A 54539-nucleotide genomic window follows, 5' to 3' on the forward strand; every position below is an offset into this window, starting at 1 on the left:
GCGCTGCGCGACCGGATGCTGTGGGCTGCGGCCTGATCCACTGCAATGCGGCCTTGAAAAAAGGGGCGCGGCCAGATCGGCTGCGCCCCTTTTCTGTCTGATCCGAAAATCAGGCCAGCGAGATCTGGGTCGCGGATTCGCGACCGTCGCGGCCGGATTCGATTTCGAAGGTCACAGCTTGGCCGTCTTTCAGTTCACGGATGCCAGCGCGCTCCAGCGCGGTGATGTGAACGAAGATGTCCTTCTTGCCGCCTTCCGGGGCAATGAAGCCGTAGCCTTTGGTGGCGTTGAACCATTTCACGGTGCCCTTGGCCATCGTGAGAACTCCTGTGTCTTTTGCCGTCCGCAACATGCGACGGCCCGGCATCGTCAGCGCTTGTCGAGCTGTGGCCGGAATCGGAGACAGGGTCGAGAGGTAACGTAGCCTCTAAGATATGGGGGCGGGAAAACACGAAAGCAAGTGTATTCGCGAAATGTCACGTTGCGCGGCAGAGTTACGACCACTAGCAGCGGCAGGGTGATGCAGAAAGGACAGCAGATGACGGATCAGGATCTTGTCGCCCGCGCGGGCGGGGTTTGCGAATTTTGTGGCGCGGCCGAGGGGCTGGAGGGGGTCGAGTTCGCGCCGGCGGGGCCGGTGCTGCTTTGCCCGGCCTGCCGGGGCGAGGTCGAGGTGCCCGAAGATCACTGGCGTTGTCTGGAAGGTGCCGCCTGGACGGCGGTGCCGGAAGTGCAGCTGGCGGTCTGGCGCAAGCTGGGCGGGATCGAAGCGCCTTGGGCAGGCGAGGCCCGCGCGGCGATGGAGTTGCTGCCCGAGGTCGAAGGCTGGGCGCAGGCGCCCGGTGCCGTCGAACACCGCGACAGCAATGGCGCGATTCTGGCCAATGGCGATACGGTCACGCTGATCAAGGATCTGCCGGTGAAGGGTGCGGGCTTTACCGCCAAGCGCGGCACGGCGGTGCGCGGCATCAGTTTGGTGCCCAACAATGCCGGGCAGATCGAGGGGCGCGTCGAAGGGCAAAGGATTGTCATTCTGACGGAATTCGTCCGGAAACGCTAAGGTCAGGCGGTAACGCTGCAATGCGGCAGACATAAAATTACAAGCAAGACCTAAATATGGTTGCAATATTGCGCGGCCGTTGTATCTCTTTCTGCAGAGCCGCGCCGATTCTGCGGCGCGGCAACACCATCTGACAGGAGGGCCCCATGGCACTGGACACGCAGCCCGCGATTGCGCCTTATGACGCTCCGGTGAAGGATCTTTATGAAATCGGCGAGATGCCGCCGCTCGGGCATGTTCCCAAGAACATGTATTCCTGGGCGATCCGGCGCGAACGCCACGGCGAGCCGGAACAGGCGATGCAGGTCGAGGTCGTGCCGACTTGGGAGATCGACAGCCATGAGGTGCTCGTGCTCGTGATGGCGGCGGGCGTGAACTACAATGGCGTCTGGGCCGGTCTTGGCGTGCCGATCTCGCCTTTCGATGGCCACAAGCAGCCCTATCACATCGCCGGGTCGGATGCCTCGGGCATTGTCTGGGCCGTGGGCGACAAGGTGAAAACCTGGAAGGTGGGGGATGAGGTTGTCATCCACTGCAACCAGGACGACGGCGATGATGAGGAATGCAACGGCGGCGACCCGATGTTTTCGCCCACCCAGCGCATCTGGGGCTATGAGACGCATGACGGCTCTTTCGCGCAGTTCACCCGCGTGCAGGCCCAGCAGCTGATGCCGCGGCCCAAGCACCTGACCTGGGAAGAAAGCGCCTGCTACACGCTGACGCTGGCCACCGCATACCGGATGCTCTTTGGCCATGCGCCGCATGACCTGAAGCCCGGTCAGAACGTGCTGATCTGGGGCGCCTCGGGCGGTCTGGGGTCCTATGCGGTGCAGCTGGTGAATGCCGCAGGGGCCAATGCGATCGGCGTGATTTCGGAAGAGGACAAGCGCGATTTCGTCATGTCGCTGGGTGCGAAGGGCGTGATCAACCGCAAGGACTTCAAATGTTGGGGGCAGCTGCCCAAGGTCAATACGCCTGAATACAATGACTGGCTGAAAGAGGCCCGCAAGTTCGGCAAGGCGATCTGGGATATCACCGGCAAGGGCGTGAACGTGGACATGGTCTTCGAACACCCCGGCGAGGCAACCTTCCCGGTGTCGTCGCTGGTGTGCAAGAAGGGCGGCATGGTCGTGATCTGCGCGGGCACCAGCGGCTTCAACTGCACCTTTGACGTGCGCTACATGTGGATGCACCAAAAGCGTCTGCAGGGCAGCCACTTTGCCCACCTGAAACAGGCTGCGGCGGCAAACAAGCTGATGTGCGAGCGCCGCCTTGACCCCTGCATGTCCGAGGTCTTCCCTTGGTCGGAGATCCCCAAGGCCCATACGCTGATGATGCGGAACCAGCACAAACCCGGCAATATGGCCGTGCTGGTGCAGGCCCCCCGCACCGGCCTGCGGACCTTTGAAGATGCGTTGGACGCGGGCCGCACCGCCAGCTGACCCCAACGCCTGATCCTGCCCCGCCGCCCGCGCCCCCAAAGCGCGGGCGGCATTTTTTTGCGCGACGGAACCGCCCCCGGTGACGTTCTGTTGACCAATGGCTTTTACTGTCACGGTAATCGCAGATTGATTGCAGTTTTTGGAACATTCGGGGGGTGCATGGCCGATAACTGGATTTTTGATGTCCTGGCCGATTTGCGGCGCTTTGCTTTGGCCAATGACTTGCAGGCACTCGCAGCGCAGGTGCAGGCCACGGTGCAGGTGGCGGAACAGGAACTCGCCGCCCGCGCGGATGGAAAACCGGCGCCCCGCACAGGGCAGGGGGGGCGGGCTTTCCCGCACTGAAGGCCCTCTCGCCATTTCCGGTGCGCTCGCCTATGGTGCGCGCCATGAACAGCCCCGCGATTTCTTTTTCCGAGGATCAGGCAGAGGCCTGGGACCGCGTGGCCGAACAGCTGCGCGGCATGGGGGTCGATCTGCTCGAAGGCGCCCATGTCCCCCCGGTTGAGGGCAAAAGCACCGTTCTGGCCGTGATGGGCAAGGCGGGGTCGGGCAAGACCATGCTGCTCGCTTCGCTCTACAAATCCCTGCAGGCGGCAGGGATCGAGGTGATTTCCGGCGATTACGAGGGCAAGAAGAAGAAAGACCGGCGCACGCTTGCCATTTTGGCGCCCACGAACAAGGCGGCCTCGGTCCTGCGGATGCGGGGGGTGCCTGCGACCACGATTCACCGCATTCTTTATACCCCTGTCTATGATCCGCAATATGAGCGCATCGCGGATTGGCTGACCGGCAATGGCCCGCGGCCCGAGGTCGAAGGGTTGACCGAACTGGCCCTCGACCGGGCCAAGGCGTTTTACGAACAGAATGCCTCGGTCCCCGGGGCGCTGGCCGCGGCAGGGTTGCGCGGGTCCGATTTCATCCAGGGCTGGAAACGGCGGGAAGAGCCGCTGGACATCGGCTTTATCGATGAAAGCTCGATGCTCGATGACCGCCAGTTCGATGATCTGCGCGAGATTTTTCCGACGCTGGTCCTGTTCGGGGACCCGGCGCAGCTGGCGCCTGTGGGCCAAAGCGGCCAGATGGTCTTTGAAAAGCTGGGGCCGACGCGGCAGCTGCATCTGTCGCGCATCCACCGGCAGGCCGAGGGAAACCCGATCCTCGATCTGGCTCATGCGCTGGCTGACCCCGATCTGGGGTTCGATCAGTTTGAGCGCATGGTCGAACAGGCCGCCCGCCGCGATGACCGTGTGGTGCTGGCCGAACGGGTCAACAGTGACATGATGGCCCGCAGCCCGGTGCTGGTCTGGCGCAATGCCACGCGCATCCGGCTGATCAACGCCTTCCGCGCGGTGCATGGCGCGCCCGAAGATGCCCTTCTGCCCGGTGAGCCGCTGATTTGCGACGGGATCGAGCTGCCGCTGAAGCACCGCAAGAAACGTATCGATCTTGAGGCGCGCGGGCTGATCAAGGGCGCGCAGGTGATCTATCTTGCGCCCGGCAGCCGCCCCGGTTTTGCACGGCTGCATGTGATCGGGTCGGAAGACCCGCAGCTTTCGGCGGCTTCGATCATCAAGATCGAGAAACCGGATGAGGAAGAGCCCTTCATCCCGCAGGCCGCTACCATGGGCGCGGCCTTCCTGCATGGCGCGGCGGTGACGATCCACAAGGCGCAGGGCAGTCAATGGCCCGAAGTGCAGGTCTTTGCGCCCGATCTTTGGGCCGCTGCTCAGGCCGGGCGATCCGAAGCTGGCATCCCGCTATGGAAACGGCTGGCCTATGTGGCCATCACCCGCGCCGAAAAGCGGCTGCATTGGGTCGTCCGCAACCGTCTGGCGCGGCCGCAGAGCCTGCTGGGGATTGAGGACCTGCGCGCGCAGGCGCCTGCGACGCTCGCGCTCCGCACTGAGGAGTGACGCCCGAAGAATGACGGGCGCGCCCACTTTTGTCGGCGCCCGTGCCGCGCTAACCTGCCCCGAAAAGGAGCCCCCCATGACCTGCGTCTTTGTTCAGTTCCGCTGCATCCCCGGCCAGACCTACAAGGTCGCCGATGCCATCTATGACCGTGAAATCGTGAGCGAGCTTTACTCCACCTCGGGCGAATACGACCTGATCGCAAAAATCTACATCCCCGAAGGCGAGGATGTCGGTCACTACCTGAGCGAGCGTCTGTTCGACATTCCCGGCATCGTGCGGACGCTGACCACGATGACCTTCAAGGCCTTCTGATCTGCCGGAAAGGCAAAAGGGGCCGGCTTTCGCCTGGCCCCTTGATGTCTTAGTGGTCGTCGTGGGCGTGATCGCGGTCGATCACATAGCGTTTGTCGCAATAGCCGCATTCGACCATGCCGGTGTCCTGCGGGATCGACAGCCAGACGCGCGGATGGCCAAGCGCCCCTTCGCCCCCGTCGCAGGCCACCTTCCATGTGGTGACGACTTGGGTTTCCGGCGCTTCGATGCTCATGGCTGATCCTCTTGGAATGGCGGGGCAGAGCCCTTTGCGCGCCATTCTAGAAAGCCTGACCCGCAGGGGCAAGGCCGAAGCGCGGCGCTCAGGCCGTCAGGCGTGCGACGATGCGGCGGGTCAGGGGGGCCACCACAAGAACGGTGGGGAAGGCCACGGCCCAGGCCGTCAGCCAGCTGCCCATCCAAGCCGTGGCAAAGCCGGGGTGCAGCCCAAGCGCACGGGCGGTAGCAATGGCGCTGACGATGCAGGACATCAGGCCCGACAAGATCAGGCCGAACAGGAACGGGGCAAAACGGGCGGGGATCATGGCGCTTTCCTTGGTATGCCCCGCCTTCATCCGCGATCCGGCGCGCCAGTGCAACGGCGCCCGCCCGTCATCCTGCCAGATCGCTGGCCCGCGCCACGGGAAAGAACACGCCGCCTGACATCAGGCCGAACCAGTCTTCGCCCTCATGCGCCTGCGTGGTGCCAACCTCGACCAGCCGGTAAAAGCTTTTCCGGTCCACCCGCGCCTCAAGGCCGCGGCGCACCATCACATAGGGGGCGCCGCCGGGGTCCGGGTTCATTCGCAATGGGTTGTCCGGGCCTGCCGTGACCTCATCCCCCACATTGGTGGTAAAGGTGATGCGCTGATCCGGCCCCTGATTCTCGATCTGGAAATCCACGGCGATGAAGGGCGCGTCCTCGACCTGAATCCCCAGCTTTTCGACCGGCGTCACCAGGTAATAACGCCCCTCCTCCAACTTGAGGATCGAGGCGAAGAGCTTTACCAGCGGGGCGCGGCCAATCGGCGTGCCTTCGTGAAACCAGGTGCCGTCGCGGGCAATCCGCATGTCCATTTCGCCGCAATAGTCGGGGTTCCACAGATGCACCGGCGGCGGCCCCTTTTTCGAGGCCGCCTTGGCCTGCTCCAAAATCCCTGATTTCACAGACATTTGTCGCCTTTTCGCTTTTGTCATTTGTGCCCGGCGGCACGATCCGTTCTAATGCGGACAGTATAACCGTTCGGGGGTGGAAGTCATGGCGGAAGAGCTGGTCCAGCGGATCGAATCGCTCGGCGCGAAACTGGCCGAGGCGAAGGCATCGATCAACCGCCGCTTCATCGGGCAGGACCGGGTGGTCGATCTGGTGCTGGCCTCGATGCTCTGCGGGGGGCATGCGCTGCTGGTGGGTTTGCCGGGGCTGGGGAAGACGCGGCTGATCGATACGCTCTCGACTGTGATGGGCCTTCGGGGCAGCCGCATCCAGTTCACGCCCGATCTGATGCCCGCCGATATTCTGGGCTCCGAGGTGCTGGAAACCGCCGCCGATGGCAGCCGCGCCTTCCGCTTCATCGAAGGGCCGATCTTTTGTCAGCTGCTGATGGCCGATGAAATCAACCGCGCCAGCCCGCGCACGCAATCGGCCCTGCTGCAGGCGATGCAGGAGCGTGAGGTGACGATTGCCGGGCAGCACCGCCCGCTGGGGCGGCCGTTCCATGTGCTGGCGACGCAGAACCCGATTGAACAGGAAGGCACCTATCCGTTGCCCGAGGCGCAGCTGGACCGTTTCCTCGTGCAGATCGACGTGGATTACCCGGACCGCGCGACCGAGCGGGAGATCCTGCTCGCCACCACCGGCGCGGTGGAGGAAGAGGTGCACCAGGTCTTTACCGCCGCCGATCTGCTGGAGGCGCAGGATGTGATCCGGCGGATGCCGGTGGGCGACAGCGTGGTCGAGGCAATTCTCGATCTGGTCCGCGCCTGCCGCCCCGGCGAGGTTGAGGGGGCGGCGCTGGCCGAGACGCTGGCCTGGGGGCCGGGGCCGCGGGCGGCGCAGGCGCTCATGCTGACAACGCGCGCGCGGGCGCTGCTGGACGGGCGGCTTGCGCCCTCGGTCGCGGATGTGGCGGCGCTGGCGCGTCCGGTTCTGACGCATCGGATGGCGCTGAACTTTGCCGCGCGGGCGCGGGGCGAAAGCCTTGCCGCGGTGATTGACCGGGTTGCCGCCCGCAGCCTTGGACTTGAGGCCGCGGCGTGAGGTCTGCCGACCCCATCGCCCCCGGTTTGCGAGCGCGGGCCGAACGTCTGGGCCAGTCCCTGCCGCCGTTGCTTGCGGCGGCGGACCATCTGGCCTCGGCCGTGGTGCTGGGGGATCATGGCCGCCGTCGTGCGGGCATGGGGGATGAATTCTGGCAATATCGTCAGGCACATAGCGGTGACAGCGCCCGGATGATAGATTGGCGCAGATCGGCGCGGGGCGATGTGCAATTCGTGCGCGAACGCGAATGGCAGGCGGCGCAGAGCGTGTCGCTCTGGGTGGATGCCTCGGCCTCGATGCGGTTTTCGGGTGACACGGCGCGCCCGCCCAAGGGCGACCGGGCGCGGCTGCTGGCGCTGGCGCTGGCGGTGCTGCTGTTGCGCGGGGGGGAACGTGTCGGGGTGATGGGCGATCACAGCCCGCCCCGGTCTGGCCGCGCGCAGGCCGAACGATTGGCGCTGGCCCTGTCGGTCGACGGGGCCGAGGATTATGGCCGCCCGGAAACCACCGGGCTTGCCCTGCATGGCCGCGCGGTGCTGGTGTCGGATTTTCTGGGGGATCTGGCAGGGGTGGAAGCCGCGCTGGCTGCCGCCGCAGAACGCGGTGTGCGCGGCGCGATGCTGCAGGTGCTGGACCCGGCGGAAGAGGATTTCCCCTTTGATGGCCGAACAATCTTTGAATCGATGGGCGGGCAACTGTCGTTTGAAACGCTGCGCGCGGGCGATCTGCGCGCGCGCTATCTGGCGCGGCTGGCGGAACGACGTGATCGTCTTTTGGCGCTGGCGCGGGCCTCGGGCTGGCATTTTTCCACCCATCACACGGGCGATAGCCCGCAGGCCGCGCTTTTGTGGCTGTATCGCGCTTTGGAGGCCGCCCTCTGATGTGGATGATCGGGCCGGTCGGCTTTACCTCTCCGCTGATCCTGCTGGGGCTTCTGGCGCTGCCGTTGCTGTGGCTTTTGCTGCGCGCCGTGCCGCCTGCGCCGATCCGTCGCCGCTTTCCGGGGGTGGCGCTGCTGCTGGGCCTGCGCGACAGCGATGTTGAGGCGATGCGGACCCCCTGGTGGCTGTTGCTGCTGCGGGCCGTTGCGATCGGGGCGGCGATTCTGGCCTTTGCCGGGCCGGTCCTGAACCCCGCAGCACCCGCGCCTGCCTCGGATGCCCCGCTTCTGGTGGTGATTGACGGGGGCTGGGCCGATGCGCGCGACTGGCCGCGCCGCGTGGATCAGGCGACCCGCGTGGTGGAGGCGGCGGGCCGCGCCGGGCGCCGGGTGGCGCTGCTGCGCCTGTCGGATGCGCCCCAGACCCCGGTGTTTCAGGCCGCGCAGGCCGTGCGCGATCGGCTGGTGGGGCTGGCCCCCCAGCCGTTTGCGCCTGCGAATCTTGCGGGCTGGGGGCAGCTGCTTCCAGCGGAAGCCTTTGAAACCTATTGGATTTCGGATGGTCTGGATCATCCGGGCCGCGCCGGTTTGCTGGCGCTGATGCAGGCGCGGGGGCAGGTGCGGGTGTTTGAAAGCCCGCGTCCGGTGCTGGCGCTGCGCCCGGTTGGCTTCAAGGATGGGGCGGTGCAGATTACCGCCCTGCGCCTGCCCGCCGGGGCTGCGGCCGAGGTCGAAGTTTCGGCCCGCGGCCTTGACCCCGCAGGGATCGAGCGGGAGCTGGCCCGCGCTCAACTGCCATTCGCCGCGGGCGAGGATCGCGCCGAAACCGCGTTGCCGCTACCACCCGAGCTTCGGAACCGTCTGACCCGTTTTGAGATCATCGGCCAGCGCACCGCGGGTGCGGTGACTCTGACAGATGACAGCCTCAAGCGGCGCAAGGTCGCGCTGATCGGGGGCGGCGCGGGGAAAGAGGGGCTGTTGCTGCTGTCGCCCACGCATTACCTGCGGCAGGCGCTGGCCCCGGTGGCGGAACTGATTGACGGCAGCCTGACCGATGTTCTGGTCGCCAACCCCGATGTGATCGTGCTGGCCGATGTCGCCCGGCTGACGCAGGCGGAAAGCGATGGGCTGCAAACCTGGGTGTCGAAGGGGGGCCTGTTGTTGCGCTTTGCGGGGCCAAAGCTTGCGGCTTCGGACATCGCGCGCGACACCGCCGATCCGCTGCTGCCGGTGCGGTTGCGGCAGGGCGGGCGCAGCCTTGGCGGCGCGATGAGCTGGGGTGATCCCCGCAGCCTTGCCCCCTTTGCCGAAAGCAGCCCCTTCTTCGGCCTTCCGATTCCGGCCGAGGTGACGGTGAAGGCGCAGGTTCTGGCGCAGCCCGACCCCGATCTGGCAGCGCGGTCCATCGCGACGCTGGCCGATGGCACGCCGCTGGTGACACGCAAGGCGTTGGGGCAGGGGCAGATCGTGCTGTTCCACGTTACCGCAAATGCGGATTGGTCATCGCTGCCGTTGTCGGGGCTGTTCGTGCAGATGCTGGAACGGCTGGCCGTCTCGGCCCGCCCGGCGCTGCTGGATGCGGCAGAGCTGGCCGGGCAAACCTTCGCCCCGGAAAAGGTGCTGGATGCCTTTGGCCAGCCGCAGGAACCGCAGGGCCTGCCCGGTGTCCGGGGTGAGGATCTGGCAAAACTGCCCCCCGCCGCCGACCGTCTGCCGGGCCTTTATGCCGGTGAGGATCGGCTGATCGCGCTGAACGTCATCAGCCCGCAGACCGAGCTTTCGCCCGCCGTCTGGCCCGCCTCGGTCCCCGTTGAAGGGGGCGAGGCCGCACGGGAGCAGCCGTTGAAAGGTGCGTTTCTGGTGCTGGGTCTGGGGCTTTTGCTGCTGGATATTCTTGCTGCGCTCTGGCTTTCGGGGCGGCTCTCGGGGCGTTTGGCGGTGCGGCTTTGCGTTCTGGGGCTGGCCCTGTCGCTTGCCCCGCAGGCCCGCGCGCAGGATGATTTCGCCCTTGAGGCGACGACATCCCTGCGCCTTGGCTATGTCGTGACGGGTGACAGCACCGTCGACCGCCTGTCCGAGGCAGGCCTGCGCGGTCTTGGCATGCGGCTGTTCGAACGCACCACAATCGAACCCGCAACCCCCATGGCGGTGGATATTGAGCGTGATGAGCTGGCGTTCTTTTCCTTCCTCTACTGGCCCGTGACGGCCGATCAGGCGCTGCCTTCCGTCAACGCCTATCGCAAGCTGAATGATTATCTGCGGACGGGCGGCATGATCCTGTTTGACACGCGCGATGCAGGGATAGGCGGCACCTCGCCCGAGGCGCGTCGGCTGCAGCTGATCGCCGCGGCGCTGGACATTCCGCCGCTTGAGCCGATTCCGCCGGACCATGTGCTGACCCGCACCTTCTATCTTCTGCAGGATTTTCCCGGTCGCCAGACCGGCACCATCTGGGTTGAAGCCGCGCCCCCCGATGCCGCACAGGCCGAGGGCATGCCCTTTCGCAACCTCAACGATGGTGTGACGCCGGTGGTGATCGGCGGCAATGACTGGGCCGCCGCCTGGGCAGTCGATGATCAGGGCATTCCGCTTTACCCGGTGGGGCGGGGCAGTGTGGGCGACCGTCAGCGCGAGATTTCCTATCGCTTCGGTGTGAACCTCATCATGCATGTCTTCACCGGCAATTATAAATCCGATCAGGTGCATGTGCCGGCCCTGCTGGAAAGGTTGGGCCAATGACCGGGGCCATCGTTTTTGATCCGCTGGTGCCTTGGGCGGTGATTTGGGGCCTCGCCGCGCTGACAGCGGCCCTGGTGCTGGGCGCGGCTTGGCGCGGGCTTTCGGGCTGGTGGCTGCGCGGGCTTTCGGCCCTTGTGCTGCTGGCCGCGCTGGCGAACCCCTCCCTTCAGCAAGAGGACCGGCGCCCGCTGTCAGATATCGTGATCGCTGTTGTCGATCAGACGTCGAGCCAATCCATCGGTGAGCGCCCGGATCAGACCGCCGCCGCATTGGCCGCGCTGCAGGCGGAAATTGCGGCGCAGCCGGATACCGAGCTGCGGGTGGTGACGGTGCGGGATGCGCCCGGCAACGGCGGATCGCCCCTGATGGCCGCGCTGGCCGAAGCCCTTGCCGCCGAACCGCGGGACCGGGTCGCCGGGGCAGTCATCATCTCGGACGGGCAGGCGCATGATGTGGATCTGGCGCCCAAGGCTCCCGCGCCGGTGCATCTTCTGCTGACGGGCCAGGCCCGTGACTGGGACCGCCGCCTGATCGTCAAGAACGCCCCGGCCTTTGCCATATTGGGCGAACCCGTGACGCTGACCCTGCGGATCGAGGATGAAGGCGCTGTGCCCCCCGGTGTCGCGGGCATGGCCGATCTGTCCATCGCCATCGATGGGGGGGCGCCGCAGTGGTATTCCGTCCCGGTGGGGCAGGATCTGGACCTGCCGGTCACGTTGCCCCATGGCGGCCAGAACATCCTGCAGTTTGAGGTTGCGGCCGCCGAGGGCGAGCTGACCACCCGCAACAATGCCTCGGTCACTGCGATCAATGGCGTGCGCGATCGGCTGCGCGTCTTGCTTGTGTCGGGCGAACCCCATGCCGGGGAACGGGTCTGGCGCAACCTGCTGAAATCCGACCCCTCGGTCGATCTGGTGCATTTCACCATCCTGCGCCCGCCGGAAAAGCAGGATGGCATCCCGGTAGAGGAGCTTTCGCTGATTGCCTTCCCGACGCGAGAGCTGTTTGTCGAAAAGATCGATGAATTCGACCTCATCATTTTTGATCGTTACCGTCTGCGCGGCATCCTGCCCACGCAATACCTTGAAAACGTGCGCGATTATGTGACGCGCGGGGGGACGGTTCTGGTGGCGGCGGGGCCTGAATTCGGCACGGCGGACAGCCTGTGGCGTTCCCCCCTTGCCGATATCCTGCCGGTGACGACAACAAGCCGTGTTCTGGAGGGCGGCTTCCGCCCCAAGTTGACCGACCTTGGCCAGCGCCATCCGGTGACGCAGGGCCTTGATGCCCAGGCCCCGAAAGAGGGCTGGGGTCGCTGGTTCCGCCAGATCGAGATCGCCGCCCGTGGCGCCGGGCAGGTGGTGATGGAGGGGGCCGAGGGCAAGCCGCTGCTGGTTCTGGCGCGGGAAGGGGAAGGGCGGGTGGCCGTCCTCGCCTCGGATCACGCCTGGCTTTGGGGACGGGGCTATGAAGGCGGGGGGCCGCAGCTCGAACTGCTGCGCCGTCTGGCCCATTGGATGCTGAAAGAGCCGGAGCTTGAGGAGGAAACCCTGAGCGCCATGCCCGGCGATGGGGTGTTGCGAATCCAGCGCCGTACCCTGGCGGAACAGGCGCCCGGCCCGGTCCAGATCACCCGGCCCGATGGCAGCCGTGCGGAACTGGTGCTGCCGCAGGCCGGCCCCGGCCGCTATGAGGCTGATTGGCCCGCGCCGCAGGTGGGGCTTTATCGTCTCACGCAGGACAAGCTTTCGACCGTGGTCGCCATGGGGCCGCCCGCGCCCAAGGAGTTTGAGCGCACCTTGGCCAGCGGTGAGGTTCTGGACCCGCTGGTCGAGGCGACGCGCGGCGGTGTGCTGCGGATTTCAGATGGTTTGCCCGATGTGCGCGCCGTGGCCGAGGGCCGTGTTGCCGCCGGGCGCGGCTGGATCGGCATCACGCCGCGCGGGGCCTATGTCACGCAGGATCTGCGCGTGGTCGCGGTGCTACCCGGTTGGCTCTGGCTGGTGCTGGCAGCAAGCCTTGCGCTTGGCGCCTGGTTGCGCGAGGGGCGCCTGCCGAAACGCGCGGTTTGATCAGGCTGGCGGCTGGTTTTCGTCCAGCCGCGCCATCACCGCCGCGCGGCTTTGCGAGGCGAATTCGCGCCGGATCAGCGTGCCGAAGGTCACCGTCATCGTGGCCAGCAATCCCCATGGGCCCAGCAGCCACCCCAGCGCCCCCAGCGCGTAATAGACCGACCGCAGGCCACGATTGTAATTCCGCGCGGCGGTGACGTTCACCTCGGCCGTGCGGGCGGCCCGGTCAAAGGCGCGCGGGTCCTGAACGTCATTCGGGACCGAGGCCATGAGTACTGAGCAATAGCCAAAGAGCCGGTGCGACCACACGAATTTCAGAAAGGCATTCACCACGAAGGCCAGCACGAAAAGGATCTTCGCCTTGATCAGCAGCGCCGGGTCGCTGTGCAACTGAAAGCTGATCGCCAGCCCCTGCAGGGGTGAGGTATCGGCCAGCAGCGCCAGCCCCCCGCCGAGGCCGATCAGGCAGCTTGAAGCATAGAAGGTGATCCCCTGCCGCAGCCCGTCCAGAATCGTTGCGTCAAAGATCCGCGGCTGGCGGGTGACCATCTCGCGCATCCAGTCGCGCCGGTAATGCGCCATGATCTGCGACACCGAAGGCCGCGGAAAGCGGGGCGATTCGATCGCATGCTGCAACAGCGCCGCGCCCGCCAGCGAATAGCCAAGCGCCAGCATGTCGGCAGGGGTGAAAAGGCGGATCAGGGTCAGGGCGTCCATGCCCCATGATTAGCCGCAGGGCGCCATCTTGCCAAACCGTGAAATTGGTTATATTAATTTACCAATAGCATTGGAGCGCGCCATGGACATGCCGACCCCCAGCCCCAGCATCCTGTCGCGCAAGGCGCGGATCGTGGCGCGGTTGCAGGCGGTGCTGCCTGCGGATGCGGTGGTGCATGACCCGGCCGAGGTGCGCGCCTATGAATGCGATGCCCTTTCGGCCTATCGCTGCCCGCCGCTGGCTGCGATCCTGCCCCGAAGCACGGCCGAGGTCGCGGCCGCGCTGCGCGTCTGCCATGAAGAGGGGGTGCCGGTGGTGCCGCGCGGGGCGGGCACTTCGCTTGCCGGGGGGGCGTTGCCCACGGCCGATAGCGTGATCCTGGGCGTGGCCCGCATGACCGAGGTGCTGGAGGTCAGCTATCCTGACCGCTTCATCCGCGTGCAGGCCGGGCGCACCAATCTGGCGGTGACGGGGGCGGTTGAAGGCGACGGGTTCTTCTATGCCCCCGATCCCTCCAGCCAGCTTGCCTGTGCCATATCCGGCAATATCGCCATGAATTCGGGCGGGGCGCATTGCCTGAAATACGGGGTCACCACGAACAATCTGCTGGGGGTGACGCTGGTCCTGATGGATGGCACGGTGGTTGAGGTCGGCGGCCCCTGGATGGATGCGCCTGACCTTGATCTGCTGGGCGTGATCTGCGGGTCAGAGGGGCAGTTGGGGGTGGTGACCGAGGCGGTGCTGCGGATCCTGCCCAAGCCCGAAGGCGCGCTGCCGGTGCTGATCGGCTTTCAGTCGTCCGAGGTCGCGGGGGCCTGCGTGTCGGACATCATCAAGGCGGGGGTGCTGCCGGTCGCGATCGAATTCATGGATGGTCCCTGCATCAAGGCCTGCGAGGCCTTTGCCAAAGCGGGCTACCCTGATTGCGAGGCGCTGCTGATTGTCGAGGTTGAGGGGGCCGAGGCCGAAATCCGGCATCAGCTCTCGCTCATCACCGAGATCGCGCGCCGCCACAACCCGGTCGAAGTGCGCGAGGCGGCCGATGCCGATCAGGCCCGCCGCATCTGGCTGGGTCGCAAGTCGGCCTTTGGGGCCATGGGGCAGATCAATGATTACATGTGCCTTGATGGCACGATTCCGGTGACGGAATTGCCATATGTCCTGCGCCGGATCGGGGAGCTGAGCGCCCATTACGGCTTGGACGTAGCGAATGTTTTTCATGCCGGTGATGGCAATATGCACCCGTTGATCTTGTACAATGCGAACATTCCGGGCGAGCAGGAGAAATGTGAGGATTTCGGCGCCGATATCTTGCGCCTTTGTGTCGAGGTGGGGGGGTGTCTGACCGGCGAACATGGTGTGGGCATAGAAAAGCGCGACCTCATGGAGGTGCAATACGGCCCCGATGATCTGGAGGCGCAGTTGCGTGTGAAGGATGTGTTTGATCCGAACTGGCTGCTGAACCCCGCCAAGGTCTTTCCACTGCATGTGACCGCACCGCGCCGTGCCGCTGCGGGGGGGCAGGCATGACCCTCGATCTGACACCGCAGACCGAGGCCGAACTGGCCGAGGGCATCCGGGCCGCGTCTGGGCCTTTGGTCGTCAGGGGGGGCGGCACGCGCGGGGGGCTGCGCGCGGGGCAGGGGGTTTCGACCGCCGGTCTGGGCGGGGTGCGGCTGTATGAGCCCGGCGCCCTGACGCTGGTTGCCGGGGCGGGCACGCCGATTGCCGATCTAGAGGCGCTTTTGGCGACCGAGGGCCAGTGTCTGGCCTTTGAGGTGCCGGACCTGCGCCGCCTGTTGCAGCGCAGGGGGCAATCCACGCTGGGTGGGGTCATTGCCGAAAACGCAGCGGGTCCGCGGCGTGTGGTCAGCGGGGCCGCGCGTGATTTTTGTCTGGGCCTGCGCTTTGTCGATGGGCAGGGCACGGTCATCCGCAATGGCGGGCGGGTGATGAAGAACGTCACTGGCTATGACCTTGTGAAGCTGCTTGCGGGCAGTCGCGGGCAGCTGGGGGTGCTGACCGAAGTTGCGCTGAAGGTGCTGCCACGCCCGGAAACCGAACAGACGCTGGTGCTGCGTGGCTTGCCCGATGGGCAGGCGGTGGCGGCAATGTCGGCGGCGCTGGGATCGCCCTATGAGGTGACGGGCGCGGCCCATCTGCCGGGGGCCGAGACGCTGCTGCGGCTTGAGGGGTTCGAAGGTTCGGTCCGCTATCGCGCCGGGCAGCTTGCGGCACTGCTGCGCCCATTCGGTGCGGTCGAGATGGCCGAAACCTCGCCCTGGGCGGCAATCCGCGATGTGCTGCCGCTGGCGGGGCGCGCGGGCGATCTGTGGCGCATTTCGACCCGCCCGTCCGAGGCGTCTGCGCTTGTTGCCCGCCTGGGGGCCGAGGCTGTGGTCTATGACTGGGGCGGGGCGCTGGTCTGGGCGCTGATGCCGCCAGGGGCCGACCTGCGCGCGCGGGCGGGCGCCTTCTGCGGCCACGCCCGCTGCCTGCGGGGCGATGCGTCCGCCGGGCCCGTGCCGCTTGATCCCGCGCTTGCCGCGCTGACCGCGGGCCTACGCCAGAAGTTCGACCCGCGCGGCTTGTTCGCATGACCGCCGTTTCGCGCCGCATCAGCACAGGGGATTGACGATGCAGACCTCTTTCACCCCCGAACAGCTACGCGACCCGGCGCTGGCGCGGGCCAATCAGATCCTGCGATCCTGCGTGCATTGCGGGTTTTGCACCGCGACCTGCCCCACCTATCAGGTGCTGGGGGATGAGCTCGACAGTCCGCGCGGCCGCATCTACCTGATCAAGGAAATGCTGGAGACCGGCCGCCCCGCCGATGAAAAGACCGTCAAGCATATCGACCGTTGCCTCAGTTGTCTGGCCTGCATGACGACCTGCCCCAGCGGCGTGCATTACATGCATCTGATCGATCAGGCGCGCGCCCATGTCGAGAACACCTATCAGCGCCCACTGTCGGACCGGGTGTTGCGCGGGATTCTGGCGCAGATCCTGCCCTATCCGAGGCGGTTCCGGCTGGCGCTTCTGGGGGCCAAGATCCTGCGGCCCTTCGCGCGGTTGATCCCCGATGCGCGGCTGCGGGCCATGCTGGCCATGGCGCCACGGCAGGTGCCGCCTGTCAGTCGCAATGATGATGCGCAGGTTTTCCCTGCGCAGGGGCCGCGGCGCCATCGCGTGGCGCTGCTGACGGGCTGCGCGCAGAAGGCGCTGAACACCGATATCAACGATGCCACGATCCGCCTGCTGCGCCGTCTGGGCTGCGAGGTGGTGGTGGCCCGGGGCATGGGCTGTTGCGGGGCGCTGACCCATCACATGGGCCGGACGGAGGACAGCCACGCCCAGGCCGCCGCCAATATCCGTTCCTGGATGGCGGAACATCGCAGTGGGGCGCTGGATGCGGTGGTCATCAACACCTCGGGCTGCGGGACGACGGTCAAGGATTACGGCCATATGTTCCGCAATGATCCGCTGGCTGCGGATGCGGCCACGGTGTCGGCGCTGGCGGTGGATATCACCGAACTTCTGGCGCGGATCGGCCTGCCGGAAGGTGCGCCCAAGGGGCTGCGCGTGGCCTATCACGCCGCCTGTTCGCTGCAACATGGCCAACAGGTCAAGGCCGCGCCCAAGGACCTGCTGAAACGCGCGGGATTTGAGGTGGTCGAGCCCGCCGACAGCCATCTGTGCTGCGGCAGCGCCGGGACCTATAACCTGCTGCAACCCGAAATTTCGGGCGAGCTGCGCCGCCGCAAGGTCGCCACGCTTGAGGCCAAGGCGCCCCAGATCATCGCCGCCGGGAATATCGGTTGCATGATGCAGATCGGATCGGGGACTGCGGTGCCGGTTGTCCACACGGTCGAGCTCCTCGACTGGGCCACGGGGGGGCCGAAACCGCGCGCTCTTGCCTGAGGGCGCGTTTTGCCCCAATCCTGACATGGCAATTCCGCCTGCCGGAGGGGGCATGACCCGCATCCTAATGATCGTCCTGGCTGCCCTGGCCTTGGCCCCCGCTGCCGAGGCCGAGCAGGCCCCCCTGCGCCGCCTTGATACGGTCGATTCCGGCCGCGGGTGGGAGGCGGTCGGGCGCCTCAATCTCGGGCGCAAAGGGTTCTGCACCGGGGCGCTGATTGCGCCCGATCTGGTGTTGACGGCGGCGCATTGCCTGTTTGACAAGGAAACCGGCGCGCGGATCGAAACCAGCCAGATCGAGTTTCTGGCCGGTTGGCGCAATGGCCGGGCCGAGGCCTATCGCGGCCTGCGCCGTGCGCTTGCCCATCCCGAATATGTCTTTGGCGGCACTGATCTGGTGCAGCGCGTGCCCTATGATGTGGCGTTGTTGCAGCTGGATCAGCCGATCCGCCTGCCCACGGTTCACCCGCTCGCCACTGGTCTGCAGCCTGCGGTGGGCGATGATGTGGGGGTCGTGTCTTACGCGCAGGACCGGGCCGAGGCGCCCTCGCTGCAAGAGGTCTGCACCGTCATGGCGCAGCGCGATGCCATGCTGATGCTGACCTGCGATGTCGATTTCGGATCTTCCGGCGCGCCGATCCTGACCTTTGAAAACGGGCAGGCGCGGGTCGTTTCTGTCGTCTCGGCCAAGGCCGAGGTCGAGGGCCGCAAGGTCGCCCTGGGCACAGCGCTGGAAGGCCCGCTTGATGATCTGCGGCAAGAGCTGATCCGCGAGGATTATACCGGCCGCGCCATCAACCCGACCGTGCTGCGCGGTGGCAGTGGCGGGGGGGCAAAATTCCTGCGCCCCGGCGAAGATCATCCCGGCGACTGACCCCCTTGAAAGCCGCGCGCGCGCTTCCCAGATCATGGGAACCGGGCGCCATGACGGGCCCGGCCAACATCTGGCCCGCCCGGTCCCGGGGGGCCGCAGATCGCATCGCTCGAAGAGGATGACCCATGCGTAACTTCGATTTCGCACCGCTGTATCGCGCCACCGTCGGTTTTGACCGTATCGCCGACCTGATGGACCGCGCCCTTGCCGCGGATGCCCCACAGCCGACCTATCCGCCCTACAATATTGAAAAAACGGATGAAAACGCCTATCGCATCTCGATCGCCGTGGCGGGTTTCACCCCCGAAGAGCTGAGCGTCGAGGTCAAGGATGGCGCGCTGTTTGTCTCGGCCCGCAAAGCGCCCGAACCCGCGAACCGCAATTTCCTGCACCGTGGAATTGCGACCCGCGCCTTTGAGCGCCGCTTCGCGCTGGCCGATCATGTTCGCGTGCTGGGGGCCACCCATGAACATGGCATGCTGCATGTCGATCTGCTTCGCGAAACGCCCGAGGCGCTGAAACCCCGCCGGATCGAGATCGCCCGCCCGGCCCCCGCCGTTCAGGCCGAGATCGTCGAGGCCACGAGGACCGAGCCCGCGGTAAACTGATCCACCCGAATCCCCGAAACCCGCGCCCCACACGGCGCGGGTTTTTCGTTGCAGAACCGCCGAGGACGGGATGCCCGCAAGAAGCGTATTGATCCAGTAAGGATCTCGCTTCAGCAATGTTGGGGGTAAGTGGCGGAGACGAAGGGATTCGAACCCTCGAGACCCTTCCGGGCCTGCACCCTTAGCAGGGGTGTGCCTTCGACCACTCGGCCACGTCTCCACCGGCGGGTTTAACGGGGGCTGCGGGGTTGGGCAAGGGGGAAAACGTCATGGATCAGGAAAAGCCTGCGGTGGCCTGCGCTTGGGGGTCAGTCGGGTTTGCGTTGCGCCAGAAGCCAGTCGCGCACGGCCTGGGCGGGACGCGAAAGGGGGCTGTCTTTGGGCCAGATCACATGGAAGGCCTTGCCGGTGAAAAGCGCATGGTCCGTCAGCCGCACCAGCACGCCCTTTTGCACCATCCCCTCCACCAGATGACGCCAGCCGAGGGCCACGCCCTGACCCTCCAGCACGGATTGCACGACCAGCACGTAATCGTTGATCTGCAGGCCCTTGGGCACAGCTTTGCCCGGCACCCCGACCGAGGCGAACCAGTCCCGCCAGGTCGCGGCCGAGCGATAGGGTTCTTCCAGGTGAATCAGCGGATGTGACAGCAGGTCACGCGGTGTGGGGGCGGTGTCGAAATTCGACAGATAGGCCGCCGCACAGACCGGGTGGATTTCTTCGGGGGCGATGGCCTCGGCGTGATATTGCGGCCAGTCGCGCGGATCGCCGCCGCGAATGGCCAGCGGGATGCCTTCGGTCAGCAGGTCCAGATCGCGGTCGGCGGTCTGGATTCGCAGGTCGAGGTCAGGCAGATCCTGCCGGAACTGCGCCATGCGCGGCACCATCCAGAAAGCGGCGAAAGCGGTGGAGCAGGCCAGCGTCACATGACTGCCCGAGGTGGCCGCGCGCAGATCCTGCGCCGACCGCTGGATATGCGAGAGGCCGATGGTCACGTCGGCGTGGAACCGTTCTCCGGCGTCCGAGAGCCGCACGCGGCGGTATTCGCGACGAAAAAGCGGCGTGCCCATTTGTTCTTCCAGCCGGGCGATGGCGTAGGACACCGCGGCCTGTGTCATGTGCAACTCACGGGCGGCGGCGGTAAAGGAGTTCAGCCGCCCCGCCGCCTCGAAGACGACAAGGCTGTTGATCGAGGGAATGAGGCTGCGAAGCGTATCCATAAACCTAGCTTATCAACTCTATCAGAACTTTCCAGCGTTACAGGCATGATCATTGGTCTTAACCTGCCAGAGACTTATGAAAGGGGCCGATCATGGCAGACGGGGATTTGGGGGCGCCGGACAAGCGCGCGCGCAGCGGCCGGTCCGCGCGGCGGGAAAGCCGGATAGGTGGCGCGGGGGGCGTGAAACGGCCCTATATCGTGCGCAACATTCCGACCTATGATATCCTGTCGGATGAAAGCCTGTCGCGGATCGAGGCGACGGCCGACCGCATTCTGGCAGAGATCGGGATCGAGCTGCGCGATGACGCGATTGCCATGCAGCTCTACAAGCAGGCCGGGGCGAAGGTGACGCCGATTTCCGACGATGTCTGGAACCTGCGTTTTGAACCCGGCATGCTGCGCGAGATCCTGAAAACCGCGCCGGCCGAATTCACCCAGCACGCCCGCAACCCCGCCAACAATGTGCGGATCGGCGGCAAGAACGTGGTCTTTGCGCCGTCATACGGGTCGCCCTTCGTGATGGATCTGGACAAGGGGCGGCGCTACGGAACGATCGAGGATTTCCAGAACTTCGTGCGTCTGGCCCAGACCTCGCCCTGGCTGCACCATTCGGGCGGCACGGTCTGCGAACCGACCGATGTGCCGGTGAACAAGCGCCATCTGGACATGGTCTATGCCCATATCCGCTATTCCGACCGCGCTTTTCTGGGGTCGATCACCGCGCCGGAACGGGCCGAGGACAGCGTCGAGATGTGCCGCATCCTGTTCGGCGCCGATTTCGTCGATCAGAACTGCGTGGTGATGGGGAACTTCAACACCACCTCGCCGCTGGTGCTGGATGGCGTGACGACGGCGGGTATCCGCGCCTATGCCGGGGCCAATCAGGGGTCGATTCATCTGCCCTTCCTGCTGGGGGGCGCGGTTGCGCCGCTGACCACGGCGGGGATGGTGGCGCAGGGGCTGGCAGAAAGCATGGCCTCTTGCGCGTTGACGCAGCTGGTGCGGCCCGGATCACCCGCCATTCTGGCGAGCTTCTTTTCCTCCATGTCGCTGCGGTCGGGCTCACCCACCTTCGGCACACCGGAACCGGCGATCGGGTCGCTGGCGATGGGGCAGCTGGCACGGCGGCTCAACCTGCCGCTGCGCTGTGCGGGCAACTTCAGCACCTCGAAACTGCCGGACGGGCAGGCGATGCAGCAAAGCATGATGTCGATGATGTCTGCGGTGCAGGGCGGCGCGAACTATGTGCTGCATTCGGCCGGTTTCCTCGACGGTCTGTTGTCCATGTCCTATGAAAAGATGGTCATGGACATGGACATGTGCGGTGCGCTTCATGCCTATCTGGATGGGATGGCGGTCGATGATGACGCGCTGGCCTTTGACGCGCTGGCCGAACTTGGGCCGGGTCAGCACCTGTTCAGCACCCAGCACACGCTGCGCCACTACGAAACGGCTTATTGGGACAGCGCATTGGATGACAATCAGCCCTGGGAAACCTGGGATGAACAGGGCGGCATCGATTCCGCCAAGCGCGCCAATACGCGCTGGAAGAAGTTGCTGAACGAATACGAAGCCCCCGCCCTGGACGAAGGCAAGGATGATGCGCTGCGCGACTTCATCGCCCGTCGCAAGACCGCCGTTCAGGACATGTGGTACTGATACCGCCCTTCGGCCCCGGCATCTGACCGGGGCCGAAGCCCCCGACCTTTCCCCCAAAATCAGGCAGACAGGCACTTTCCGCGTGGGCCCACGCGGAGGGATGGCTTTCTGCATTTTGACCACGCCATGAACAGGGAGCATTTGGCATGAGCAAGGATCTGATCGCCCGTCTGGACGATAAGCTGCGCGACACGCGCGAAAATTTTGACAGCATTCCGGTCATCGATGTGGCCCCGTTGCTGGATGGCAGCGACAAGCAGGGCGTGGCCAAGCAAATCCGCTGGGCGCTGTCGAATGCGGGCTTCATGTATGTGAAGAATCACGGCATCGCGCAGGGCTTTGTCGATGATGTCTTCGACGTGACGCGCCGCTTTTTCGCCCTGCCGATGGACCAGAAGATGGCGCTGCATGTCAGCAAATCGGATGTGGCGCTGCGCGGCTATATCGAACCCTTCGGTGAAAACACCGATCCGGGAAAGACGCGCGACCTGAAGGAATGCTTTGACATCGGCTCTGAACGGGCGGCGCTGGAAGGGCCGTTCTTTGGCCCGAACCAATGGCCGGCGGGCTTCCCGCAGTTCCAGGAGCTGGTCTACGGCTATCATGAAAAGATGGTCGCGCTGTCCAAGCAGCTGCTCCGGGGCATCGCGCTGAGCCTCGATCTGCCGGAAACGCATTTCGAAGGGATCATGAAAGACCCCATCAGCATCCAGCGCCTGTTGCATTACCCGCCGCAGAACGGCCATGCCGACAAGGACATCATCGGTATCGGCGCACATACCGATTATGGGAACCTGACGATCCTCGCCCAGGATGACGTGGGCGGTCTGCAGGTGATGAACCGCGAGGGCAACTGGGTGGATGGCACGCCGATCCGGGGCGCCTTTGTCATCAACATCGGTGATCTGATCCAGAAGCTGACGAATGACATCTATCTGGCGAACATGCACCGCGTGATCAACACCTCGGGGCGCGAGCGGTATTCGATCCCCTTCTTCATCGACGCCGATTTCGATGCCGTGATCGCGCCGCTGCCCTCTTGCGTGTCAAACTCGAACCCGCAGCGCTATCAGCCCGTGACCTGCGGAGCGCACAAGTTCGGCCGGTTTGTCGCAAGCTACGCGCATCTGCAAAAGCCCGCAGCCTGATCCGCGGCAGGGCCGGATTGCGGGGGATGGCCCCCGCAATCCTTTCAGCGGCAGGCAGATGGCTGGGGCAGCGCCTCACCGTCGCAGGCCTCAATCTCCAGCGCCGCCAGATCGACGCCATCAAGACAACGCACATTCACACTGAAGGATTCGGGCCGCATTCTTGGTCGGCGCAGCGGTGCCACGCCGCAGACCGGGCAGAACAGGTGCTTTGCGATGCCCGTGCCCCAGAGATAGGCCTGAAGCCTGCCTTCCCCCTTCTGTAGCGAAAGCTGATGCGGCTCGACCAGCCAATGCAGGAACCCCGTCTTGCGGCAGATGGAGCAGTTGCAATCCATCACGCCGCTGATCGTGCCTTCAACCATGAAACGAACCTCGCCGCAGTGGCAGGCGCCGGTATAGATCATCCTTGTCTCCCTCGGTGGGGCAGGCTGCTGCCCCTGCGCGCCAGCAAGCCCGCGGCGACCGAACAAGGCAATGTCCGAAAACTTCTTCCCGGATGTGAGATCACCTCAAGCCCTGCGCGCGGCCGCATCCGCCGCCAAGACCGCAAGCCCCCCGGCCGCGATCAGCGACATGCCCACCAGCGTCCAAAGATCGGGCACCTCGCGGAAGAAGACATAGCCCCAGAAAATCGCGAAGATCATGTAGCAATAGTCAAACGTGGCAATCACCTCGGGTTGGGGCGACTGATAGGCCTTGGCCACCCCGATGGCGACGCCCAGGATCAGCACCGCGAGCAGCGCGATATTGCGCCAATCTTCGGGCAAGAGCGGCCGCCACGTTGCCAGCAGAAACGGGAAATCGACGGCAGGCCGCGGCAGGCCCAGCGACAGCCATGCCAAGGCCAGCCCGCCGGTCAGAAGGAAGGCCACGTTCAGCCAGAACCCCAGCACCACCGGCGCAATCTGATGGCAGCGTGCGCGCGTCAGGATTGCCGCGCAGGCATAGAAGGCCGCCGCAGTGACCGGCAGGAAGACGACCGGCGTGAAACTTGCCGCAAAGGGCCGCACAATGACCAGCAACCCCACAAAGCCGGTCAGGATCGCAAGCCAGTGGCCGCGCGTGATGCGGTTGCCCAGCACCAAAGCCGACAGTCCCGCGATGAACAGGGGCGCGGTATAGAAGGCGGCGCCCGCCAGCGACATATCGATGAAGGGCAGGGCGGGATACATCGCCAGATACATCCCGATCAGCGCGAGGCTGCGCAGTGCGATGGCACCGGCCGCCGGATGCCAGACCCGCCCGCGCGACATGATGAACATGACCGGCAGCACCATTGCCGACCGCATGACCCAGATCTGCCACAGCGACATGTCCGCGCTGGCATGTTTGAAGATCGCATCGGCCAGCGCCATCCCGAAGACCGAGGCCAGAATGGCAACCACCCCCTGCGGCAGGCGGCGAAAGGTCAGGGCGGGGGGATGCACGGTCATCGGGGCAGGGCCTTCTGGCTGCGGCACGGCAAGTGCGGCGCGAAATTGCGCTGACTTTAGGCCAGATGTGGCGGCAAGACCTGCCGAGACCGACAGATTATGTCGCCAATCGGCCGCGCCGCGGATTTGCGCCTTTGCACGACGCAAAAAGGGGCGCCGGGTGGCGCCCCTTGTTCTCTTCCAAGACCCCAGCCTCAGATGCTCAGGCAGACATATTTCATTTCGAGGTAATCCTCCATCCCGTGGCGGCTGCCCTCACGACCAAGACCCGATTGCTTGACGCCGCCAAAGGGCGCGACCTCGGTCGAGATGATGCCCGTGTTCACGCCCACGATGCCATATTCCAGCCCTTCCTGCACGCGGGTGATGCGGCCGATGTCGCGGGCGTAGAAGTAGGACGCGAGGCCGAAGATCGTGGCATTGGCCTTTTCGATCACCTCTTCCTCGGTTTCAAAGCGGAAGAGGGGGGCCAGCGGGCCGAAGGTTTCTTCGTTGGTGACCAGCATCTCATCGGTCACATTGGCGACGACCGTCGGCTGGAAGAAGCTGCCGCCCAGATCATGCCGCTTGCCGCCGGTAATGATCGTGGCCCCCTTGCCAAGCGCGTCGCTGATATGTTCCTCGACCTTCTCGACCGCGCCCATGTTGATCAGCGGGCCGGTGGTGACGCCGGCCTTCAGCCCGTCGCCCACGTTCAGCTTGGCCACGGCCGCCGCAAGTTTGGCGGCGAAGGCGTCATAGACGCCCGCCTGCACATAGATGCGGTTCGCGCAGACACAGGTCTGACCGTTGTTACGGAATTTCGAGGCCATCGCCCCGTCAACCGCGGCATCCAGATCGGCGTCATCAAAGACGATGAAGGGGGCGTTGCCGCCCAGTTCCATCGAGCATTTCATCACCTGATCGGCGGCCTGACGCAGCAGGATGCGCCCCACTTCGGTCGAACCGGTGAAAGTCAGCTTCCGCACCACCGGGTTTTCGCAGAATTCCTTGCCGATGTCCGACGACCGTTTCGAGGTGATGACCGAGAAGATCCCCTTGGGCAGGCCCGCGCGTTCCCCCAGCACCGCCAGCGCCAGCGCCGACAGCGGCGTTTCTGCCGCCGGACGGGCAACAAAGCCGCAGCCCACCGCAAGCGCCGGGCCGCATTTGCGGGTGATCATCGCGTTGGGGAAGTTCCAGGGGGTGATCGAGCCGACCACGCCGATGGGTTGTTTCAGCACGGTGATGCGCTTGTCACGCATATGGCCGGGGACGGTTTCGCCATAGACGCGCTTGGCCTCTTCGCCGAACCATTCGATGAAGCTGGCCCCATAGGCGATTTCGCCCTTGGCCTCGGCCAGGGGCTTTCCCATCTCGGCGGTCAGGATCGCGCCCAGATCATCCTGATTGGCCATCATCAGGTCGAACCACTTGCGCAGGATCTGGCTGCGTTCCTTGCCAGTGCGGGCGGCCCAGTCCTTCATCGCCGCTTGGGCGGCGGCAATGGCGCGGGCGGTTTCGGCGCGGCCAAGGTTCGGCACCGTGCAGATCACATCACCGCGGGCGGGGTTCGTGACCTCAAAGACCGAGCCGTCATCCGCGTCGATCCATTCGCCCGCGACATAGGCCTTGGTGGCCAGAAGCGAGGGGTCTTTCAGAAGCGACCGAAGGTCGGTGACGGAATCAAGCATGGCTGGGCCTCCTTATGCGGTTGGCCTAGCAGAACCATGCACACCTTCGGCTGTCCAGTTCCCCTGCGGCAGCGCGTGTCGCAAAAAGCCCTGTTTTGATCAAATGCCGGGCTCAGGAATTGGCGTGCATGCGTTCGATATAGGCGCGCATTTCCTCGGCCTCTTGCCGGGCGTCGCGCAGGCCTTCCATCGCCGCGCGCAGTTCGGCCTCGGTCTGCGACAGCTGGTTCGAAAGTTCCTGTTCACGCTGTTCCAAGAACATCACCGCCTGATCGCGGCTTTCTTCCGCGTCATGCAGCGCTTGTGCAAGCTTCTCCAGCTCGCCCATATCGGCGGCTGAAACCCGGCGGAACCGCTGGATCACCAGTTGCACGAACCAGCCCAGCGTAAAGGCCAGAAGCAGCACGATGGCCGTGGCGATGACAAATTCGTTGCGGTTCATCAGACAGGTCCTGTTGGGCGAAGGGGCGGGTCAGTCGCGGGCGGGGCGGGGCTTCGGGCGGACGGTGATTTCGGTCGGCGCAAGCGAGGGCCAGCTGTCCTCGGCGGTGGGCGGCGCCGCGTCCGCAGGGGCCGTGCCTTCGGCCACGGGTGCGGTTGCGGCAGGGGCCGGGGCATCCAGCAGGGTAAATTCGATGCGGCGGTTCGCTTCGCGGCCCTCTTCGGTGCCATTGTCCGCGATGGGAAGCCCCTCACCATAGCCCTTGGCGATGATGCCCGCGACCGGCGCGCCGCGTCCTTGCAGCGACAGAAGCACCGCCTCGGCCCGCGCCTGGCTGAGCGCGAGGTTGCCCTCGGTCGATCCTTGCGCGTCGGTATGGCCTGCGATTTCCAGCTTCAGCGCGGGACAGTTCTTCAGGATATCGGTCAGGGCGACCATGGTGCCTTCGGCTTCGGCCGCGATTTCGGCAGAATTCGGGGCAAAGCTGATCTTGGTCTTGGCCAGTACGCCATTCAGCTGCACGGCACATTCCTGCGGCGAGGGCAGGGCCGCGAAGGGATCGAAGGCCTCATCATAGGTGACCGAAACCTTGAAGGGTTTTCCCTGGCCCAGCTTGTCCGACAGGATCTGCGCCACGCGCGCGCGGCCGTCCTGACGCCCGGTCACGCCCGACACCTCGACCGTATCGGCGCGCACGACCAGATTGCCATGATGCAGGATCGCCAGCGCCTCAAGCCCCGCCAGTACGCGGACGGGCCAGCCATCCGGAAGGGCATCATCAAACCGCGTCGCGGTGTAAACCTGATCGGCGCCGAACCGCGCCTTGGCGTAGGAATCGACGGCCGCCTTCAGCAGATCATCGGTCAGGCGCCCCCGCAGTTCCACCTTGCCAGTTTCCGCCAGTGCGGCGGTGAACTCCGCCGGACCTGCCAAGGCGCCGTCGGCCTTGGGCGGCAGCGTCGATTTCAGCGAAAACACCTGCGGCAGCGCGGCCTGCAAGTCCCCCACGACGCGGTCGAATGTGGCCTGCGGCGTGCCCGGATCGGCCAAAAGCGTGACATCGGCATCCGAGAAGGTGATCGAGCCTGCGCCCAGATCGGTCACGGCGGTGATGCCCGCGGTGACGGCATCGGCCCAACTGGGGGTCGGCACGCCAAGACCCACGGTGCAGACGACCGATCCCTTGATGCCCGCCGCCGTGCCGGCCGTGATGATGCGCTCCCGCGCGCGATCGGTATCGGCCGAGCAGGCGTCAAAACGCGCCCCTTCGGCATCTTTGAGGAAGCGGAAGGTGAAGGGCGTCAGCACCGGGCGCGGGGCCGAAATCGAAATGCTGACATCCAGCCCCTCGGGGCGCAGCTCTGCAAGTTCGGATTCCAGCCGACGTTTCTGGGCGTCGCTGTCGGAAATGGCGGTGATGGTCACCTTGTCGGCTGCGACCGAGATTTTGGAGCGCGGGAGAAGTTTCAGCGCCGCGGTCCCGAAGCCCAGCGCGGCATCCCAGGTTTCCGGCGCGGGGAAAGCGGCGGTTTCCAGCATGTCGGATACAGGCAGGTCGCCCGCAATGCTGGCGATTTCGGCCCCCAGCACGGCATCGGCCTCTTCGGGGGCGGGGGCCGTGGCATCGGTGCGGGGCGTCGCGGGCAGCAGGCCGATCACCGAAATCCCATCGGTGTTGCGCAGCATCTCGACCGAAAAGCGGGGCGCCTCAATGGCGCGGACCGGGGTCACATCCATCCGGTCGCGCACGCGGGCGGCATCGACTACGGTGCCGGCTAGGTTGATCGCCCGAAAGCGCGCGGCCTCATTCGGGGCGGTGCCATTCAGCCGCACCTGCAACCCCGAGGCGCGGACATCGGTCCAGGTCATCCCCTCGGTCAGCAGGACCGAGCGGACGGCGGCCTCGGACCGGTTCTCGATCACCATCACGCCCGTCCAGGCGGTGACGATGGCCACCAGCCCCGCGCCGACAAAGACAGTCGTGGTAAGCAGGGAAGGTGGGATTCGCATCGATTGGCCTTTGTTGCCGGTAACACCCGGTTTCCTTACGGTGCCGGGCCGCGCGGATCAATCAAACCAATGCCGCACCGGCAAGAAACAGCGCAAGGATCAGCCCCGCATCGCGGTTTGACCGGAAGAGCCGCAGGCAGATCCCGGTATCCGTGGTATCCAGCCGCCCCATCTGCCAGTGCAGATGCCAGCCAAAGGCCCAGACCCCGGCCAGCGCCACCACCATTGGCAGCGCGAGGCCCCCGATCAGCGCCACGATCACCGCGCCTCCCGCCAGCAGTACGGCCGCAATCAGGAACCGGCGCAGCCATTGCGGGCTTTCTTCATCCCCGAACAGGCGGGCGGTCGATTTGACCCCGATCAGGGCGTCGTCCTCTTTGTCCTGATGGGCGTAGATCGTGTCGTAGAACAGCGTCCAGGCGATTCCGGCAAGCCAGAGCAGCACCGGCGACAGGCCCAGCGTGCCGTCATGCGCCGCCCAGGCGACCAGCACGCCCCAGTTGAATGCCAGCCCCAGAAAGGCCTGCGGCCACCAGGTAAAGCGTTTGGCAAAGGGATAGATCGCCACCAGCACCAGCGACCCCACCCCCAATCCGATGGCCAGCGGCGTGAAGGTCAGAAGGATCAGCGCCCCGATCAGACATTGCACCCCCATCCAGACCAGCGCCTGCGTGACCGTCACCTGCCCGGACGGCAGCGGGCGCGACTTGGTCCGCGCGACCTGCGCGTCGAACTTGCGGTCGGTGATGTCGTTCCAGGTGCAGCCCGCCCCCCGCATGACAAAGGCCCCCAGCGCGCAGCCCACCGCGATCCAGAGGTCGAACCACCCAGCCCCGTCGGGATTGGCGGTAATGGCCAAGGCAAGGCCCCACCAGCAGGGGATCAGCAAAAGCCATGTGCCGATCGGCCGATCGGCCCGCGACAGGCGCAGGTAGGGCCGGGTTGCGGGCGGGGCGTAACGGTCCACCCAGTTGTCGGCCGGGGCATCTGCAACCTGTGCTGCGGGCTCTGGCGTTTCGGCGCGGTCGGACATAGCTTTGCCCCATCATGGCAGATGCAAAAATCAGGCTCTATGTAGACCACCCCTTGTCCGAGGGGCAATCCGTTCCGCTGAACGAGGATCAGGCGCTCTATCTCTTTGCCGTCATGCGGAAAGAGAAGGGGGACAGCATCATGCTGTTCAACGGGCGCGATGGCGAATGGCTGGCCGAGGTCGTGGACGCGGCCAAGCGGCGCGGCGTGCTGATCTGTCGCAGCCAGACCCGGCCCTTGCAGGCGCCGCCCGACGTCTGGTTGCTGTTTGCGCCGGTGAAGAAGGCCGAGACCACCTATATCGTGGAAAAGGCGGTTGAACTGGGGGTGGCGCGGCTTTGCCCGGTGCAGACCCGTTTCACCAATTCCGACCGTCTGAACCGTGACCGTCTGCAGGCCAATGCACGCGAAGCCGCCGAACAATGCGGCGCGACCCTTGTGCCCGAGGTGGCCGAGATCACACCCCTTGACCGCCTTCTGGCGCAGTGGCCCGCCGACCGGCGCATCCTTTGGTGCAATGAGGCGAAGGCCGGTCTGGCCACGGCCCTGTCGACCGAGGGGCGCGGCCAACCCTGGGCAATCCTGATCGGCCCGGAGGGCGGCTTTTCCGAGGACGAGCGCGCGCGTCTGGCGGCCCTGCCGCAGGTGCTGCAGGCGAGCCTCGGGCCGCGCATCCTGCGGGCGGAAACGGCCGCTGTGGCCGCGCTGACCCTTTGGCAGAGCGTCTTGGGGGACTGGGCATGATCCGCCCCGACGCCCGCGCGCGGCTGTGGCAGGCGCGCGACCTGTTCGTCTCGCTGGGGGTTGTGGCGCTTGGCCTGTGGTTCTTGCGGCTGGGGGGCTATCTGCTGGTGCCTGTCGGGGCTGCGGTCATTGCGCTGGGGCTGGGTCTTGCCCTGCTGGCCCTGCGCCGCCTGCGCTTTGCCCGCCCCGCGACCGGGCCTGGCCTGGTCGAGGTTGATGAAGGGCAGGTGGGCTATCTGGGGCCGATGGGCGGCGGCTATGTTTCCCTGCGCGAACTGGCGGAACTGCGGCTTCTGTCGCGCGGGGGCGCCCGATTCTGGCGGCTGAAACAGATGGACGGGCAGGCGCTGCTGATCCCGGCCGACGCCCAGGGGGCCGACCAGCTTTTTGATGCCTTCGCCAGCCTTCCGGGCTTGGGCAGCGATGCCCTTGTCGCGGCCTTGGAGAAAAATGTCGTTTCTGGCGAGGATTCCCTTGGCCCCGTGATCTGGCGGCATCCGACGCGGGCAAACCGTATCGCCACGCCTTGACTTGCGCCGTGACCCGCGCCACCTGTTGACGCCCGACCTTACGGCAGCACGGAGCTTTCCATGTCCATCCCCCAAAGCGGCGGCGGTCCCATCGAGTCCTTCTCGCAGCTGGCCGAGATGATGGAGCAGGGCAACAAGCCCCGCGAAGACTGGCGCATCGGCACCGAGCATGAGAAATTCGGCTTCCTGATCCCCGAACACGCCCCGCTGCCCTATGACGGCGCGCGGTCGATCAAGGCGCTGCTGGAGGGTCTGGCGGCCCGTTTCGGCTGGGCCCCGGTGCTGGAGCAGGACAAGATCATCGGCCTGTCGCGCAAGGGCGCCAATATCAGCCTGGAACCGGGTGGCCAGTTCGAGCTTTCGGGCGCGCCGCTGGCCAGCCTGCATGAAACTGCGGCCGAGCTGCAGAACCATCTGGACGAAGTGCGGGCCGTCACCGAAGGCTGGGGCGTGGGCTTTCTGGGCGTGGGTGCCGCGCCGGAATGGTCGCATGGCACCATGCCGGTCATGCCCAAGGGCCGCTACCGCCTGATGACTGACTATATGGGGCGCGTCGGCACCCATGGCACGCAGATGATGTATCGCACCTGCACGGTGCAGGTGAACCTCGACTATGCCTCGGAAGCGGACATGGTCAAGAAACTGCGCGTGGCGCTGGCGCTGCAGCCGGTGGCAACGGCGCTGTTTGCCTCTTCCCCCTTCTTTGAGGGCAAACCCAATGGCCATCGCAGCTGGCGGTCGCGCATCTGGCGCGACCTTGATGCCAGCCGCACCGGCATGCTGCCCTTTGCATTCGAAGAGGGGATGGGCTTTCAGCGCTATGTCGACTGGGTGCTGGATGTGCCGATGTATTTCGTCTACCGCGACGGGCACTACATCAATGCGCTGGGGCAGAGCTTCCGCGATTTCCTGAAGGGCGAGCTGCCCGCGTTGCCCGGCGAAAAGCCCACGCTGAGCGATTGGGCCGATCACATGACCACGGTTTTCCCTGAGGCGCGGGTCAAGAAATACATCGAGATGCGGGGCGCCGACATGGGCGATCAGGCCCATGTGGTCGCGCTGCCGACGTTCTGGGTGGGGCTGATGTATGATCAGGCGGCGCTGGATGCGGCCTGGGATCTGGTGAAGGGGCTCGATGCCGCCACGCGGGAAGAGCTGCGGGTTGCGGCCTCGGTTTCGGGTCTTGCGGGGCAGGCGGGCGGGGTGAAGATCCTCGATCTGGCGCGGGCGGCGGTGGGGCTGTCGCATGCCGGTCTGGCCGCGCGGGGGCTGGGCGAGGAACGTCTGCTGGCGCCGCTGGTTGCGAACCTTGAGGAAGGGCGCACGCAGGCCGACCGACTGTTGGCCGCCTATCAGGGGGAATGGAAGGGCAGTCTTGCGCCGATCTATGAGGCGGCGAAGCTGTAAGAAGACAGGGGGCTGTCTGCCCCCTCTTGCCTGCGGCAATTCACCCCCGAGGATATTTCGGGACAGAAAATGGGAAGGGGAGGCCGCGGGGCCTTCCCTTTATTTTTGACCGATGCGGGGTTCGGTGCCGGCCAGAAGCCGCTGGAGATTGGCCGCGTGGCGCCACCAGACGAGGGCGGCCAGAAGGAGGCCGAGCGCGATCATGGCGGGATGGCCGAAGAGCCACATCCAGAGTGCCGCCGAGAGCGTGGCGACGAGGGCCGAGAGCGAGGAGATCTTGCTGATCTTGGCGGTGGCGAGCCAGGTCAGGCAGCAGGCGAGGCCCACGGGCCAGGCGAGGGCGAGGGCGGTGCCGAGGAACGTGGCCACGCCCTTGCCACCGCGGAAGCCGAGCCAGACCGGGAAGAGATGGCCGATGAAGGAGGCCAGAGCCGCGAGTTGGGCGGCATCTTCGGCGCCGGTCAGGGCACGGGCCAGGAGGACGGCGATGCCGCCCTTGCCTGCATCCAGAAGCAGCGTCGCGAGGGCCGCGCCCTTGTTCCCGGTCCGCAGCACATTGGTGGCGCCGATATTGCCGGAGCCGATATCCCGCAGATTACCGAGGCCGAGAAGGCGGGTGATCACCACGCCGAAGGGGATGGAGCCTGCCAGATAGGAGAGCAGCGCCACCAGAAGCAGCGTTGTCAGGTCGGTGGTGATCGGGGGCATCAGCTCTCTCCGGCGGTGAAGACGCGGGCGCCGCCCACATAGGTGGCCAGAACCTTACCTTCCATGCGGCTGCCGTCAAAGGGGGTGTTCTTGGACTTGGAGCGCAGGGTGAACCGGTCCAGCACGAAGGGCGCGTCGGGGTCGAACAGCACGAGATCGGCAGGTGCGCCGGGGGCAAGGCGGCCCTGCGGCAGGCCCAGGAGATCCGCGGGGTTGAGCGAGAGGGCGCGCCAGAGTTCCGGTAGGGTCAGGTGGCCTGCATGATACAGGCGCATCGCGGCGGGCAGCAGGGTTTCGAGCCCCACGGCGCCGGGGGCGGCCTCTTCATAGGGCAGGCGTTTGCTTTCCTCATCGGCCGGGGTGTGCATCGAGCAGATCACGTCGATCAGCCCGTTGGCCACGGCCTCGACCATGGCGAGGCGGTCTTCCTCGGACCTCAGCGGGGGGGTCATCTTGAAGAAGGTGCGGTAATCGCCCACGTCGATTTCATTGAGCGTGAGGTGGTGGATCGAGACGCCTGCCGTGACCGTCAGCCCGTTCTTGCGGGCGCGTTCCAGTGCGGGCAGGGTGCGGGCGCTGGTGACTTGATCGGCGTGATAGCGCACGCCCGTCATTTCCACGAGCGCCATGTCGCGGTCAAACCCCATCCGTTCGGCCATCGGATGCACGCCCGGCAGGCCGCGCAGCGAGGCGAATTTGCCCGAGGTGACGGCCGCGCCTTTGGAGAGGCCCGGTTCCTGTGGATGGCCGATGATCAATGCGCCAAGGCTGCGGGCATAGCTGAAGGCACGCGAGAGCGCCTTGGTATCGGTCGAGACAGCCTCGGCATCGGTGAAGGCGATGGCCCCGGCATCAAGGAGAAAGCCGATCTCGGTCATTTCCTTCCCGGCACGGCCCTTGGTCAGGGCGGCCATGTGACGGATGCGGACGGGGCTTGCTTCGGCCGCGCGGCGCGTCACGAATTCGAGCGTTTCGGGCGTGTCGATGGCGGGGTGGGTGTCGGGGCGGGCGATGATCGTGGTCACGCCGCCCGCCGCCGCCGCAAGTCCGGCGGAACGAAAGCTTTCACGGTGACGTTCGCCGGGTTCGCCGATCTTCACCCCCAGATCGACGATGCCGGGGGCAAGGCATTTGCCGCCGCAATCCACGACTTCGGCACCGGCAGGGGCGGGGGCGTTGATCGCCAGGATCAGGCCGCCCTCAACCGTCAGCGACCCGAGGGCATCGGTGCCGGTCTGCGGATCAATCAGGCGCGCATGGGTGAAATGCAGGGTCATGGGGCCTCACGGGTCAGAAGGGGCGCGACGGCGCGATGGAAAGCAGGCATGGCGTCAGCTGAACGCCACGAAGCCGAGGGTGAAGACCGCCAGAAACACCAGCACGGCCACGGCGACCATGCCGGTGGCGCGCATCTCTTCGCGGGTGGGCTTGCGGTCGGGATCGGGGGTCATGCGGGGTCTCCGGCACGGGCGCGCTGAATCTGGCGGATCAGCGCCAGAACTTCGGGGCCCTCATCAAGGCGTTCAAACAGAAGGGGCGGGGCGCTGCGATTCTGCAGGGTCAGCGTCATGGGATCGCCCGAGGGCTCGACCATGGTGGCGGGGCCGATCTCGACCGCCTGCCAGCGTGACCCTACCAGCGGCCAGCGCAGTTCCGTCAGCGCGCGGCGGTCGGTCAGCGTGTAATGCGCCATCTTCGCCCGCAGACGCGGCCCCCAAACCCGCCAAAGGACCAGCCGCAGCCCGATGGCCAGAAACGGCAGACCCGCCAGCCAGATCGGCCCGCGCGCCATCGCCTGATCCATCCAGAACAGTGACACGGCCACGAAACCCGCGCCGATCACGATCTGACCGGGGCGCGAGACATCGGGCCGGGCATTGCCGCCGGGCCGCCCCTGCCAGAGGATGCGCTCCGCAGGGCCGATCATGCGCTCCGCGCCCCGGTAACCTGGCCAAGCGTGTCCAGCACCGCATCGGCATCGGCCATATACTTCATCAGGTGCTTTTCCCCGTTGCGGGTGATAAGGACGACATCCCCAAACAGGCGCTGCGCCCGGGTCAGATCGGCCCGGGCAATGGCCTGCCCCGAGGGGCCAAGAAGCCGCCGGTCCGTCAGCCGCCATTCCGCCGCCAGCGCCTCGGAGGCGAGGAAAGCCGCCCGCGCACCCATGGCCAGCAGGGCGGCCAGCGGACCCACCCAGGGGTGCGGGTTCTGCATCACCACCAGCACCACCCCCGCCACCGTGCCGAACACGACCGACAGGATCAGCTGCGCCCGGACATAGGCCGTGCGATCCGCGCGAAAGCTCGCCAGCAGCACCTCGCCCTCGGCAAGGGGCAGGGGGCCGTTCAGCAGACTGTCGCGCGTGATCTGGGTCACACCAGGGTCCCCACGGCCTTTGCGCCCCGCTCGGCCCTCAGATTGCGCGCCAGCAGATCCATGCAGGCCATGCGGACGGCCACGCCCATCTCGACCTGATCCTGAATGACCGAGCGGTTGATGTCATCGGCGATCTCGCCGTCGATCTCGACCCCGCGGTTCATCGGGCCGGGGTGCATGACGATGGCCTCGGGGCTGGCATAGGCCAGCATTTCCGCATCGAGGCCATAGCGGTGATAATATTCACGCTCGGACGGGATGAAGCCGCCATCCATGCGTTCCTTCTGAAGGCGCAGCATCATCACGACATCGGCGCCTTTCAGCCCCTCTTTCATTTCGTCATAGACCTCGCAGCCAAATTCGCCCACGCCCGAAGGCATCAGCGTCGGCGGCCCGATCAGGCGGATGCGGTTCTCCATCTTGCCCAGAAGGATCAGGTTCGACCGCGCCACCCGGCTATGGGCGATATCGCCGCAGATCGCCACGGTCAGCCGCTGGAGCCGCCCCTTGGCGCGGCGGATCGTCAGCGCATCCAGCAAGGCCTGCGTCGGATGTTCATGCCGCCCGTCGCCCGCATTCAGCACGGCGCAATTCACCTTGCTGGCCAAAAGGTTCACCGCGCCGGAATTGGGGTGGCGCACCACCAGCAGGTCAGGGTGCATCGCATTGAGCGTGAGCGCGGTGTCAATCAGCGTCTCGCCCTTCTTCACGCTCGACTGCGCGACCGACATGTTCATCACATCAGCCCCCAGCCGCTTGCCGGCCAGCTCGAAACTGGCCTGCGTGCGGGTGGAATTCTCGAAGAACATGTTGATCTGCGTCATGCCCGACAGCGCGTCCGAGCTTTTGACCGTGCGGCGGTTCAGATCGACATAGCGTTCGGCCAGATCCAGCACCGCCCGGATTTCATCCGGCGCCAGATGTTCGATGCCAAGCAGGTGACGGGCGCGGAAGGACATGACAAGCCTTTCTCGACAGCGGAAAGAGGCGCCGCTGCAGGCTGCGCGGCCAGTTGCGCCCGCTTATAGGCATGGCCCGCCCATGCGGCAAGATCCCGCGGCGCGGCACCATGCGGTTGCCCCGCCCGGTCCGGCGGCTTAGGGTCGGCCGCATGGGAATCGACACCGAAATTCTGTCCGATTGGCACGCCTCGCATGCGGCCCTGCAATGGTTGCAGGAACTGGGCGCGCTTGACCCCGTGGGCGATGACCCGGTTGATCGCTACGCCTTGGCCGAACGGGACGCCGCGGCCCCCCGCGACACAGCCCTCCGCACGCAGTCCGCTCCTCCGCAAGTCGCCACCCGGTCCGTCGCCGAACCCCCGCCGCCCGTCCCGAAAATCGACCCCGTCGCCGTGGCGCAAACCGCGGCCAGCCGCGCCACCACGCTCGATGCATTGCGCCAGGCCATCGCCGATTTCCCGCATTGTGACCTGCGCCGCGGCGCCCGCAACACGGTCTTTGCCGATGGCAATCCCGCTGCCCGCGTGATGATCGTCGGCGAAGCACCGGGCCGTGACGAAGACCAGCAGGGCCTGCCCTTCGTGGGGCGCGCGGGCCAGCTGCTTGACCGGATGTTCGCCGCCATCGGCCTTGCGCGCCAAAGCCCCGATGCCACCCGCGCGCTCTACATCACCAATGTCATGCCCTGGCGGCCACCCTCAAACCGCGAACCCACGCCCGAGGAAATGGCCATGATGGTCCCCTTCCTCCAGCGCCATGTGGAACTGGCCGACCCCGACCTGATCGTGGTCATGGGCAATACCCCTGCACAGGCTGTGCTGCGCCAACGCGGCATCACCCGCCTGCGCGGCGGCTGGACTCAGGCCTGGGGCAAACCTGTGCTGCCCATGCTCCACCCGGCCTATCTCCTCCGCAATCCCATCGCCAAACGCGAAACCTGGGCTGATCTCCTCAGCCTGCAGGCGCATCTGCGCGGCTGACCGCTCCCATTTTCTGTCTGAAAATATCCCGGGGTGAATTGCGCCCTTGGGCGCAAGAGGGGCAGCGCCCCTCCCGTCACGGCGTCATCGCCTTGCGCTGGCGGTCGCGCTTCAGGCCCAGTTGCCGCTCGCGCCAGATGATCAGGATGCCCGCCGTGATGATCAGCGCCGCCCCGGCCAGCATCATCCGCGTCGGCACCTCGCCAAAAACGCCATAGCCGATCAGCAGTGCAAAAAGCATCGAGGCATAGTCGAACGGCGCCACGAGCGAGGCATCCGCCTCGCGATAGCTCGACGTCAGCAGGATCTGCCCCAGCCCACCCAAAAGCCCCGCACAGACCAGAAGCGCCGCCACCCCCGGCGTGGGCCAGACCCAGCCGAAGGGCAGGGTGGTCAGCGACAGGCAGGTCGCCGTCAGCGAAAACCAGAAGACGATGGCGGGCGTGCGTTCCGTAGCCACCAACTTGCGGACGAAGACCTGCGCCAGCGCGGCAAAGACCGCCCCGCCCAGCACCAGAAGCGCTCCCAGCGCTTCGGTATGGCCCGCATCCCCGGTGATGGTCAGCCGCGGCGCCAGCACGATCATCACCCCGATCAGACCCAGCACCACCGCCGTGATGCGAAAGGCCCGCACCTCCTCATTCAGGAACATCGCCGCGAAAATCACGGTCAGCAGCGGCGCGGCATAGCCGATGGCGGTGACCTCGGGCAGGGGCAGAAAGCCCAGCCCCGCAAAGCCGAGGCCCATCGCACAGGTGCCCATCACCCCGCGCCAGACATGCCCCATCGGGTTCGAGGTGCCAAACCCCGTCCGCAACTCGGACCGCCACCAAAGCCAGACCATGATCACCGGAATGGCAAAGAACGACCGGAAGAACACGGCCTCGCCCGCCGGAATCCGCTCGGCGGTGGCTTTGATCAGGCTCGACATCACGAAGAAAACCAGAACCGACATCACCTTCATCGCGATCCCCCACAGGGGGCGCCGGGGCGGGGTTGGGCTGTTCATGGGGGGTCCTTTCCGCGCTATCCAATGGGTTGCACCCCGCGCCGGGCATCGCAAGCCCGAAACGGCTTGCCCCTGCCCCCTCACATCGGTTTGACTGGAGGAAAACCGGAGATACCGCCATGACCCTGCCGCCGCTGTCCGATCTGATCTCGCAAGGGCGGGGGCAGGTTCCTGCCGATCTGGTGCTGCGGGGTGGCCGGGTCTTCGATCTGATCACCGGCGCGCTGATCCCGGGTGATGTGGCGATCTGCGGCGGTGTCATCGTCGGCGTCTTCGACAGTTATGAGGGGCGGGAGATCATTGATGTGACGGGCAAGATCCTTGTCCCCGGCTTTATCGACACGCATCTGCACATCGAAAGCTCCCTCGTCACCCCCTATGAATTTGACCGCTGCGTCACCCCCCATGGCGTGACCACCGCGATCTGCGACCCGCATGAGATTGCCAATGTCTGCGGGCTTGAGGGGATCCACTATTTCCTCGACGCCTCGGCCGAAACGGTGATGGATATTCGGGTGCAGCTGTCGTCCTGCGTGCCCTCGACCCATATGGAAACTGCGGGGGCAGAGCTGGATGCGGCGGATCTGGCGCCGCTGAAGGACCATCCCCGCGTCATCGGTCTGGCCGAATTCATGAACTTCCCCGGCGTTCTCTGGCAGGACCCCGGTTGCATGGCCAAGCTTGAGGCCTTCCGCGGCCGCCATATCGACGGCCATGCCCCGCTGCTCTCCGGGCGCGACCTGAACGGCTATATCGCCGCAGGCATCCGCACCGAACATGAGGCGACGACGGCCGCCGAGGCGCTGGAAAAGCTGCGCAAGGGGATGCGGGTTCTGATCCGTGAAGGCTCGGTCTCAAAAGATCTGCACGCGCTGGCGCCGATCCTGACCGAACGCAGCGCGCCCTATTGCAGCTTTTGCACCGATGACCGCAATCCGCTCGACATCGCCGAACACGGACATCTGGATTATCTGATCCGCACCGCCATTGCGCTGGGGTGCCCACCGCTTGCCGTTTATCGCGCAGCAAGCCTGTCTGCGGCCGAGGCCTTCGGTCTGAAAGACCGCGGGCTGATCGCGCCGGGCAAACGCGCCGATATCGTCGTGCTGCCCGATCTGGAAAGCTGCCACCCCGAGATGGTCTTTGCCGGTGGCGTGCGGGCCGGGGATACGGCTTTTGCCGCCCGCAAGATCATTCCGCCCGTCGCGCGCCATTCGGTCAAGGCGCCCCGGATCGAACCCGGCGATTTCCGTACCGGCGGCAACCGCACGGAAACCCCGGTCATCGGCATCCTGCCCGGCAAGATCATCACCCAGCATCTGACCTTCGATATCGCGCCTGAAGGCGGCGACAAGCGCCCCGATCTGACCCGCGATCTGGTCAAGATCGCCGTCATCGAACGCCATGGCAAGAACGGCAATCGCGCCACAGGCTTTGTGCAGGGCTTTGGCCTGCAAGCGGGGGCCATCGCCTCGACCGTTTGCCATGATCACCACAACATCGCCGTGGTGGGTGTGGATTACGCCGATATGGCGCTGGCCGCGAACCGCCTGGGCGAGATCGAGGGCGGCTTTGTCGTGGTGCAGGGGGGCAAGGTGCTGGCCGAACTCGCCCTGCCGGTCGCCGGCCTGATGAGCCTGAAGCCCTTTGAGGAGGTGCGCGATGATCTGGCGGCCCTGCGGGCTGCCGCGCGGTCGCTGGGCGTGGTGCTGGAAGAGCCGTTCCTGCAACTGGCCTTCCTGGCCCTGCCGGTGATTCCGCATCTGAAGATCACCGACCACGGCATGGTCGATGTCGATAAATTCGAAGTCATGCCCTGAAGGGCATGGCGCACCGGGTCTGCGAGAGAGTGTTTGGTGGAGCCAGGGAGGATCGAACTCCCGACCTCTTGAATGCCATTCAAGCGCTCTCCCATCTGAGCTATGACCCCACCGGGATCAACTGGCCGTTTTGCCGGGTCTTGGGTTCGCCGGGCGCCGAGTCGATGCCGGGTGTTTACGGGATGGCCTGACGCTCGGCAAGGGCAGAATGCAGTCCGTGCTGCGATTTCGCGCAAAGTTTTTGCGGGCGGGGCAGGGCGAAACCAACGGGCCTAAATGAAAAAACCCGCGCATCGCGCGGGTCTTTTTCACGATCCTTGGGAAGGATGATTTGGTGGAGCCAGGGAGGATCGAACTCCCGACCTCTTGAATGCCATTCAAGCGCTCTCCCATCTGAGCTATGACCCCACCGGGGTATCGTCCTGATTTTGCTTGGCTTCTGCAATGGGTCGCGTCGGCTGTCACATCATCGTTTCGATGCCGGGTATCTATGAAATGCCGCGGGGGGGTGCAAGAGGAAAATTCACCCCCGCGCGACGATTTCTTGATCAGACGTCTTCTTCGTCGCCGGCCACATCGGCCAGCTCGTCGAGCGAGACGTTGTCGTCGGCGTCATCCTCGAGCAGATCATCATCCAGCTCGGTGTCGTCGGCAACGCCGGCCGCCAGCAGATCGTCTTCGGTATCCAGATCGTCCACGAGGACATCTTCGTCCTTGTCCGGCGTCCCGCGCGAGATCACGGCCGCAGCCATCTTGCGGCGGGCGGTCTCGATATCCACGATCTCGCCGGTGTAGGGGCTGACGATCGGGGTCTTGTTCAGGTCGTAAAAGCGTTTGCCGGTCGTCGGGCAGATACGCTTCGTACCCCATTCTTCCTTGGGCATGGTGGTTCCCTTGAAAATGGCCAGACAGTCAGGCCGGAATTCGGGCTGGCTTGGCCAGCGAAACTTGGCCGATGCCACAAAGCGCCCCCGCTGTCAAAACCTTTTGCAACCTTTGCGGGGCGCCGGAATGGCCCTATGGTGACATAGACCTGCATGAGCTGCCAATGCCCCTTCTGCCCCCGACCGACCCTTCCCACCCCCCGATCGAGATCACCCTGCGCCGGTCGGCCCGGACGCGGCGGTTTTCCTTGCGAGTCTCGCGGCTTGACGGTCGTGTTACCCTCTCGCTGCCGCTGCGCGCGCGCGAGGCCGAGGCCCTGGCCTTTGTCCGCGCGCAGGAAGATTGGTTGCGCCGCGCGCTGGCCGCGGTGCCGCAGGGTCAGCCTTTGGGCTTTGGCGCGCTGCTGCCTTATGAGGGCCGGATGATCCGGTTGGAGCCTGCCACGGGGCGGGTGCTGCGGCTGACTGACGAATCGCTGCAGGTGCCGGGGGGTTCGGCGCAGCTGCCGGCGCGGGTGGGGGCCTTTCTCAAGGCGCGGGCGCGCGACCGGTTGGCGCAGGCCTCGGATCGCTATTCCCGCCAGATCGGGCGGGGCTATCGCAGCCTCACCCTGCGGGACACGCGGTCGCGCTGGGGCAGCTGCACCCATGACGGGCGGCTGATGTATTCCTGGCGGCTGATCATGGCCCCACCTGCCGTGCTGGACTACGTCTGCGCGCATGAAGTGGCGCATCTGGCGCAGATGAACCATTCCCCCGCCTTCTGGGAGGAAGTTCGCCGCCTGATGCCCGGCTATGAGGCGCATCGCCGCTGGTTGAAGACCGAAGGCAACCGCCTTCATGCGATCCGCTTTGACAGCCCCGGCACCGACCCCTCTTGACCGCCCCGCGCTGCGGGTGTTTCGCTGCCCCCATGCAAAGCCGCAGCCCAGATCCTTCCGCGCATGAGCGCCTCTACCGTGCCCTGCGGGCGCAGGTCATGCATGGCGAGCTGGCACCGGGGCAGGCGCTGACGCTGCGGGGCCTGGGCAAGCAATTCGGCGTGTCGATGACGCCCGCGCGCGAAGCGGTGCGCCGTCTGGTGGCTGAGGGGGCGCTGACGCTGTCATCCTCCGGGCGGGTCGCCACGCCCGAGCTTTCAGCGGATCGCATAGAAGAGCTCGCGGCGATTCGCGCCCTGCTCGAGCCTGAACTGGCCGCCCGCGCGCTGCCACGGGCCCATTTCGCCCTGATCGATCGTCTGGCGGCCATCAATGCGGCCAATGCCGAATGTGTCGCGCGGCAGGATTCGGTCGGCTATGTCCGCACCAATCTTGAATTTCACCGCACCCTCTATCTGCGGGCGCAGGCGCCCGCGATGTTGGCCATGCTGGAAACGGTCTGGCTGCAACTTGGGCCGACGATGCGGGCGCTTTATTCCCGTTTGCGGCGGAATGAACCCCCGCAACATCACCGGATGATCCTGGCTGCCCTGCGCGCAGGCGACGAACCGGCGCTGCGTCTTGCGGTGCGTACCGATGTCACCCAAGGGTTGCGACATCTCGCCAGTTGATTGCGCTAACGGTAAAATGGCCACATCGCACTGCCGTTAAACTCTCAGAATGAGCAGAATTGATTTCGATCAATTTGAATAAGATTGATCTGTGGCATCTGATTTGTCCGGGGACAGCAGGAGACGTGCGATGGGGTTCTTTCAATGGGCGGTGCAGGGTCAAGACATGGCGGATGAGCCGCGTTCGGACCTGCAAAAAGACCATGCAGCGCCCGAACCGTCATCCTGTGATCGCGAAATGACGGATGCACAGATCTGGGCAATGGCCGCCTGTTTCAGCATCCCCGTGCAAGAGTTGCAAAACGATCTGGCGACGTCGCTGGATCTGCGGGAAATCTGCAAGCGCTGCCTGGTGCCCGGCCCGATCTGCCGCTTGATCCATTTCTGATCCCTCGGGAAAGGTCTGACGAAATTTCGTCATTTCTGCCTCGGGCCTGTCGCGGCACTTGATCCGGATCAAACGGACGGCTCGGGGAAAGGCGTAGGCCTTGGGTCAGAAACGCAGCATGATGATCCCGGAGGCACCCATGCGTGAACGTCTGCAATCCGTCTTTGCCCGCTGGCGCAGCCTGAAAGAAATCGAAGCCCTGAGCGAGCGCGACCTGAGTGACATCGGTCTGAGCCGCGCCGAGGTGATCGATTTCGTCCAGATGCCCGTCGATTCGCCGCGCCGTCTGGCCGCCATGGCCGAAATCTTCGGCCTGACCGAGGCCGAGTTGCGCGCCGAACATGAAGCCTATCTCGATCTGCTGCGTAACTGTGGCCATTGCGGCGCGCGCCGGGCCTGCAGCGAAACACTGGCCCATGCAGATCAGGCACGCCCGGCCGATTGCGGCTTTTGCCCCAACGCCGCCGAATATGCCGCCCGTGCCGCGCTGAAGGCGCAGGCCGCGCGCTGAGGTGTCTTTCCTGTTGCGGCAGGCGCAGCTAGCCTGACCGCAAACAGGAGACAGCGATGACCTTTCACATTGGTGCCAAGTCCGGCGAAATTGCCGAAACCGTGCTTTTGCCGGGCGATCCCTACCGCGCGCGATGGGCGGCGCAAACCTTTCTGCAGGATGCCGTGCTGGTGAATGAGGTGCGCGGGATGCTGGGCTATACCGGCACCTGGCGCGGCCATCGCGTGACGATCCAGGGCAGTGGCATGGGCATGCCCTCGCTGTCGGTCTATGCCAACGAATTGATCCGCGATTACGGGGCGCAGACGCTGATCCGCATCGGATCGGCGGGGGGGATGCAGCCGCAGGTCAAGGTGCGCGACGTGGTTCTGGCCATGGCGGCCAGCACCGCAGGGTCGCCCTCGCGTCTGATGTTCCGCGAAATGAACTTTGCCCCCACGCCCGATTTCGGCCTGCTGCGCGCCGCGCATGAGGCGGGGCAGGCAATTGCCGCCGCGCGCGGGATCGGGCTGCATGTTGGCGGGATCTATTCTTCGGATACCTTCTATGACGAACGTCCTGATCTGAACGAGGCGCTGCAACGGCATGGCGTGCTGGCCGTCGAGATGGAGGCGGCCGAGCTTTACATGCTTGCGGCCCGCTATCGCCGCCGCGCGCTGGCAGTGCTGACGATTTCCGACCATCTGCTGACGCACGAGGCGCTGCCCGCCGAAGACCGGGAACGCAGCTTTGGCGATATGGTCGAAATCGCGCTGACCGCTGCCTTCGCCTGACACCGGGGGTTGGATCATCATGCGGTATCGCACGCTCTGGCCCGGCGGGCCGCGGGTTTCGGCGCTGGGGTTCGGGGCCATGTCCTTTGGCGGGGTCTTCGGTGCGACCTCCGAGGCCGAAAGCCTTGCCTGTCTGGATGCCATGTATGAGGCGGGCATCACCTTTGTGGATACGGCCAATATCTACGGCATGGGGGTGTCGGAACAGGTCATCGGCCGTTGGCTGGCCAGCCGCCGCCCGGATGTGGTGATCGCGACCAAGGCCAGCATCATCAACGGCCCGCCGCGGGTGATCGACAATTCCGCCGCCCATCTGCGACAAGAGCTTGAGGCCTCGCTGCGCCGTCTGGGGCGTGACCATGTGGAACTGTTCTACGTCCACCGGCGCGAGGCGGACCGTCCGCTGGAAGAGGTGATCAGCACGCTGGCCGATCTGGAGCGCGAGGGGAAGATCGGCGGCTATGGCCTGTCCGAAATCGCGCCGGAAACGCTGCGCGCGGCCCATGCGTTGCATCCCTGCCGCGCGGTGCAGAACGAATATTCGCTCTGGTCGCGGCAGCCGGAACTGGGTCTGGTGCAGGAATGTGCGCGGCTGGGGGTGGCTTTCGTGGCCTTTTCACCATTGGCGCGCGGGATGCTGGGCACTGTGCCGCTTGGGGTGGAGCAGGTGCAGGACGGGTTCCGCGCGGCCAATCCCCGCTTCCTGGCGCCGAATTTTGCCCGGAATCTCGATCGGATCGCGGGGTTTCGCCAGCTTTGCGCCGAACGGGGGTGGAGCGTTCCGGCCGCGGCGCTCGCCTGGGTCATGCGGGGCGGGGACCATATCCACCCCATCCCCGGTACCCGCAGCGCGGCCCATCTGCGCGACTGGCTGCAGGCCCCGGCCTTCGCCCTGACGCCCGATGATGTCGCCGCCATCGAGGCGGTGCTGCCCGCAGGTTTCGCCGCTGGCGACCGCTACGGCGATCACCAGCTTTTGGGGGTGGAGCGCTACTGCTGATCAGCGCCCGTGGGTCTGGTCATAGCCGTTGCGCGCGGGGCTGGACCAGCCTGCGGGCGGGGCTTTCGGGCGGAAGACCTCCACCAGTAGCGGGTGGCAGGTGACCTTGTCGGAGGAATGTTCCGAGGAACAATCCCCGCCGGGGCAGGCGCTGAGCCCGCCGAGGAGGTCGATCTCGGCGAAGAATTCGAGGTAATCGCCGGGGCGGACGGGGCTGGCCTTCATGAAATACTGCCCCGTATCGCGGGTGAAGCCCGTGCACATGAAGACATTGAGCACGTCATGCACCACTGCCTCGGCCGCCGTCAGGCTAAGCCCGCGCGCATCGGCCAGGGCCCGCGTGAGGTTGGAATGGCAGCAGGCATGATAGTGATGCCCGTGGCTGAGCAGGTGGTGGGTATATGGATCGCAACGCGTGCCGATCACGTCATGGACCGCACCGCCGAAGGTATCGAACCCGTACCAATCCAGCGTATCCTCGGTGATGGTGGCCATGGGCCGCAGGTTGGGATGCGAGGTCCAGAGCTGATCGCCGGTGGAGAGATGCGTGCCATGCAGTGCGCGCGTCTTGCCGGAATAGAAGCGTTCCGACAGGTCGTGGGCGTTCCAGAGGTTGAGATCGCCGACCTGCGGGCCTTCGATGCTGGTGATGCGGAAGAAATGGCCGGCGGGCACCTCGAAACAACGTCCGTCACGCGGGGGAACGCGGGTTTCGGAGATCTTTTCCCAGCCGGTCCGGGCGGCGCGCAGGGCGGCAAGATCGGCACGCGGGAGCGTTTCGACCGGATAGCAGATCACCGGCGCGATCGCGTGGCGGGCTGCCGCATCGGCGGGGGCGGCATGTTCGGGCTGCGTGGGCTTCATCTGGGCCTTCCTGTTGGATTTTTTGCCAGACTGGGGCGGGGGCGCGGGAAGGTCAACGGGGGAGGGGCGCTGCCCCTCTTGGGCCTGCGGCCCAATTCACCCCGGGATATTTTGGGACAGAAAATGGATCAGGATTTGCGCAGGCAATGACGGGGCGGGCGTCCTGCATCAGGAGTTTCGGCGCCACAGGCGGCGCAGCGCCAGAGCCCGCGGGCGCGATTCTGCCGCCAGAGGCACTGACGTGTCAGGGTGGAGCCGCGGCGCGAGAGCCAGAGGTAGAGCAGCACCGCGAGGGCGAGCAGGGGGAGCAGCAGGAGCATCGGTCGGGCCTTGCGTGGGCGGGGTACGGGGATGCTTGCCCGGGCGCGGCGAAACTGTCAAACCCGTCGGGAATGGTGGGGGAATGTGATGCACCTCGACTCGATCCATGAGCTGCTGCGCAAACAGAAAATGATCGAGGGGATGGTGCGCAGCCAGAGCTCCCCGGCTTCGGACGACCGGCAGGCGCTGGTCGAGGCGGTGGTGCAGCGCCAGCATCTGGCCGAGCTGGAGGCATTTCTGGCGCGAATGCCGGTATCCGAGATTGCGTCCCTGCTGGAGGGGCTGCCAGCGGAGGAGGCGCAACTTTTGTGGCAGCGCGTGCCCGAATCGCGTGCAAGCGATGTGGTTTGGGAGGTCTCGGACGCGCGGCGGGAGGAGCTTTTGGGGGTGCGGGCGCTGCGGGGGCAGGAGAATCGTATCAATGCCTTCGAGCTGGAGGGGGGGCGTATCCGGCAGCGGCCCATCACCTCGCGCCGGGATTTGCAGGGGCTGGTGCCGGTCTGGATCGATCTGGTGCGGGCAACGCCCGCCGAGCGCGCCTATGTGGGCGAGCATTTCGGCGTGCCGCTGCCCGATCCGGGCGAGGAGACGGATCTGGAGGTCTCCTCGCGCTTTCAGCTGGAGGAGAGCGGGGCGATCCATCTGCATTCGAACTTCCTGCTCGACCGGGTGGGGGGGGATGCGCGCAGCGTGCCGGTGGCCTTTGTCCTGAAGGACGGGGTGCTGTTTTCGCTGCGGAACGAAGAGCTTCCCGTCTTTCGGTTGCAGCGGCGGCGGGTTGCGGCGCTGCCGGGCCACGCGGGCAATGCCCATGACCTGCTGCTGAACCTTTATGGCGCGGATGTCGAATATTCGGCCGATTCGCTGGAGGATATCTACAAGACGCTGAGCCGGGTCGGCCGTCATGTGCTGAGCGAGACAATGACCGACAAGGAAGCAGCGAGCGTTCTGGCCGATATTGCCGAGGAAGAGGATCTGAACGGCCGCATCCGCGCCAATATCATGGACAGCCAGCGCGCCCTGGCCTTTCTGATGCAGGCGCGGGTGTTGGACAAGGATCAGGTCACGACCGCCAAGCAGGTCTTGCGCAACATCGAGAGCCTGAACAGCCACACCGCCTTTCTCTTCGACAAGATCAACTTCCTGATGGATGCGACCATCGGCTTCATCAACATCAACCAGAACCAGCGCGTGTCGCAGCTGACGGTGCTGAGCGTGGTCTTCATGCCGGTCAATATTCTGGCCGGGATGGGGGGGATGTCGGAATTCACCATGATGACCGATGGAATCCCCTGGCCCGTTGCCTATGGCGCCTTCGGGGTGGCGGCCGCGCTTTTGGGGGGCATGACCTATATCGGCCTGCGCTGGCAAGAGGCGCGCAAGCTGCGCCGCCGTGGTGGCGCCAAGGGCTGACATGCAAACACCCGCGCCGGTTGGGGCGCGGGTGCTGGCAGGGCCGGATGCTGCGATCAGATCGCGCGTTCCAGCATCATCTTCTTGATTTCGGCAATCGCCTTGGCCGGGTTCAGACCCTTGGGGCAGGTCTTGGCGCAGTTCATGATCGTGTGGCAGCGATAGAGCTTGAAGGGGTCTTCAAGGTTGTCCAGACGCTCACCCGTGGCCTCATCGCGGCTGTCGATGATCCAGCGATAGGCATGGAGCAGCGCGGCCGGGCCGAGGTATTTGTCGCCATTCCACCAGTAGCTGGGGCAGGAGGTCGAGCAGCTGGCGCACATCACGCATTCATAAAGCCCGTCGAGCTTCTTGCGATCATCGATCGACTGGCGCCATTCCTTGGCGGGGCGATTGGTCTTGGTTTCCAGCCAGGGCATGATCGAGGCATGCTGGGCATAGAAATGCGTCAGATCCGGGATCAGGTCCTTGATGACCGGCATATGCGGCAGCGGATAGATGCGGACGTCGCCCTTGATCTCATCCAGACCATAGATGCAGGCCAGCGTGTTGATGCCGTCGATGTTCATCGCGCAGCTGCCGCAGATGCCTTCGCGGCAGGACCGGCGGAAGGTCAGCGTCGGATCGATTTCATTCTTGATCTTGATCAGTGCGTCCAGAACCATCGGGCCGCACTTGTCCATATCGATGAAATAGGTATCGACCCGCGGGTTTTCGCCGTCATCGGGGTTCCAGCGGTAGATCTGGAACTTGCGGACGTTCTTGCCCTCGGGCTTGGGCCAGGTCTTGCCGGTGCGGACCTTGGAGTTCTTGGGCAGGGTGAGCTGGACCATTGGCTAGCCTTTCCAATCTGAACGGGAGTAGAGCGGCTGCGACGGCAGCTGCCCGGATTTCTGATAGACGCAAGAATCGTAAACCGCGGAAGGGTCACGACCCTGGATATAGTCGGACGAGATCTCGATCTCGAATTTACTGGCCGTCCGCCCGGCGCTGGTCATGCCCAGCCCCACCTCGCCGCGCGGATGCACGGCAAGCCGCGCCCGTTCGAAACAGGTGCGCTCGGCAGAGTCGCGGCTGACGGGGCCACAGGCGGTCAGCGCCAGAAGGCCGGAAAGCGCAAACAGGGCGGCGGCGGATTTCATGGTCAGCCCCCAAGCGGACCGATGCCGCGCGCGCGCATGCAGGCCCCGGTGCCGGGGCGTTGCACGATGGTCACGACATTCTGCACCGTCAGCGTCCCGGCGCGCACCCCCAAGTCGCGGGCCAGCGCCCGGCGTTCCTCGATCGAGGCATTGGAGAGCACGCAATCCGCCGCGGCTTCGGCCTGGGGGGCGGGCATGTAGTTCTGCATCACCGGAACCACGACCGAACGGGCCGCGCGGTCGGTGACATTGTCCGCCATGGTCTGCGGCGAACAGGCCGCCGCAAACAGCAGAAGAAGGGCAGGGGTGGCAGGGCGCAGGAAGGTCATGATCCGCTCATTTCCGTCAGAGGTTGCAGATGCCTGACCTTATCCCCAGCCCGCGCCGGGGTGCGACCCACCGTGACCGGTGCCGCCTTGGGGGCGGCAAGAACCTGCCGGGCCCTGCCTGCCCGCATGCCGCCACGGGCCGACCTGCGGGGCAGGCCGGGCGTGACAGGGCAAGGGGCGGCAGAGACCTGCATCAGAACTTCCGCTCGGCCGGGGCGATCTTCTTGAGGCTGATGCCCCCTTCCGCTTCCGGTGTGAGCGGATCGGTATGCACGGCGCGGTAGCCCAGTTTCACCTGCGCGCCATCGACCCACGCCAGCGAATGCTTGCGCCAGTTCACGTCGTCGCGCTGCGGGAAATCTTCGTGCGCATGGGCGCCGCGGCTTTCGGTGCGGGCATGGGCGCCGTAGATCGTGGCAAGCGCGTTGGCCATCAGGTTCGTAAGCTCCAGCGTCTCCATCAGGTCGCTGTTCCACACGAGGCTGCGGTCGGTGACCTTCAGATCGCCCATCTTGCCGGCGATGGCGGTCATCTTCACTTCGCCTTCGCCCAGCGTCTTTTCGGTGCGGAAGACGGCGGCGTCGGATTGCATCGTCTTCTGCATCTCAAGGCGCAGGTCGGCCGTCGGGATTGCGCCATTGGCATGACGCAGACCATCGAAGCGCGACAGAGCGCGGTCGACTTCGGTCGTGTTGACCGGGACATTGCGCTCTTTCGGATCAACGATCTGGCCCGCGCGGATCGCCGCCGCACGCCCGAAGACCACGAGGTCGATGAGCGAGTTCGACCCCAGACGGTTTGCCCCGTGAACGCTGGCGCAACCGGCCTCACCCACGGCCATGAGGCCCGGGAAGACGGCATCGGGGTTGTCGGCGGTGGGGTTCAGAACCTCACCCCAATAGTTCGTCGGGATGCCGCCCATGTTGTAGTGGACGGTCGGCAGCACCGGGATCGGCTCTTTCGTAAGGTCCACACCGGCAAAGATGCGGGCCGATTCCGAAATGCCGGGCAGGCGCAGTTCCAGCGTTTCCTTGGGCAGGTGGTTCAGGTGCAGGTGGATATGATCGCCCTGGGCGCCCACGCCGCGCCCTTCGCGGATTTCCATCGTCATGCAGCGCGACACATAGTCCCGCGGTGCCAGATCCTTGTAATGGGGCGCATAGCGTTCCATGAACCGTTCGCCATTGGCGTTGGTCAGATAGCCGCCTTCGCCGCGGGCGCCTTCGGTGATCAGGCAGCCCGAACCATAGATGCCGGTCGGGTGGAACTGCACGAATTCCATGTCCTGCAGCGGCAGACCCGCGCGGGCCACCATGCCGCCGCCGTCGCCGGTGCAGGTATGGGCCGAGGTCGCGCTGAAATAGGCCCGGCCATAGCCGCCGGTCGCCAGAACCGTCATCTTCGCGTTGAAGACGTGGATGGTGCCGTCATCCAGCTTCCATGCCACCACGCCGGTGCAGCGGCCATCGGTGATGATCAGGTCGATCGCGAAATATTCGATGAAGAATTCCGCGTTGTTCTTGAGGCTTTGGCCATAAAGCGTGTGCAGGATGGCGTGGCCGGTGCGGTCGGCGGCGGCGCAGGTGCGCTGCACCGGTGGGCCTTCGCCAAATTCGGTGGTATGGCCGCCGAAGGGGCGCTGATAGATCTTGCCCTCTTCCGTGCGCGAGAAGGGTACGCCGTAGTGGTCCAGCTCATAGACCGCCTTGGGGGCTTCGCGGGCGAGGTATTCCATCGCGTCCGTATCGCCCAGCCAGTCCGACCCCTTGACGGTGTCATACATGTGCCACTGCCAGTTGTCGGGGCCCATATTGGCCAGGCTGGCCGCGATGCCGCCTTGGGCGGCCACGGTATGCGACCGCGTCGGGAAGACCTTGGTCACACAGGCGGTGCGAAGGCCCTGTTCGGCCATGCCGAGGGTGGCGCGCAGACCCGCGCCGCCTGCACCGACGACCACGACGTCATAGTCGTGAACTTCATACGGATAAGCAGTCATAGTCAGCCTCTCAGAGCGCGATCTTCGCCAGGGCGTAGAAGGCCACGGCGGTCACGGCATAGGAAATCGAAATTGCCAGCATGATCAGGCCCTTCTTCACGCTGCCGCGTGCGTAGTCCTCGATCATCATCTGCGCGCCCTTGGCGAAGTGGCGCATGCCCACGAAGACGACCAGCCCGGTCAGGATCGCGGGGAAGGGGCGGGCGAAGGTCGCCACCACATCGGCATGGCCTTTGCCAAGCGCAGAGCCGAAGATATAGACCCAGACCGGGATCATGAAGGCGAGGCCCACGGCCGAAACCTGCATGAACCAGTGATGTTCCGTGCCGGTGCCCGAGGCACCCTTGCCGATGGCGCGCTTGCGGTCGGTCAGATAGCGCATCGAAGCCTCCTCAGACCAGAATGATGGTGATGACGGTCAGCACGACCGACCCGATGATGCAGGCCCAGCCGAGCTTTTCGGCCGTGGGAATGTCGAGCCCCTTGCCCGCATCGTAGTAAAGATGCCGCAGACCCGCGAGGTAGTGATACCACAGTGCCCAGGCCGAGGCCGCAAAGACCAGATCCCCGAACCACGAGGTCGCCACCGCATCGGCCAGCGCGAAATATTCCGGCGAGACGGCCGCCGAGAACAGCCACCACACGCCCAGAAGCGTGCCGACGATCAGGCCATTGCCGGTGATGCGGGTCAGGATCGAGGTGATCGAGGTCAGTTGCGGGCGGTAGTATGGCCCGATCATGAAGGGGGAAAGGGGGCGCTCGACCCGCTTCGGTGCAGTCATGGACTTGTCCCTCTGTCGCTTGGCGCGGCGGAAGCGTCGCGCGCTGGCAGGAATTCTATCCGTTCAATAGCGCGTTTTTCGTCCAAGTCACCTGTGCAAACGCAGCAAAGGCTGCGCGTTTGCGCTATCAAGCCCTAAAATTTTCATTTCGTGATCACAAAAAAATGGCGTGTGATCACAGATCGGCGGCTTCCGCCTGTTGCCACAGATAATCCGTGTATTCCGTACACATGACGATCCGGGACTCATCCGGAATGTAAAACGCATTCACCGCATCGCAGGAAACGATATCCACCGTGATCTCATAGGGCAGGTCGAAACGCTCGTTCAGGGCGTCGATCTCATCACTGATCACCTCTGCGGCGAAATCGTCTTCGGAATCGCCCGCAAGGATTGCCGTGCCGGGTGCCTGTTCCTGAAGCGGTTCAAGGTAGGTCCACCAGCTGTCGAGCGCGAGCTGGTATTCCTCGGCGCAGCCTTCGGCACGTTCGGGGGGAAGCTCGAAATCCTCGGCAAAGCCTGCGCGCGTGTCGGGATCGGCGCCATAGAACAGGCAGACATGGCTGTAATACCGCTGCAGATCCAGGCCGTGAACATCCCAGAAGGCAGGTTCAGCATCGGCGTTGGCCTCGGCCATGAAGACATAGGACAGCGCGGTGTTTTCCGCGATGCCCGTCGCGGTTTCCGGCTCCCAGACCTCATCGATCAGCAGGACCGACAGGATGTCGGCCGCGTCTTCCTCGCGGCCGAGCACGGGCAATTCCAGCTGATCGATCAGCGCATGGCCCATTTCGTGATAGAATGTCGCGATCAGGTTGTCCGCGACGAATTCCGACTGCTCATCCTCTCCGGCAAGGGCTGGCGTTGCAAGGCACAGGGACAGCAGCAGCGGAAGCAGTTTCATTTTGGAATCAGGGCCCAATAATCAAGGTCAAGCAGCACGTCCGGCAGATATTTGCCATCTTCCCCCTTCAGGGCAAACGGTTTCGCGCCCTGTTTCACCGCGACCAGCCGCAGGCGCAGCGCACCCACGCCGGGGGCGGGGGTCTCGGCGCGGTCCAGCACCTCGGACCAGCATTTCACGGTATCGCCCGCGAAGCAGGGATTGGCATGGGCGCCGCCATTCAGCGCGACAATCATTTGGGCATTGGCCAGCCCGTTGAAGGACAGGGCGCGTGCCATGCTGATGACATGGCCGCCATAGATCAGCCGCTTGCCATCTTCGCGGAAGGTGGCGTCGAAATGCACCTTGGCGGTGTTCTGCCAGAGGCGCGTGGCGATCATGTGTTCGGCGTCTTCGATGGTCACGCCATCGACATGGTCGATCTTTTCGCCCACGGCATAGTCGGCCCAGCGGTGCGGCTCGCCCGCAAGGGCAAAGTCATAGCCGGTGAAATCAAGCCCTGCAGGGATCACCAGATCCTCGGCCCCAAGCGCGGGTTTCAGCGCGGGCACCACCGCTTCGGGCGCGGGGGCGTCGAGCTTGTTCTTCCGCACCATCACCCAGCGGACATAATCCATCACCACGTCATCGCGCTGGTTCAGGCCGCGGGTGCGGACATAGACGACCCCGGATTTCCCGTTCGAGTTTTCCTTGAGGCCGATCACCGTCGATTCCGAGCGCAGCGTATCACCGGGGTAGACCGGCAGCAGCCAGCGCCCCTCGGCATAGCCGAGGTTCGCCACCGCGTTCAGGCTGATGTCGGGAACGGTCTTGCCAAAGACGACGTGAAAGGCCGCCAGATCCTCCAGCGGGCTTGCGGGCAGGCCGCAGCCCTGTGCGAAGGCATCGCTGGAATAGAGCGCATGCCGCGCCGGGTAGAGCGCGTGATACAGCGCCCGTTCGCCGCCCGAAACGGTGCGCGGCACGGCATGGCGGATGGTCTCGCCGAGGCGGTAATCCTCGAAGAAGCGTCCGGGGTTCGTTTTCATCTGCGCTCTCCTTGCGGCGGGGGCCATCCGCCGGATTTGCGGGCGGGGGTGTCCCCGCCCTGGTCTTATTGCTCCCCGAGCTTGAGGTCGGGGTGGTAATCGCCGGGCACCTCTTTCACCACGGCCTGACCACAGCGCATGACGCCGCGGGCGGCATCGAAGGCATAGGTCGGGTCGCCATGCAGCGCCCAGCCCTTGTTCAGCGCGGCGCTGACCTTGTGGCAGAAGGCCGAGGTGTCATCGTCCGACAGGAAGCGGTAAAGTTTCATCTGGATCACCCGAATGCAGGATAGCCGAGCGCGTAATGCACCCCGGCGATGCCGCCATAGACCAGGATCGTTCCGGCAAGGGCCATGGCCTCGAACTTGGCGGGTTTTGCGGCGGGCGGGGTCCAGGCGGACTGGGCGTTGATGATCGCCATCTGCGCCAGGGCCCAAAGGCCCATGCCCCCGAACAGCACGAAGGACGGCACATCACCATTCACGAGCAGGTGCGCCACCGACCAGACCAGCACGCCCAGCAGCATCGGGTGACGCAGCTTGCGTGCCACAGCCGTTTTCATCCCGGCAGCAGCAAAGAGATAGACCGACACCAGCATCAGCAGGTTGTTGATCCCCACCAGCGCCGGGCTGCGACCCCAGAAAAAGGCGCCATCCGCCGCGCGATAGCCCAGCACCATCAGCACGACGCC

General features: G+C 65.4%; 59 protein-coding genes and 3 tRNA genes (2 of these 62 cut by a window edge). 29 read left to right on the forward strand and 33 right to left on the reverse strand.

Features of this window, described 5'->3' with window-relative positions:
- On the forward strand, positions 1-36 hold the 3' end of the coding sequence (locus IE101_RS07295; protein ID WP_189633173.1) for a PLP-dependent aminotransferase family protein. Its footprint begins 402 nt before the window's first position; only the last 36 of its 438 coding nucleotides appear in the window; its start codon lies beyond the left edge, outside the window; the stop codon is at positions 34-36.
- 73 nt (positions 37-109) lie between these two features.
- Here IE101_RS07295 and IE101_RS07300 read toward each other — a convergent pair whose 3' ends face one another.
- Positions 110-316: a cold-shock protein gene (locus tag IE101_RS07300; protein WP_189633174.1), complete on the reverse strand. Its 207-nt coding sequence runs from the start codon at positions 314-316 to the stop codon at positions 110-112.
- A 222-nt stretch (positions 317-538) separates the two neighbouring features.
- Here IE101_RS07300 and IE101_RS07305 point away from each other — a divergent pair, with 222 nt between their 5' ends.
- From IE101_RS07305 to IE101_RS07325, 5 genes are all read left to right on the forward strand, one after another.
- Positions 539-1060, forward strand: coding sequence for an alkylphosphonate utilization protein (locus IE101_RS07305; protein WP_189633175.1), 522 nt, complete (start codon positions 539-541; stop codon positions 1058-1060).
- Positions 1061-1206: 146 nt separating this feature from the next.
- The gene (ccrA, locus tag IE101_RS07310) at positions 1207-2502 is read left to right on the forward strand and encodes a crotonyl-CoA carboxylase/reductase (protein WP_189633176.1); all 1296 of its coding nucleotides are present in this window, start codon (positions 1207-1209) and stop codon (positions 2500-2502) included.
- Positions 2503-2661: 159 nt separating this feature from the next.
- Complete coding sequence (locus IE101_RS07315) at positions 2662-2847, forward strand: hypothetical protein (RefSeq protein ID WP_189633177.1); 186 nt, start codon at positions 2662-2664, stop codon at positions 2845-2847.
- A 44-nt stretch (positions 2848-2891) separates the two neighbouring features.
- On the forward strand, positions 2892-4418 hold the full coding sequence (locus IE101_RS07320) for an ATP-dependent DNA helicase (RefSeq protein WP_189633178.1): 1527 nt from the start codon (positions 2892-2894) through the stop codon (positions 4416-4418).
- A gap of 76 nt (positions 4419-4494) precedes the next feature.
- Positions 4495-4731 (forward strand): Lrp/AsnC ligand binding domain-containing protein, encoded by a 237-nt coding sequence (locus IE101_RS07325; protein WP_189633179.1) that lies wholly within the window; start codon positions 4495-4497, stop codon positions 4729-4731.
- Between the two features lie 49 nt (positions 4732-4780).
- On the opposite strand, the gene IE101_RS07330 is transcribed toward IE101_RS07325, so the two are convergent.
- The 3 genes from IE101_RS07330 to IE101_RS07340 form a co-directional block, all read right to left on the reverse strand.
- Entirely contained in the window at positions 4781-4966 is a 186-nt protein-coding gene (locus IE101_RS07330; RefSeq protein ID WP_189633180.1) for a zinc-finger domain-containing protein, read from the reverse strand.
- An 88-nt stretch (positions 4967-5054) separates the two neighbouring features.
- Positions 5055-5276, reverse strand: a complete 222-nt coding sequence (locus IE101_RS07335) for a DUF2798 domain-containing protein (protein WP_189633181.1) — start codon at positions 5274-5276, stop codon at positions 5055-5057.
- 67 nt (positions 5277-5343) lie between these two features.
- Positions 5344-5904, reverse strand: coding sequence for a DUF1285 domain-containing protein (locus tag IE101_RS07340; protein ID WP_189633182.1), 561 nt, complete (start codon positions 5902-5904; stop codon positions 5344-5346).
- 85 nt (positions 5905-5989) lie between these two features.
- Between IE101_RS07340 and IE101_RS07345 the strand changes: the two genes are divergently transcribed.
- The 4 genes from IE101_RS07345 to IE101_RS07360 are packed head-to-tail and all read left to right on the forward strand — an operon-like array spanning position 5990 to position 12679.
- The gene (locus IE101_RS07345) at positions 5990-6988 is read left to right on the forward strand and encodes an AAA family ATPase (protein WP_189633183.1); all 999 of its coding nucleotides are present in this window, start codon (positions 5990-5992) and stop codon (positions 6986-6988) included.
- A complete protein-coding gene (locus IE101_RS07350) occupies positions 6985-7869 on the forward strand; it encodes a DUF58 domain-containing protein (protein WP_373296078.1) in 885 nt (294 codons plus the stop codon). Before IE101_RS07345 ends, IE101_RS07350 begins: the two co-directional genes overlap by 4 nt.
- Positions 7869-10607 (forward strand): DUF4159 domain-containing protein, encoded by a 2739-nt coding sequence (locus IE101_RS07355; protein ID WP_189633184.1) that lies wholly within the window; start codon positions 7869-7871, stop codon positions 10605-10607. The genes IE101_RS07350 and IE101_RS07355 overlap by 1 nt, the downstream gene beginning before the upstream one ends.
- A complete protein-coding gene (locus tag IE101_RS07360; protein ID WP_189633185.1) occupies positions 10604-12679 on the forward strand; it encodes a glutamine amidotransferase in 2076 nt (691 codons plus the stop codon). Before IE101_RS07355 ends, IE101_RS07360 begins: the two co-directional genes overlap by 4 nt.
- Here the strand turns inward: IE101_RS07360 and IE101_RS07365 are convergent, their stop codons facing one another.
- Complete coding sequence (locus tag IE101_RS07365; protein ID WP_189633186.1) at positions 12680-13396, reverse strand: DUF599 domain-containing protein; 717 nt, start codon at positions 13394-13396, stop codon at positions 12680-12682.
- 82 nt (positions 13397-13478) lie between these two features.
- Between IE101_RS07365 and IE101_RS07370 the strand changes: the two genes are divergently transcribed.
- The 5 genes from IE101_RS07370 (at position 13479) to IE101_RS07390 (ending at position 18800) form a co-directional block, all read left to right on the forward strand.
- Positions 13479-14927 (forward strand): FAD-linked oxidase C-terminal domain-containing protein, encoded by a 1449-nt coding sequence (locus IE101_RS07370; RefSeq protein WP_189633187.1) that lies wholly within the window; start codon positions 13479-13481, stop codon positions 14925-14927.
- 8 nt (positions 14928-14935) lie between these two features.
- A complete protein-coding gene (locus tag IE101_RS07375) occupies positions 14936-15997 on the forward strand; it encodes an FAD-binding protein (RefSeq protein ID WP_189633371.1) in 1062 nt (353 codons plus the stop codon).
- 37 nt (positions 15998-16034) lie between these two features.
- The gene (gene glcF / locus IE101_RS07380; RefSeq protein ID WP_189633188.1) at positions 16035-17318 is read left to right on the forward strand and encodes a glycolate oxidase subunit GlcF; all 1284 of its coding nucleotides are present in this window, start codon (positions 16035-16037) and stop codon (positions 17316-17318) included.
- Between the two features lie 52 nt (positions 17319-17370).
- The gene (locus tag IE101_RS07385) at positions 17371-18192 is read left to right on the forward strand and encodes a trypsin-like serine peptidase (protein ID WP_189633189.1); all 822 of its coding nucleotides are present in this window, start codon (positions 17371-17373) and stop codon (positions 18190-18192) included.
- A gap of 125 nt (positions 18193-18317) precedes the next feature.
- Positions 18318-18800 (forward strand): Hsp20 family protein, encoded by a 483-nt coding sequence (locus IE101_RS07390; protein WP_189633190.1) that lies wholly within the window; start codon positions 18318-18320, stop codon positions 18798-18800.
- A gap of 130 nt (positions 18801-18930) precedes the next feature.
- Here IE101_RS07390 and IE101_RS07395 read toward each other — a convergent pair.
- Positions 18931-19020 (reverse strand) — tRNA-Ser (locus IE101_RS07395).
- An 88-nt stretch (positions 19021-19108) separates the two neighbouring features.
- Complete coding sequence (locus IE101_RS07400) at positions 19109-20020, reverse strand: LysR substrate-binding domain-containing protein (protein WP_189633191.1); 912 nt, start codon at positions 20018-20020, stop codon at positions 19109-19111.
- 92 nt (positions 20021-20112) lie between these two features.
- Between IE101_RS07400 and IE101_RS07405 the strand changes: the two genes are divergently transcribed.
- Both IE101_RS07405 and IE101_RS07410 read left to right on the forward strand, forming a co-directional pair.
- The gene (locus IE101_RS07405; protein ID WP_189633192.1) at positions 20113-21681 is read left to right on the forward strand and encodes a trimethylamine methyltransferase family protein; all 1569 of its coding nucleotides are present in this window, start codon (positions 20113-20115) and stop codon (positions 21679-21681) included.
- A gap of 146 nt (positions 21682-21827) precedes the next feature.
- Positions 21828-22829: an isopenicillin N synthase family dioxygenase gene (locus IE101_RS07410; RefSeq protein ID WP_189633193.1), complete on the forward strand. Its 1002-nt coding sequence runs from the start codon at positions 21828-21830 to the stop codon at positions 22827-22829.
- Positions 22830-22873: 44 nt separating this feature from the next.
- Here IE101_RS07410 and IE101_RS07415 read toward each other — a convergent pair whose 3' ends face one another.
- The 6 genes from IE101_RS07415 to ubiA form a co-directional block, all read right to left on the reverse strand.
- Positions 22874-23236, reverse strand: a complete 363-nt coding sequence (locus IE101_RS07415) for a GFA family protein (RefSeq protein WP_189633194.1) — start codon at positions 23234-23236, stop codon at positions 22874-22876.
- A 105-nt stretch (positions 23237-23341) separates the two neighbouring features.
- Positions 23342-24265: a DMT family transporter gene (locus IE101_RS07420; protein WP_189633195.1), complete on the reverse strand. Its 924-nt coding sequence runs from the start codon at positions 24263-24265 to the stop codon at positions 23342-23344.
- A gap of 194 nt (positions 24266-24459) precedes the next feature.
- Entirely contained in the window at positions 24460-25938 is a 1479-nt protein-coding gene (locus IE101_RS07425) for an NAD-dependent succinate-semialdehyde dehydrogenase (protein WP_189633196.1), read from the reverse strand.
- 112 nt (positions 25939-26050) lie between these two features.
- On the reverse strand, positions 26051-26380 hold the full coding sequence (locus IE101_RS07430; RefSeq protein ID WP_189633197.1) for a hypothetical protein: 330 nt from the start codon (positions 26378-26380) through the stop codon (positions 26051-26053).
- 30 nt (positions 26381-26410) lie between these two features.
- Positions 26411-28390 carry an OmpA family protein gene (locus IE101_RS07435; protein WP_189633198.1) on the reverse strand — a complete coding sequence of 660 codons (1980 nt, stop codon included), beginning with the start codon at positions 28388-28390 and terminating at the stop codon, positions 26411-26413.
- Positions 28391-28451: 61 nt separating this feature from the next.
- Positions 28452-29423, reverse strand: coding sequence for a 4-hydroxybenzoate octaprenyltransferase (gene ubiA, locus IE101_RS07440; RefSeq protein ID WP_189633199.1), 972 nt, complete (start codon positions 29421-29423; stop codon positions 28452-28454).
- 14 nt (positions 29424-29437) lie between these two features.
- Between ubiA and IE101_RS07445 the strand changes: the two genes are divergently transcribed.
- From IE101_RS07445 to IE101_RS07455, 3 genes are read left to right on the forward strand one after another with little or no spacing between them, the layout of a single operon-like run.
- On the forward strand, positions 29438-30166 hold the full coding sequence (locus tag IE101_RS07445; protein ID WP_189633200.1) for a 16S rRNA (uracil(1498)-N(3))-methyltransferase: 729 nt from the start codon (positions 29438-29440) through the stop codon (positions 30164-30166).
- The gene (locus IE101_RS07450; RefSeq protein ID WP_189633201.1) at positions 30163-30696 is read left to right on the forward strand and encodes a hypothetical protein; all 534 of its coding nucleotides are present in this window, start codon (positions 30163-30165) and stop codon (positions 30694-30696) included. The genes IE101_RS07445 and IE101_RS07450 overlap by 4 nt, the downstream gene beginning before the upstream one ends.
- Positions 30697-30756: 60 nt before the next feature.
- Positions 30757-32103: a glutamate--cysteine ligase gene (locus tag IE101_RS07455; RefSeq protein WP_189633202.1), complete on the forward strand. Its 1347-nt coding sequence runs from the start codon at positions 30757-30759 to the stop codon at positions 32101-32103.
- A gap of 99 nt (positions 32104-32202) precedes the next feature.
- Here the strand turns inward: IE101_RS07455 and plsY are convergent, their stop codons facing one another.
- The 5 genes from plsY to IE101_RS07480 all read right to left on the reverse strand — a co-directional run bounded on the left by plsY (position 32203) and on the right by IE101_RS07480 (position 36149).
- A complete protein-coding gene (gene plsY / locus IE101_RS07460) occupies positions 32203-32811 on the reverse strand; it encodes a glycerol-3-phosphate 1-O-acyltransferase PlsY (protein WP_189633203.1) in 609 nt (202 codons plus the stop codon).
- Positions 32811-34088 carry a dihydroorotase gene (pyrC, locus tag IE101_RS07465; RefSeq protein ID WP_189633204.1) on the reverse strand — a complete coding sequence of 426 codons (1278 nt, stop codon included), beginning with the start codon at positions 34086-34088 and terminating at the stop codon, positions 32811-32813. Before pyrC ends, plsY begins: the two co-directional genes overlap by 1 nt.
- Positions 34089-34258: 170 nt before the next feature.
- Positions 34259-34738 (reverse strand): hypothetical protein, encoded by a 480-nt coding sequence (locus tag IE101_RS07470; RefSeq protein WP_189633205.1) that lies wholly within the window; start codon positions 34736-34738, stop codon positions 34259-34261.
- Positions 34735-35190, reverse strand: coding sequence for a hypothetical protein (locus tag IE101_RS07475; protein ID WP_189633206.1), 456 nt, complete (start codon positions 35188-35190; stop codon positions 34735-34737). Before IE101_RS07475 ends, IE101_RS07470 begins: the two co-directional genes overlap by 4 nt.
- On the reverse strand, positions 35187-36149 hold the full coding sequence (locus tag IE101_RS07480) for an aspartate carbamoyltransferase catalytic subunit (RefSeq protein ID WP_189633207.1): 963 nt from the start codon (positions 36147-36149) through the stop codon (positions 35187-35189). The genes IE101_RS07475 and IE101_RS07480 overlap by 4 nt, the downstream gene beginning before the upstream one ends.
- A 152-nt stretch (positions 36150-36301) precedes the next feature.
- Here IE101_RS07480 and IE101_RS07485 point away from each other — a divergent pair, with 152 nt between their 5' ends.
- Positions 36302-37132 (forward strand): uracil-DNA glycosylase, encoded by an 831-nt coding sequence (locus IE101_RS07485; protein WP_189633208.1) that lies wholly within the window; start codon positions 36302-36304, stop codon positions 37130-37132.
- A 76-nt stretch (positions 37133-37208) separates the two neighbouring features.
- Here the strand turns inward: IE101_RS07485 and IE101_RS07490 are convergent, their stop codons facing one another.
- Entirely contained in the window at positions 37209-38141 is a 933-nt protein-coding gene (locus tag IE101_RS07490) for a DMT family transporter (RefSeq protein WP_189633209.1), read from the reverse strand.
- Positions 38142-38260: 119 nt separating this feature from the next.
- On the opposite strand from IE101_RS07490, the gene ade reads away from it, so the two are divergent.
- Positions 38261-39961 (forward strand): adenine deaminase, encoded by a 1701-nt coding sequence (gene ade, locus IE101_RS07495; RefSeq protein ID WP_189633210.1) that lies wholly within the window; start codon positions 38261-38263, stop codon positions 39959-39961.
- 34 nt (positions 39962-39995) lie between these two features.
- On the opposite strand, the gene IE101_RS07500 is transcribed toward ade, so the two are convergent.
- The 3 genes from IE101_RS07500 to IE101_RS07510 form a co-directional block, all read right to left on the reverse strand.
- Positions 39996-40071, reverse strand: a tRNA-Ala gene (locus tag IE101_RS07500).
- Between the two features lie 222 nt (positions 40072-40293).
- Positions 40294-40369, reverse strand: a tRNA-Ala gene (locus IE101_RS07505).
- A 140-nt stretch (positions 40370-40509) separates the two neighbouring features.
- Positions 40510-40845, reverse strand: coding sequence for a TIGR02300 family protein (locus tag IE101_RS07510; protein ID WP_189633211.1), 336 nt, complete (start codon positions 40843-40845; stop codon positions 40510-40512).
- Positions 40846-41009: 164 nt separating this feature from the next.
- Here IE101_RS07510 and IE101_RS07515 point away from each other — a divergent pair, with 164 nt between their 5' ends.
- The 6 genes from IE101_RS07515 to IE101_RS07540 all read left to right on the forward strand — a co-directional run bounded on the left by IE101_RS07515 (position 41010) and on the right by IE101_RS07540 (position 45069).
- Entirely contained in the window at positions 41010-41726 is a 717-nt protein-coding gene (locus IE101_RS07515; RefSeq protein WP_189633212.1) for a M48 family metallopeptidase, read from the forward strand.
- A gap of 32 nt (positions 41727-41758) precedes the next feature.
- Positions 41759-42397 carry a GntR family transcriptional regulator gene (locus tag IE101_RS07520; protein WP_189633213.1) on the forward strand — a complete coding sequence of 213 codons (639 nt, stop codon included), beginning with the start codon at positions 41759-41761 and terminating at the stop codon, positions 42395-42397.
- A 130-nt stretch (positions 42398-42527) separates the two neighbouring features.
- Positions 42528-42785, forward strand: a complete 258-nt coding sequence (locus IE101_RS07525; protein ID WP_189633214.1) for a hypothetical protein — start codon at positions 42528-42530, stop codon at positions 42783-42785.
- Positions 42786-42924: 139 nt separating this feature from the next.
- On the forward strand, positions 42925-43296 hold the full coding sequence (locus IE101_RS07530; protein WP_189633215.1) for a YjiS-like domain-containing protein: 372 nt from the start codon (positions 42925-42927) through the stop codon (positions 43294-43296).
- A 56-nt stretch (positions 43297-43352) separates the two neighbouring features.
- A complete protein-coding gene (gene deoD / locus IE101_RS07535) occupies positions 43353-44069 on the forward strand; it encodes a purine-nucleoside phosphorylase (protein WP_189633216.1) in 717 nt (238 codons plus the stop codon).
- A gap of 19 nt (positions 44070-44088) precedes the next feature.
- Positions 44089-45069 (forward strand): aldo/keto reductase, encoded by a 981-nt coding sequence (locus IE101_RS07540; protein WP_189633217.1) that lies wholly within the window; start codon positions 44089-44091, stop codon positions 45067-45069.
- On the opposite strand, the gene IE101_RS07545 is transcribed toward IE101_RS07540, so the two are convergent.
- Positions 45070-45933 (reverse strand): urea carboxylase-associated family protein, encoded by an 864-nt coding sequence (locus IE101_RS07545; RefSeq protein ID WP_189633218.1) that lies wholly within the window; start codon positions 45931-45933, stop codon positions 45070-45072.
- A 408-nt stretch (positions 45934-46341) separates the two neighbouring features.
- On the opposite strand from IE101_RS07545, the gene IE101_RS07550 reads away from it, so the two are divergent.
- Complete coding sequence (locus IE101_RS07550; protein ID WP_189633219.1) at positions 46342-47667, forward strand: CorA family divalent cation transporter; 1326 nt, start codon at positions 46342-46344, stop codon at positions 47665-47667.
- Positions 47668-47723: 56 nt separating this feature from the next.
- Here the strand turns inward: IE101_RS07550 and IE101_RS07555 are convergent, their stop codons facing one another.
- The 10 genes from IE101_RS07555 to IE101_RS07600 all read right to left on the reverse strand — a co-directional run.
- Positions 47724-48500, reverse strand: coding sequence for a succinate dehydrogenase iron-sulfur subunit (locus tag IE101_RS07555; RefSeq protein ID WP_189633220.1), 777 nt, complete (start codon positions 48498-48500; stop codon positions 47724-47726).
- A 3-nt stretch (positions 48501-48503) separates the two neighbouring features.
- Positions 48504-48809 carry a hypothetical protein gene (locus IE101_RS07560; protein ID WP_189633221.1) on the reverse strand — a complete coding sequence of 102 codons (306 nt, stop codon included), beginning with the start codon at positions 48807-48809 and terminating at the stop codon, positions 48504-48506.
- A gap of 2 nt (positions 48810-48811) precedes the next feature.
- The gene (locus tag IE101_RS07565) at positions 48812-49138 is read right to left on the reverse strand and encodes a hypothetical protein (RefSeq protein ID WP_189633222.1); all 327 of its coding nucleotides are present in this window, start codon (positions 49136-49138) and stop codon (positions 48812-48814) included.
- Positions 49139-49331: 193 nt separating this feature from the next.
- On the reverse strand, positions 49332-51134 hold the full coding sequence (sdhA, locus tag IE101_RS07570) for a succinate dehydrogenase flavoprotein subunit (protein ID WP_189633223.1): 1803 nt from the start codon (positions 51132-51134) through the stop codon (positions 49332-49334).
- Between the two features lie 10 nt (positions 51135-51144).
- Complete coding sequence (gene sdhD, locus IE101_RS07575; RefSeq protein WP_189633224.1) at positions 51145-51516, reverse strand: succinate dehydrogenase, hydrophobic membrane anchor protein; 372 nt, start codon at positions 51514-51516, stop codon at positions 51145-51147.
- Positions 51517-51526: 10 nt separating this feature from the next.
- A complete protein-coding gene (gene sdhC / locus IE101_RS07580) occupies positions 51527-51916 on the reverse strand; it encodes a succinate dehydrogenase, cytochrome b556 subunit (RefSeq protein WP_189633225.1) in 390 nt (129 codons plus the stop codon).
- 175 nt (positions 51917-52091) lie between these two features.
- Complete coding sequence (locus IE101_RS07585; RefSeq protein ID WP_189633226.1) at positions 52092-52820, reverse strand: DUF4344 domain-containing metallopeptidase; 729 nt, start codon at positions 52818-52820, stop codon at positions 52092-52094.
- Positions 52817-53848: a MaoC family dehydratase gene (locus tag IE101_RS07590; protein WP_189633227.1), complete on the reverse strand. Its 1032-nt coding sequence runs from the start codon at positions 53846-53848 to the stop codon at positions 52817-52819. Before IE101_RS07590 ends, IE101_RS07585 begins: the two co-directional genes overlap by 4 nt.
- Positions 53849-53913: 65 nt before the next feature.
- A complete protein-coding gene (locus IE101_RS07595; protein ID WP_189633228.1) occupies positions 53914-54117 on the reverse strand; it encodes a DUF1737 domain-containing protein in 204 nt (67 codons plus the stop codon).
- A 5-nt stretch (positions 54118-54122) separates the two neighbouring features.
- Positions 54123-54539 carry the 3' portion of an NnrU family protein gene (locus IE101_RS07600; protein WP_189633229.1) on the reverse strand. The gene runs 126 nt beyond the window's last position, so 417 of the gene's 543 nt are visible here — the last part of the coding sequence; its start codon lies beyond the right edge, outside the window; the stop codon is at positions 54123-54125.

It is taken from the genome of Gemmobacter lanyuensis (assembly GCF_014652355.1).
Lineage (GTDB): Bacteria > Pseudomonadota > Alphaproteobacteria > Rhodobacterales > Rhodobacteraceae > Gemmobacter > Gemmobacter lanyuensis.

Bases quoted from the DNA above. Each gene is read 5' to 3' on its own strand.
- IE101_RS07315 (WP_189633177.1), top strand. From the start codon at position 2,662: ATGGCCGATAACTGGATTTTTGATGTCCTGGCCGATTTGCGGCGCTTT.
- IE101_RS07510 (WP_189633211.1), bottom strand. From the start codon at position 40,845: ATGCCCAAGGAAGAATGGGGTACGAAGCGTATCTGCCCGACGACCGGC.
- IE101_RS07415 (WP_189633194.1), bottom strand. From the start codon at position 23,236: ATGATCTATACCGGCGCCTGCCACTGCGGCGAGGTTCGTTTCATGGTT.
- IE101_RS07525 (WP_189633214.1), top strand. From the start codon at position 42,528: ATGGGGTTCTTTCAATGGGCGGTGCAGGGTCAAGACATGGCGGATGAG.
- IE101_RS07455 (WP_189633202.1), top strand. From the start codon at position 30,757: ATGTCCATCCCCCAAAGCGGCGGCGGTCCCATCGAGTCCTTCTCGCAG.
- IE101_RS07355 (WP_189633184.1), top strand. From the start codon at position 7,869: ATGTGGATGATCGGGCCGGTCGGCTTTACCTCTCCGCTGATCCTGCTG.
- pyrC (WP_189633204.1), bottom strand. From the start codon at position 34,088: ATGACCCTGCATTTCACCCATGCGCGCCTGATTGATCCGCAGACCGGC.
- glcF (WP_189633188.1), top strand. From the start codon at position 16,035: ATGCAGACCTCTTTCACCCCCGAACAGCTACGCGACCCGGCGCTGGCG.
- IE101_RS07540 (WP_189633217.1), top strand. From the start codon at position 44,089: ATGCGGTATCGCACGCTCTGGCCCGGCGGGCCGCGGGTTTCGGCGCTG.
- IE101_RS07470 (WP_189633205.1), bottom strand. From the start codon at position 34,738: ATGATCGGCCCTGCGGAGCGCATCCTCTGGCAGGGGCGGCCCGGCGGC.
- IE101_RS07590 (WP_189633227.1), bottom strand. From the start codon at position 53,848: ATGAAAACGAACCCCGGACGCTTCTTCGAGGATTACCGCCTCGGCGAG.
- IE101_RS07365 (WP_189633186.1), bottom strand. From the start codon at position 13,396: ATGGACGCCCTGACCCTGATCCGCCTTTTCACCCCTGCCGACATGCTG.
- IE101_RS07450 (WP_189633201.1), top strand. From the start codon at position 30,163: ATGATCCGCCCCGACGCCCGCGCGCGGCTGTGGCAGGCGCGCGACCTG.
- IE101_RS07385 (WP_189633189.1), top strand. From the start codon at position 17,371: ATGACCCGCATCCTAATGATCGTCCTGGCTGCCCTGGCCTTGGCCCCC.
- ubiA (WP_189633199.1), bottom strand. From the start codon at position 29,423: ATGTCCGACCGCGCCGAAACGCCAGAGCCCGCAGCACAGGTTGCAGAT.
- ccrA (WP_189633176.1), top strand. From the start codon at position 1,207: ATGGCACTGGACACGCAGCCCGCGATTGCGCCTTATGACGCTCCGGTG.
- IE101_RS07445 (WP_189633200.1), top strand. From the start codon at position 29,438: ATGGCAGATGCAAAAATCAGGCTCTATGTAGACCACCCCTTGTCCGAG.
- deoD (WP_189633216.1), top strand. From the start codon at position 43,353: ATGACCTTTCACATTGGTGCCAAGTCCGGCGAAATTGCCGAAACCGTG.
- IE101_RS07550 (WP_189633219.1), top strand. From the start codon at position 46,342: ATGCACCTCGACTCGATCCATGAGCTGCTGCGCAAACAGAAAATGATC.
- IE101_RS07340 (WP_189633182.1), bottom strand. From the start codon at position 5,904: ATGTCTGTGAAATCAGGGATTTTGGAGCAGGCCAAGGCGGCCTCGAAA.
- plsY (WP_189633203.1), bottom strand. From the start codon at position 32,811: ATGCCCCCGATCACCACCGACCTGACAACGCTGCTTCTGGTGGCGCTG.
- IE101_RS07565 (WP_189633222.1), bottom strand. From the start codon at position 49,138: ATGACCTTCCTGCGCCCTGCCACCCCTGCCCTTCTTCTGCTGTTTGCG.
- IE101_RS07335 (WP_189633181.1), bottom strand. From the start codon at position 5,276: ATGATCCCCGCCCGTTTTGCCCCGTTCCTGTTCGGCCTGATCTTGTCG.
- IE101_RS07490 (WP_189633209.1), bottom strand. From the start codon at position 38,141: ATGAACAGCCCAACCCCGCCCCGGCGCCCCCTGTGGGGGATCGCGATG.
- IE101_RS07595 (WP_189633228.1), bottom strand. From the start codon at position 54,117: ATGAAACTTTACCGCTTCCTGTCGGACGATGACACCTCGGCCTTCTGC.
- sdhC (WP_189633225.1), bottom strand. From the start codon at position 51,916: ATGACTGCACCGAAGCGGGTCGAGCGCCCCCTTTCCCCCTTCATGATC.
- IE101_RS07405 (WP_189633192.1), top strand. From the start codon at position 20,113: ATGGCAGACGGGGATTTGGGGGCGCCGGACAAGCGCGCGCGCAGCGGC.
- IE101_RS07430 (WP_189633197.1), bottom strand. From the start codon at position 26,380: ATGAACCGCAACGAATTTGTCATCGCCACGGCCATCGTGCTGCTTCTG.
- IE101_RS07410 (WP_189633193.1), top strand. From the start codon at position 21,828: ATGAGCAAGGATCTGATCGCCCGTCTGGACGATAAGCTGCGCGACACG.
- IE101_RS07425 (WP_189633196.1), bottom strand. From the start codon at position 25,938: ATGCTTGATTCCGTCACCGACCTTCGGTCGCTTCTGAAAGACCCCTCG.
- IE101_RS07480 (WP_189633207.1), bottom strand. From the start codon at position 36,149: ATGTCCTTCCGCGCCCGTCACCTGCTTGGCATCGAACATCTGGCGCCG.
- IE101_RS07520 (WP_189633213.1), top strand. From the start codon at position 41,759: ATGCAAAGCCGCAGCCCAGATCCTTCCGCGCATGAGCGCCTCTACCGT.
- IE101_RS07390 (WP_189633190.1), top strand. From the start codon at position 18,318: ATGCGTAACTTCGATTTCGCACCGCTGTATCGCGCCACCGTCGGTTTT.
- IE101_RS07585 (WP_189633226.1), bottom strand. From the start codon at position 52,820: ATGAAACTGCTTCCGCTGCTGCTGTCCCTGTGCCTTGCAACGCCAGCC.
- IE101_RS07555 (WP_189633220.1), bottom strand. From the start codon at position 48,500: ATGGTCCAGCTCACCCTGCCCAAGAACTCCAAGGTCCGCACCGGCAAG.
- IE101_RS07400 (WP_189633191.1), bottom strand. From the start codon at position 20,020: ATGGATACGCTTCGCAGCCTCATTCCCTCGATCAACAGCCTTGTCGTC.
- IE101_RS07515 (WP_189633212.1), top strand. From the start codon at position 41,010: ATGCCCCTTCTGCCCCCGACCGACCCTTCCCACCCCCCGATCGAGATC.
- IE101_RS07345 (WP_189633183.1), top strand. From the start codon at position 5,990: ATGGCGGAAGAGCTGGTCCAGCGGATCGAATCGCTCGGCGCGAAACTG.
- IE101_RS07420 (WP_189633195.1), bottom strand. From the start codon at position 24,265: ATGACCGTGCATCCCCCCGCCCTGACCTTTCGCCGCCTGCCGCAGGGG.
- IE101_RS07320 (WP_189633178.1), top strand. From the start codon at position 2,892: ATGAACAGCCCCGCGATTTCTTTTTCCGAGGATCAGGCAGAGGCCTGG.
- IE101_RS07485 (WP_189633208.1), top strand. From the start codon at position 36,302: ATGGGAATCGACACCGAAATTCTGTCCGATTGGCACGCCTCGCATGCG.
- IE101_RS07325 (WP_189633179.1), top strand. From the start codon at position 4,495: ATGACCTGCGTCTTTGTTCAGTTCCGCTGCATCCCCGGCCAGACCTAC.
- IE101_RS07435 (WP_189633198.1), bottom strand. From the start codon at position 28,390: ATGCGAATCCCACCTTCCCTGCTTACCACGACTGTCTTTGTCGGCGCG.
- IE101_RS07545 (WP_189633218.1), bottom strand. From the start codon at position 45,933: ATGAAGCCCACGCAGCCCGAACATGCCGCCCCCGCCGATGCGGCAGCC.
- sdhD (WP_189633224.1), bottom strand. From the start codon at position 51,516: ATGCGCTATCTGACCGACCGCAAGCGCGCCATCGGCAAGGGTGCCTCG.
- IE101_RS07360 (WP_189633185.1), top strand. From the start codon at position 10,604: ATGACCGGGGCCATCGTTTTTGATCCGCTGGTGCCTTGGGCGGTGATT.
- IE101_RS07530 (WP_189633215.1), top strand. From the start codon at position 42,925: ATGCGTGAACGTCTGCAATCCGTCTTTGCCCGCTGGCGCAGCCTGAAA.
- IE101_RS07560 (WP_189633221.1), bottom strand. From the start codon at position 48,809: ATGAAATCCGCCGCCGCCCTGTTTGCGCTTTCCGGCCTTCTGGCGCTG.
- sdhA (WP_189633223.1), bottom strand. From the start codon at position 51,134: ATGACTGCTTATCCGTATGAAGTTCACGACTATGACGTCGTGGTCGTC.
- IE101_RS07330 (WP_189633180.1), bottom strand. From the start codon at position 4,966: ATGAGCATCGAAGCGCCGGAAACCCAAGTCGTCACCACATGGAAGGTG.
- IE101_RS07370 (WP_189633187.1), top strand. From the start codon at position 13,479: ATGGACATGCCGACCCCCAGCCCCAGCATCCTGTCGCGCAAGGCGCGG.
- ade (WP_189633210.1), top strand. From the start codon at position 38,261: ATGACCCTGCCGCCGCTGTCCGATCTGATCTCGCAAGGGCGGGGGCAG.
- IE101_RS07300 (WP_189633174.1), bottom strand. From the start codon at position 316: ATGGCCAAGGGCACCGTGAAATGGTTCAACGCCACCAAAGGCTACGGC.
- IE101_RS07305 (WP_189633175.1), top strand. From the start codon at position 539: ATGACGGATCAGGATCTTGTCGCCCGCGCGGGCGGGGTTTGCGAATTT.